47 protein-coding genes and 2 pseudogenes (2 of these 49 cut by a window edge) are annotated in these 57671 nt (G+C 40.7%); 35 read left to right on the top strand and 14 right to left on the bottom strand.

Going from position 1 to position 57671, the window contains the following annotated elements:
* The 8 genes from WKK05_RS04540 to WKK05_RS04505 all read left to right on the top strand — a co-directional run.
* Positions 1–179: the final stretch of a phage tail protein gene (locus WKK05_RS04540; protein WP_341528591.1), read on the top strand. It extends 298 nt beyond the left edge of the window; the window shows 179 of its 477 coding nt (coding positions 299–477); the start codon falls outside the window, past its left edge; it ends in the stop codon at positions 177–179.
* 287 nt (positions 180–466) lie between these two features.
* Entirely contained in the window at positions 467–739 is a 273-nt protein-coding gene (locus tag WKK05_RS04535) for a phage tail protein (protein WP_341528590.1), read from the top strand.
* 132 nt (positions 740–871) lie between these two features.
* Positions 872–1390: a phage tail protein gene (locus WKK05_RS04530; RefSeq protein ID WP_341528589.1), complete on the top strand. Its 519-nt coding sequence runs from the start codon at positions 872–874 to the stop codon at positions 1388–1390.
* A 322-nt stretch (positions 1391–1712) separates the two neighbouring features.
* Positions 1713–2060: a hypothetical protein gene (locus tag WKK05_RS04525; RefSeq protein ID WP_341528588.1), complete on the top strand. Its 348-nt coding sequence runs from the start codon at positions 1713–1715 to the stop codon at positions 2058–2060.
* A 174-nt stretch (positions 2061–2234) separates the two neighbouring features.
* Positions 2235–2618, top strand: a complete 384-nt coding sequence (locus tag WKK05_RS04520) for a phage tail assembly protein (RefSeq protein ID WP_341528587.1) — start codon at positions 2235–2237, stop codon at positions 2616–2618.
* A complete protein-coding gene (locus WKK05_RS04515) occupies positions 2582–2764 on the top strand; it encodes a DUF6760 family protein (RefSeq protein ID WP_341531019.1) in 183 nt (60 codons plus the stop codon). Before WKK05_RS04520 ends, WKK05_RS04515 begins: the two co-directional genes overlap by 37 nt.
* Positions 2761–5109: an FHA domain-containing protein gene (locus WKK05_RS04510; RefSeq protein ID WP_341528586.1), complete on the top strand. Its 2349-nt coding sequence runs from the start codon at positions 2761–2763 to the stop codon at positions 5107–5109. The genes WKK05_RS04515 and WKK05_RS04510 overlap by 4 nt, the downstream gene beginning before the upstream one ends.
* A 166-nt stretch (positions 5110–5275) precedes the next feature.
* Positions 5276–7465 (top strand): CHASE2 domain-containing serine/threonine-protein kinase, encoded by a 2190-nt coding sequence (locus tag WKK05_RS04505; RefSeq protein WP_341528585.1) that lies wholly within the window; start codon positions 5276–5278, stop codon positions 7463–7465.
* 227 nt (positions 7466–7692) lie between these two features.
* On the opposite strand, the gene WKK05_RS04500 is transcribed toward WKK05_RS04505, so the two are convergent.
* The 3 genes and pseudogenes from WKK05_RS04500 to WKK05_RS04490 all read right to left on the bottom strand — a co-directional run bounded on the left by WKK05_RS04500 (position 7693) and on the right by WKK05_RS04490 (position 11657).
* Positions 7693–8613: a DUF928 domain-containing protein gene (locus WKK05_RS04500; protein ID WP_341528584.1), complete on the bottom strand. Its 921-nt coding sequence runs from the start codon at positions 8611–8613 to the stop codon at positions 7693–7695.
* A gap of 241 nt (positions 8614–8854) precedes the next feature.
* Positions 8855–10450 (bottom strand): annotated as a pseudogene (locus WKK05_RS04495) (alkaline phosphatase).
* Between the two features lie 265 nt (positions 10451–10715).
* Complete coding sequence (locus tag WKK05_RS04490; protein ID WP_341528583.1) at positions 10716–11657, bottom strand: N-acetylmuramoyl-L-alanine amidase; 942 nt, start codon at positions 11655–11657, stop codon at positions 10716–10718.
* A 577-nt stretch (positions 11658–12234) separates the two neighbouring features.
* Here WKK05_RS04490 and WKK05_RS04485 point away from each other — a divergent pair.
* The 7 genes from WKK05_RS04485 (at position 12235) to WKK05_RS04455 (ending at position 19528) form a co-directional block, all read left to right on the top strand.
* Complete coding sequence (locus WKK05_RS04485; protein ID WP_341528582.1) at positions 12235–12495, top strand: hypothetical protein; 261 nt, start codon at positions 12235–12237, stop codon at positions 12493–12495.
* 52 nt (positions 12496–12547) lie between these two features.
* Positions 12548–12922 carry a hypothetical protein gene (locus WKK05_RS04480; RefSeq protein WP_341528581.1) on the top strand — a complete coding sequence of 125 codons (375 nt, stop codon included), beginning with the start codon at positions 12548–12550 and terminating at the stop codon, positions 12920–12922.
* Positions 12923–13263: 341 nt separating this feature from the next.
* The gene (locus WKK05_RS04475) at positions 13264–14418 is read left to right on the top strand and encodes an L-histidine N(alpha)-methyltransferase (RefSeq protein WP_341528580.1); all 1155 of its coding nucleotides are present in this window, start codon (positions 13264–13266) and stop codon (positions 14416–14418) included.
* Positions 14419–14463: 45 nt separating this feature from the next.
* On the top strand, positions 14464–15054 hold the full coding sequence (locus tag WKK05_RS04470) for a hypothetical protein (RefSeq protein WP_341528579.1): 591 nt from the start codon (positions 14464–14466) through the stop codon (positions 15052–15054).
* Between the two features lie 97 nt (positions 15055–15151).
* Entirely contained in the window at positions 15152–18838 is a 3687-nt protein-coding gene (gene bchH / locus WKK05_RS04465) for a magnesium chelatase subunit H (protein ID WP_341528578.1), read from the top strand.
* Positions 18839–18853: 15 nt separating this feature from the next.
* Positions 18854–19060 carry a type II toxin-antitoxin system HicB family antitoxin gene (locus WKK05_RS04460; protein WP_341528577.1) on the top strand — a complete coding sequence of 69 codons (207 nt, stop codon included), beginning with the start codon at positions 18854–18856 and terminating at the stop codon, positions 19058–19060.
* Between the two features lie 156 nt (positions 19061–19216).
* A complete protein-coding gene (locus WKK05_RS04455) occupies positions 19217–19528 on the top strand; it encodes a DUF433 domain-containing protein (RefSeq protein ID WP_341528576.1) in 312 nt (103 codons plus the stop codon).
* Here the strand turns inward: WKK05_RS04455 and WKK05_RS04450 are convergent.
* Entirely contained in the window at positions 19505–19642 is a 138-nt protein-coding gene (locus tag WKK05_RS04450) for a hypothetical protein (protein WP_185592387.1), read from the bottom strand. The two genes, WKK05_RS04455 and WKK05_RS04450, sit on opposite strands and share 24 nt — an antisense overlap.
* Positions 19643–19691: 49 nt before the next feature.
* Between WKK05_RS04450 and WKK05_RS04445 the strand changes: the two genes are divergently transcribed.
* From WKK05_RS04445 to WKK05_RS04430, 4 genes are all read left to right on the top strand, one after another.
* Positions 19692–20486: a hypothetical protein gene (locus tag WKK05_RS04445; protein ID WP_341527844.1), complete on the top strand. Its 795-nt coding sequence runs from the start codon at positions 19692–19694 to the stop codon at positions 20484–20486.
* Between the two features lie 5 nt (positions 20487–20491).
* On the top strand, positions 20492–21331 hold the full coding sequence (locus tag WKK05_RS04440; RefSeq protein WP_341527843.1) for a hypothetical protein: 840 nt from the start codon (positions 20492–20494) through the stop codon (positions 21329–21331).
* Between the two features lie 9 nt (positions 21332–21340).
* The gene (locus WKK05_RS04435; protein ID WP_341528575.1) at positions 21341–21535 is read left to right on the top strand and encodes a hypothetical protein; all 195 of its coding nucleotides are present in this window, start codon (positions 21341–21343) and stop codon (positions 21533–21535) included.
* An 87-nt stretch (positions 21536–21622) separates the two neighbouring features.
* The gene (locus WKK05_RS04430; protein ID WP_341528574.1) at positions 21623–21748 is read left to right on the top strand and encodes a hypothetical protein; all 126 of its coding nucleotides are present in this window, start codon (positions 21623–21625) and stop codon (positions 21746–21748) included.
* Positions 21749–21802: 54 nt separating this feature from the next.
* Here the strand turns inward: WKK05_RS04430 and WKK05_RS04425 are convergent, their stop codons facing one another.
* The 3 genes from WKK05_RS04425 to WKK05_RS04415 form a co-directional block, all read right to left on the bottom strand.
* A complete protein-coding gene (locus WKK05_RS04425; protein ID WP_341528573.1) occupies positions 21803–22198 on the bottom strand; it encodes a type II toxin-antitoxin system death-on-curing family toxin in 396 nt (131 codons plus the stop codon).
* The gene (locus tag WKK05_RS04420; protein ID WP_341528572.1) at positions 22191–22736 is read right to left on the bottom strand and encodes a hypothetical protein; all 546 of its coding nucleotides are present in this window, start codon (positions 22734–22736) and stop codon (positions 22191–22193) included. The genes WKK05_RS04425 and WKK05_RS04420 overlap by 8 nt, the downstream gene beginning before the upstream one ends.
* A gap of 118 nt (positions 22737–22854) precedes the next feature.
* On the bottom strand, positions 22855–24132 hold the full coding sequence (locus WKK05_RS04415; RefSeq protein ID WP_341528571.1) for a CCA tRNA nucleotidyltransferase: 1278 nt from the start codon (positions 24130–24132) through the stop codon (positions 22855–22857).
* Between the two features lie 85 nt (positions 24133–24217).
* On the opposite strand from WKK05_RS04415, the gene WKK05_RS04410 reads away from it, so the two are divergent.
* The 3 genes from WKK05_RS04410 (at position 24218) to WKK05_RS04400 (ending at position 26022) form a co-directional block, all read left to right on the top strand.
* Positions 24218–24466 (top strand): Ycf34 family protein, encoded by a 249-nt coding sequence (locus tag WKK05_RS04410; RefSeq protein ID WP_341528570.1) that lies wholly within the window; start codon positions 24218–24220, stop codon positions 24464–24466.
* Positions 24467–24568: 102 nt separating this feature from the next.
* Positions 24569–25282, top strand: a complete 714-nt coding sequence (gene tsaB / locus WKK05_RS04405; protein ID WP_341528569.1) for a tRNA (adenosine(37)-N6)-threonylcarbamoyltransferase complex dimerization subunit type 1 TsaB — start codon at positions 24569–24571, stop codon at positions 25280–25282.
* Between the two features lie 41 nt (positions 25283–25323).
* Positions 25324–26022 (top strand): Uma2 family endonuclease, encoded by a 699-nt coding sequence (locus WKK05_RS04400; RefSeq protein WP_341528568.1) that lies wholly within the window; start codon positions 25324–25326, stop codon positions 26020–26022.
* A 309-nt stretch (positions 26023–26331) separates the two neighbouring features.
* On the opposite strand, the gene WKK05_RS04395 is transcribed toward WKK05_RS04400, so the two are convergent.
* The 3 genes from WKK05_RS04395 to WKK05_RS04385 form a co-directional block, all read right to left on the bottom strand.
* A complete protein-coding gene (locus tag WKK05_RS04395) occupies positions 26332–27615 on the bottom strand; it encodes an aspartate aminotransferase family protein (RefSeq protein ID WP_341528567.1) in 1284 nt (427 codons plus the stop codon).
* A 325-nt stretch (positions 27616–27940) separates the two neighbouring features.
* Positions 27941–28888: a hypothetical protein gene (locus WKK05_RS04390; RefSeq protein ID WP_341528566.1), complete on the bottom strand. Its 948-nt coding sequence runs from the start codon at positions 28886–28888 to the stop codon at positions 27941–27943.
* Between the two features lie 67 nt (positions 28889–28955).
* Positions 28956–30443 carry a galactose oxidase-like domain-containing protein gene (locus tag WKK05_RS04385; RefSeq protein WP_341528565.1) on the bottom strand — a complete coding sequence of 496 codons (1488 nt, stop codon included), beginning with the start codon at positions 30441–30443 and terminating at the stop codon, positions 28956–28958.
* 917 nt (positions 30444–31360) lie between these two features.
* On the opposite strand from WKK05_RS04385, the gene WKK05_RS04380 reads away from it, so the two are divergent.
* Positions 31361–32380: a potassium channel protein gene (locus tag WKK05_RS04380; protein WP_341531018.1), complete on the top strand. Its 1020-nt coding sequence runs from the start codon at positions 31361–31363 to the stop codon at positions 32378–32380.
* A 132-nt stretch (positions 32381–32512) separates the two neighbouring features.
* Here WKK05_RS04380 and WKK05_RS04375 read toward each other — a convergent pair whose 3' ends face one another.
* Both WKK05_RS04375 and WKK05_RS04370 read right to left on the bottom strand, forming a co-directional pair.
* The gene (locus WKK05_RS04375) at positions 32513–34228 is read right to left on the bottom strand and encodes a fumarate reductase/succinate dehydrogenase flavoprotein subunit (RefSeq protein WP_341528564.1); all 1716 of its coding nucleotides are present in this window, start codon (positions 34226–34228) and stop codon (positions 32513–32515) included.
* Between the two features lie 69 nt (positions 34229–34297).
* Entirely contained in the window at positions 34298–35401 is a 1104-nt protein-coding gene (locus WKK05_RS04370) for a sulfonate ABC transporter substrate-binding protein (protein WP_341528563.1), read from the bottom strand.
* Between the two features lie 509 nt (positions 35402–35910).
* On the opposite strand from WKK05_RS04370, the gene WKK05_RS04365 reads away from it, so the two are divergent.
* The 4 genes from WKK05_RS04365 (at position 35911) to WKK05_RS04350 (ending at position 39576) form a co-directional block, all read left to right on the top strand.
* Positions 35911–36609: an HAD family hydrolase gene (locus WKK05_RS04365; RefSeq protein ID WP_341528562.1), complete on the top strand. Its 699-nt coding sequence runs from the start codon at positions 35911–35913 to the stop codon at positions 36607–36609.
* Positions 36610–36627: 18 nt separating this feature from the next.
* Positions 36628–37317, top strand: coding sequence for a class I SAM-dependent methyltransferase (locus WKK05_RS04360; protein ID WP_341528561.1), 690 nt, complete (start codon positions 36628–36630; stop codon positions 37315–37317).
* 422 nt (positions 37318–37739) lie between these two features.
* Positions 37740–38099 (top strand): VOC family protein, encoded by a 360-nt coding sequence (locus WKK05_RS04355; protein ID WP_341528560.1) that lies wholly within the window; start codon positions 37740–37742, stop codon positions 38097–38099.
* A 583-nt stretch (positions 38100–38682) separates the two neighbouring features.
* Entirely contained in the window at positions 38683–39576 is an 894-nt protein-coding gene (locus tag WKK05_RS04350) for a transposase family protein (RefSeq protein ID WP_341525207.1), read from the top strand.
* Positions 39577–40212: 636 nt separating this feature from the next.
* Here WKK05_RS04350 and WKK05_RS04345 read toward each other — a convergent pair.
* Positions 40213–40389 carry a hypothetical protein gene (locus WKK05_RS04345; RefSeq protein ID WP_341528559.1) on the bottom strand — a complete coding sequence of 59 codons (177 nt, stop codon included), beginning with the start codon at positions 40387–40389 and terminating at the stop codon, positions 40213–40215.
* 277 nt (positions 40390–40666) lie between these two features.
* On the opposite strand from WKK05_RS04345, the gene WKK05_RS04340 reads away from it, so the two are divergent.
* On the top strand, positions 40667–40894 hold the full coding sequence (locus WKK05_RS04340) for a hypothetical protein (protein ID WP_341528558.1): 228 nt from the start codon (positions 40667–40669) through the stop codon (positions 40892–40894).
* Positions 40895–40939: 45 nt separating this feature from the next.
* On the opposite strand, the gene WKK05_RS04335 is transcribed toward WKK05_RS04340, so the two are convergent.
* Positions 40940–42079: an MFS transporter gene (locus WKK05_RS04335; RefSeq protein WP_341528557.1), complete on the bottom strand. Its 1140-nt coding sequence runs from the start codon at positions 42077–42079 to the stop codon at positions 40940–40942.
* A gap of 179 nt (positions 42080–42258) precedes the next feature.
* Here WKK05_RS04335 and WKK05_RS04330 point away from each other — a divergent pair.
* From WKK05_RS04330 to fni, 7 genes and pseudogenes are all read left to right on the top strand, one after another.
* Positions 42259–42652, top strand: a pseudogene (locus WKK05_RS04330) (transposase); the annotation flags it as partial.
* A gap of 237 nt (positions 42653–42889) precedes the next feature.
* Complete coding sequence (locus tag WKK05_RS04325; RefSeq protein WP_341528556.1) at positions 42890–43183, top strand: hypothetical protein; 294 nt, start codon at positions 42890–42892, stop codon at positions 43181–43183.
* A 1092-nt stretch (positions 43184–44275) separates the two neighbouring features.
* Positions 44276–53155 carry an amino acid adenylation domain-containing protein gene (locus tag WKK05_RS04320; RefSeq protein ID WP_341528555.1) on the top strand — a complete coding sequence of 2960 codons (8880 nt, stop codon included), beginning with the start codon at positions 44276–44278 and terminating at the stop codon, positions 53153–53155.
* Positions 53156–53245: 90 nt separating this feature from the next.
* Positions 53246–54070, top strand: coding sequence for a hypothetical protein (locus tag WKK05_RS04315; RefSeq protein ID WP_341528554.1), 825 nt, complete (start codon positions 53246–53248; stop codon positions 54068–54070).
* 155 nt (positions 54071–54225) lie between these two features.
* Positions 54226–54804 (top strand): adenylyl-sulfate kinase, encoded by a 579-nt coding sequence (gene cysC, locus WKK05_RS04310; protein ID WP_341528553.1) that lies wholly within the window; start codon positions 54226–54228, stop codon positions 54802–54804.
* A gap of 21 nt (positions 54805–54825) precedes the next feature.
* Complete coding sequence (locus tag WKK05_RS04305; protein ID WP_341528552.1) at positions 54826–56988, top strand: Rieske 2Fe-2S domain-containing protein; 2163 nt, start codon at positions 54826–54828, stop codon at positions 56986–56988.
* A protein-coding gene (gene fni / locus WKK05_RS04300) for a type 2 isopentenyl-diphosphate Delta-isomerase (protein WP_341528551.1) crosses the window boundary here: on the top strand, positions 56985–57671 show its 5' portion. It continues 369 nt past the right edge of the window; the window shows 687 of its 1056 coding nt (coding positions 1–687); it begins with the start codon at positions 56985–56987; the stop codon falls past the right edge of the window. The genes WKK05_RS04305 and fni overlap by 4 nt, the downstream gene beginning before the upstream one ends.

Raw genomic sequence — 57671 nt, 5'->3', positions numbered from 1 at the left:
TTGGTTATGCCCAAGATAGGTCAACTGAAGTAATTCGTATAAATCTTACAAATTGCTTTCCCGTATCATATACAGCTCCAGAATTTGATTCTACAAACAATGATCTGGTAACAGAGCAGATTGAAGTAGCTATTGAGGGTTTTAAGATCGAAAGAACTACAAAGTCCCTCAAGACTTAAGGATAAAACTCAATTGTTCGGTTTTATTTAGCTGTTTATTATTAGCAAGAGGTTGCTATAAATTATAGATAGCAACCTTAACTGCTAAGTTAAATAAGAATATGTATTATGGCAACTACCGCTTTCAAATTTGGAAACAAAAAAGTTCTCATAAAATATCGTTTCTTGGTAGGACTAAACTTAGGCTAAAAATACAGCGAGGGCTACTTTTTAGAATGCCAAGGTTTTACAGGAACCCAGGATGTAATTGAAATTGGTGAAGTCACTTCTGTAAACACAGAAGTACAATGGTTGACAATAGCATCTACGATTGGTATTTCAAGTGCAGCAAAGATGGAGAAAGCCGTCAGTGGGAGGACAACCGTAAAGGAGTTTCAGTTACTGATTATGTCCAGTATAGGACAACAGAAGTAATCCGTATAAATTTTATAAATTGCTTTCCTATATCATATACAGCCCCAGAATTCGATGCTAAAAACAATGAATTGGCGACAGAGCAGATTGAGATGACTATTAAGAGTTTTAAGATTGAAAGAACTCAAAAAAACCTCAAGAGTTGAGGGTAAAACTCAATTGTTCGGTTTTATTTAGCTGTTTGTTATAGACAAGAGTTAGCCATAACTTATAGATAGCAATCTTAAATTTTAAGTTAAATTAGATTTGCATAAAAATTCAAATTCTCAATATATACTATGTTCCAAGTACCGTTTGCTTCAAAGTTAGGAGACAAAGAATTTCTCACACAATACCGTTTTTTTGTAGGACTAAACTTAGGCTGGAATGACAGCGATAGCTACTTTTTAGAATGCCAAGGTATTACAAGAACCCAGGAGGTAATTGAAATTTGTGAAGTAACTTCTCAAAAGTGGGCAGAAGCATCAAAAGGTAGACCAGTTATAACTAAACTTCCTGGCAATACTAAAAGTGGTAATATTATTCTGCGTAAAGGTTTGACCAGAGTCAAAACTTGGTGGGACTGGTTTGAAAAAATTGAAACAGGTAAGTGGAGTAAAGAACGTAAAAATATTTATTTATCTATTTACAATCAAGAAGGCAAGGAAAGAGCTAGATTTGAATTAAATGGTGGTTGGCCTACTAGTTACAAAATTAGTGATTTTAACGCTAACAGTCATGAAATAGAAATTGAGGAGATGGAGCTTGCTTTTGAGGAATTTCAACGCGTGGAGCCTACTGTTACGGGTTATTTTTGATAAGTTATTAAGGTCATAAACAATTTGTCAATAAGGAATAGTGCTTAAAATTCTGCCGGAAATCGGGTGGAAAACATAATTTTTTAGCTAGCGACACCGTACCTCTCTCTATGGGAAAACAAGCTACGCATAGCGTCTCGTAGACAAGGCTAGCTAAGCCTGTACGTCATATTTCAAAGCATCATTCATTTTTACACTCACAATTTAGTATTAAGCTGAATTTTATACTGAATTAATCGGCTGATTTGTAAAGTAAATACTATTGACAAAACTGATTTTGTCTTAATCTGTTACGAATGCGCGTGAAATAATCAGGAGAACTATGTTTGCTACAGAGTTTGAATTTACACTGCCTAAGGGGTATCTAGACTCTGAAGGCAACCTCCACCGCAAGGGTGTAATGCGGTTATCAACGGCGATAGACGAGATTGCACCCTTGCGTGACCCACGCGTTAAAGCTAATCCCGTTTATGCCACAATTATTATCTTGTCGCGAGTGATTACCCGCTTGGGTGCTTTAGCAGAAGTGACTCCAGCAATAGTGGAAAAGTTTTTTGCCCAAGATTTAAATTACCTTCAAGATTTTTACCGTCGAATCAATGGCTTGGAGGGCGAAACTCCCATACCAGAAGATACAATAAATTCCCCCGAACCACTTGTTCATAATTAAGTTGGTATGGAGCATTGGGAATAGGAGGATGAGGGGGATGAGGAAGCAGGGGCTTTCAAGGGTAGGGGAGCAAGGGAGAATAATTAATGACTCTTGACTCTTGACTCAGCACTCTTAATGCTCAATGCTCCATGCCCCATGCCCAATACTTAATCCCCAGTCCCAAAGTTACCTATGCGCCGTAAGAAAGATACTCTCTGCACAGAATTCGCCTTTACTCTTCCTAGAGGGTTGAGTGATAGTGAAAACCGAATACATCGTCATGGAGTGATGCGTTTAGCCACCGCCAAAGATGAAATTTTGACGCAACAAGAACACAGAGTTAAGGAAAATCCAGCTTACGGCGTCTTGGTGATGCTTGCACTGGTTATTACTCGCTTGGGCAGTTTCAACTCTGTTAGTCCTGAATTACTCGAAGGACTGCTCTTACATGACATTGCCTATCTTCGAGAATTTTACAATCGAATCAATCTGCAAGGCAATGTACACATTCCAACACAATGTCCCCACTGCAATAATCAATTTTCAGTGGAGCTAGAACTGGCGGGGGAGTCATAAGCTACCCCTCTGATACTTTATACGAGCAGGTAGCTTTTATTGCTTATCATTTTCATTGGTCACAAGATGATATTTTAAATTTAGAACACACTACCCGTCAGCGCTGGGTAGCCGAAATCAATAAAATTAACCAAAAATCAATATGAAAGTAAAAGTTAGCTACTCACCAACCCTAAGTGAAATCAATGAAGTTGACTTCACCTCAGAAACTACAAAAAGAGGAGAGTGGATAATAGGTCGTTCTCCTGATTCTGATTTAGTCTTAGATAGCCCTGATGTCAGTCGGCAACATGGTAAATTTTTTATTAAAAGTGGCAGTTACTACTTTAGCGACCTTGGTAGTAGAAATGGCTCAATATTTAATGGTAAACAGGCTGAAAAAGAGCGATCATATCTTTTGAACGATGGCGATATTATTCGAATCGCAGATTACGTCTTGGTAGTGGAAGCAGTTGCTCCTACGTTTGAGCAAGCAGAGACAGTATTTAGAATTATAGATCCTTCACTGTTTGCTAGACCGCGATCGCCTGAAAATATCAGCAGTCCTAATGTTGTTAATCCAACACCAGAGGTAGTAAGTCAAACACCTATTGAAGAAATTAGTCAAACTCCAAGTGAAGCAGAAACGCCTGTGGTTAATGCTGCTTCTCCAGAAATCAGCGAGATTCCAGAAGTTGTTTCTACTCAGCCTGAAGATGTTATCCCACTTGCTGATATCAGCACGTCTGAAAATATAATTCAACCAGTAGCAGTTATTAGTGATGAAGTTGCAGACTCAGCTACACCACAAGTTGCAGCAGAAGCTAGCCCTGATGTTGGTGAAGTAGAAACTCCAATAGTTGGCTGGGGCATCAATTCACCAGTCAGCGAAACCTCAGATGTTTCTTTGTCTCAGCCTGATGATGTTACTCCAACTGCTGAAGAAATAACTGCACCTGAAAACATAATTGAGGCTGACTCAGAAGAAAGTGCAGTTGCAGAAGTTACTGATGAGATTTCTGATTTGGAGGCAGCGCTGGCAGCAGAATCTACCTTCGTACAGCCACGTGATTTAGTCACCCCAGCACATCAAGAAGAGAGTGCAGTTGCAGAATCTACTGATAATGAATTTGTAGATTGGGAAGCAGCACCAGCAGCAGAAGCGACGTTTGTACAACCACGTGATATATTTAGCCGCGAAGTGCCTGGGCAAGAAAGTTCAGTTACAGAAACTGATAATCAGTTTGCAGATTTGGAGGCAGCACTGGCAGCGGAATCCACCTTCGTACAGCCGCGTGATATATTTAACCACGAAGCTACTCAAGAAGAGAGCGCGGTTCCAGAAGCTACACATGATGAGGTTGAGAATTCGGATACATCAGTTGCAGCAGAAGTCAATGTAGATGTTGAAGAACAAGACGCGGACATTCAGCAAGAAGAGGCATTAAATCAAGTAGCAGAGGAGGACAGCCAAGTTCCTCAAGATGTCAGCAATGAAGTATTAGATACATCAATTGCAGCAGAAGTCAATGCAGATGTTGAAGAACAAGACGCGGACATTCAGCAAGAAGAGGCATTAAATCAAGCAGCAGAGGAGGACAGCCAAGTTCCTCAAGATGTCAGCAATGAAGTATTGGATACATCACTTATAGCAGAAGTCAATGCAGATGTTGAGGAACAAGATGCGAACATTCAGATGCAAGAGCCATTAAACCAAGTACCAGAGGAGGAAAGCCAAGTTTCCCAAGATGTCACTCATGAAGTATTGGATACATCAGATGCGGCAGAAGTTAATGCAGACGTTGACGCAGCATTTCTGGAGGTAGAAAGTTCTGCTCCTTCTGAGAGAGTGATTGAAGTCATCGAGGTATCGACCATACATGATGAGACGGCTCAGGCTCAAGAAGACGTTTCACAAGTTTTCAGCAATCAACACATTGATTTTAGTAATACAAGCACTGAACAAGCTAGTGTAGATGTTGCTGATGTAGTTAATATTCCATCTTTAGAGACAACAGAAAGCGTAATTACTGAGTTAACTAGTCCAAATATTGAAGTAATTTCTCAAGCAGACCAGCCTGATGAAATTTCGCAAGAAACAAATGTAAGTGAGCCTTCTCCAGTGATCATTGATAGAAACATAGTACTCATAGCTCACGAAAGCAAGAAATCGGAACTTGCGGAATTCGTTGCTCAACATAAAGACTTTTTCTCCCGGAGTTTTACAATTACCTGGCCATCTATTAGTGAAATCTTACATCAGCAGGTGGGTATAACTATTAGTCGGCAAACTCCCGCACCAACTTCTGGAGGCTATCAAACAATTGCTTCATCAGTTGGCTCAGGAGAAATTTTAGCAGTTATTTTCTTAAGAGATTTGCTGCAACCTCAAACAGGTCAAGCTAACGAAGAAGCACTGCTGAGATTATGTACTATCAACCAAGTTCTACTTGCAACTAATGTGTCAACAGCAGAGGCGATCGTCCATTATATTAAATACATTACAGAGTAGTAACAAATTAAGCGATCGCATTTCTGATATACCCTCTGCTTTACTACATTTAATGAGTAGCAGAGGGTTTTGATTAGCGAAAATTTGCAATTTGCATAGAATCATTTCAATTAAGAAAAATACTATAAAAAATCCGTATATTTTGAAATAAAATCTATTTAGAGAAATGCTTGCTAAATTAAAAAGTTTATTCAAACAGCCAATTATTCTTTCGAGTGCGATCGCTACAGTTTTTTTAGTAGGCATTCAAAAGTTGGGGGTTTTTGAGCCTCTTGAACTAAAAGTCTACGACCAGATGATGCAATTACGGGCTGACCCAGGCCCAGACCCCCGTCTATTGATTGTGGCTTTAACAGAAAAGGACATTCAAAAATGGAATTGGTCTGTGTCTGGTGAAGTTCTAGAGCGTCTGTTGAGCAAACTTGAGGAATATGAACCACGAGCTATTGGTCTAGATATTTTTCGTGACATACCAGTACAGCCTGGACATGAAAAGCTGCTGCAACGCATACAACAAAGCGATATCATCATTCCTATCTGCAAACATTCTGGTCATAACAATCCTGGAACAGCAACGCCAAAAGGTGTTGAAGCAGAGCAAGCAGGATTTAGCGATGTCGTAGAAGACACTGACGGCACAATTCGTCGTAACTTATTATTAGTTAGCTCAGATAATTCTGATCCTTGTCAAAGTACATTTTCCTTGAGCTTGCAGCTAGCACTCAAATATTTGGAAGTAGCAGGCATCCAACCAGAATTCACTTCAAACAAAGAACTAAAACTACGCAATATTATATTTAAGCCCCTAAAAAGCAACTCTGGCGGTTATCAAAAAGCTGATACCAATGGCTACCAAATTCTGCTTAACTACCGTTCTGGTCGTCAAGTTGCCCAGCAAGTCACTCTTACAGAAGTACTTTCAAATCAGGTTAAATCAGAATTAGTCAAAGACCGCATCATCTTGATTGGTTCAACCGCAAATAGTCTTAATGATATTTTTAATACACCATTTACCAGTGGTAAATCAGATAATTCTGGCAAAATGGCTGGAATTGAGATTCATGCTCACAGCGTTAGTCAGATTCTCAGTGTTGTTCTTAACAAACAGCGTCTATTTTGGTTTTTACCAGAGTGGGGTCAAGTTTTTTGGATTTGGGGATGGACTTTAGTCGGTGGGCTGATAGTGTTGCGTATTCAGCATCCACTTGGCTTAGGATTAGCTGGAGCAACAGCCCTTGCAGTATTATTTGGAGGTAGCTTTATCATTTTTACTCAAGATGGATGGTTGCCAGTCATCCCTCCAGTATTAGGTTTAGCATTGACAGCAGGGAGTGTCCTTGCCTATACCGCATATCAAAGCCAGCAAGAGCAAAAAGAAATTAAGCAACGGGTTCAAGAACACAGAGAATTAATTGTTGAGTTACAAGCACTTTTACGGCAGCGCGGCGATGCCATAAATGAAGCGCCAACAGTAATTTTCGATTCCATTGGACAAGAAATTCCCCTGGGTGCGTTACTAAACAACCGCTACAGAATTACTCAACGCTTGGGTGCTGGAGGATTTAGTAATACTTACTTAGCTGAAGATATTAAGCGCCCTGGAAATCCTGAGTGTGTGGTTAAGCAGTTGCGACCCCCCCGCCAAGATACAGAGTATTTAAATGTTGTCAGACGTCTATTTGATGCTGAAGCAGAAATTTTAGAAACTTTGGGTAAGCACCCACAAATTCCACAACTGCTAGCTTTTTTTGAAGAAAATCGACAGTTTTCTTTAGTACAAGAATTTATTAAAGGACATCCTCTAGACAAAGAGATAACTTTTGGTACGCGATTGAAACAAGCTGAAGTTGTGAATATACTCAAGGAAGTTTTACAGGTGCTTGTTTTTGTTCATAGCTATGGTGTAATCCATCGAGATATAAAACCTACAAACTTGATTAGGCGGGCATCAGATAACCATATTGTTTTAATTGACTTTGGTGCTGTTAAGCATATTCAACCTCAACAACAAGAAGAGCAAACTATTGCCATTGGTACTCCTAGTTATGCACCTGCTGAACAAATGAGTGGCTTACCAAAACTCAACAGCGATATTTATGCGTTAGGAATTATGGGGATACAAGCTTTAACTGGGGTAGACCCAAGAATATTTCGTAGGGACTCAAATACCAGTGAAATTATTATTGAATGTCAACCTAACACTAATTCACTAATTTGGCAGAGTTGGCGTGAGCTAACTGATGCTACAGATGAATTAGTTATTATTTTAAATAAAATGGTACACATCGACTTTAATCAACGATATCAGTCAGCTATAGAAGTTCTCAAAAAAATTGAAGGTCTGTTGCATTCATAGACTTTTAAAAAACCCAGTCAGTAGGGTGTGTTAACGCGACAGCGTAACGCACCTATTTATCTGTTAGGCAGTGCGTTAGATAACGTACCCTTGTCTCTTATAGGTTTTTTGGAAATTGTTATACCAATTCAATTAATGATTGCAACACATCCTTGGGTGAAGACGCGATGAATCGCGTCTCTACAGATGGCCTGTTTGTCATATTCTTTTTTCAAATTGGTATTAACTTATGTCTGGGCAGTACAACAGGGTAATAAAGGTTTGTTTATAACTTCTTCGATGTTTACTGATTGCAATAAATCTTCCCAATATTTTTGGACTTCTGGATCATTAGGACGCTGACGACGTAAATTAGCCAGTGTTCTCAAAGCATCTTCCCAAAATCCAGCTGTTGCAAATAAAACTGCACGATCTAAATCTGTGTTTGTCTGCCCCAACTGTTCAGCTAGATTTTCGTCTTGCATTCGTTGGATTTTGCCTTCCAGATAGAAGTCTTTATCACGGCTGCGGATATCGCAAATCATTGAAAATGTCCAACTATACTCTTTGCCAATTTTGAGAGAAGGCTGATTAGTAGGCAGACTGACACCAATAATACCGCTCTGAGCAATAGGTTTAAAAGTTTGCTTATACAAGGGGTCAATACTATCATCATCCCGCAAAGAAAATTCTAGTGCTTGTATTTGTGCAGAGTTTGGAGGAATGTAGAAATAGAATGTGGGATGTTCTGCTGTTGTTCGTTGTGCTTCTTTATCCGTTGGTATCAGAGGAATAGGAGTTTGTCCAACTTGTAGGCAACCTCCCCGTGTTGCGGCTGACCTTACCCTCCCCGGTTTACCTGGGACGAAGGCAATAAGATTTCTGCGACGCTGCTGAATGTAACCTGTAACATTTCTAATAGCAGTAGTAGCGTACCTATCTCCAGGGCGTAATCGCTCTGCTTGTTGGAAATAGCTTAAAGCTCTGCGATAGTTTCTCCGCTTGGTTTCAGTGTAACCAAGCCGCATATATTGGCTGTAACCGGAATTTGCTTGCACTAATTGGTAAACCGAATTTGCTGCTAAAACCTGCTGACTAGTGGTTATAGATCCTAAAGGCAGAAATGTTAAAGCAGCAAGCACATAGCCTGCCCAGAATTTATGTTTCATAATATTTACACCTATTTATACTAGATTGTTTATTGACAATACAATAGCTCAGATCCAAGAGGGACAATGCTTTCAGTTAAAAATGCGTAGACGTGTAGATATGGAGCAAGTTCCCATCAGGTAAAGAGTTGTAGTCGAAAATCACTTGTTATCTGATTAATTCTTTAGATGGGTGCAAATGCATAGTGAAAACCCCACAGATAGAATCTGTGAGGTTTAGCTTAGTTCTATTGAAACTCGGTTAAGTTTGATATGCCCCCGGTTGTCCGTTTTGGACTAGAAACGAAGCTAGTGTGCTAACGGAGGCATTTGGCTCGGTGATAGTTGATACAACGCGATAGTCGCTTTGCCAGCGTTCTGGAGTCAGGTTGCAGCGCACATAACCGCGGAAAGCACCGTCGAAGAACTTGGTGTGGGGATTGTCGGGTAGGGCAGCTTGAACTGGGGCGATGAATGAGGTGGGAAAATCAGAAGAAATGGAAGTACCCACAAACTCTGTACCAACTGTTGTTGAGGTCGGTTGATTAAAATCAACTTTTAAGTCATGTACCCAACTAGAATGGATGTCGCCGCTAATCACGACTGGATTAGAAGGTTTCCGCAGGTTTAAAAATCTTAAGAGGCGATCGCGTGCAGCCACATAGCCGTCCCACTGATCTACGTTAAATACTCCGACTTCAGGACGAGCATCAAAATCGTATTCTGCAAACATCACCTGTTGAGCAATTACGTTCCAGCGTGCTTGAGACTAGTCTAACCCTTTGAGTAACCACTGTTCTTGCTGTGAACCAGTCAGAGTTGCATTTTTGTCAAAAGCTTGAGGGCAACGGGGTTTAAGTCCATCATCGCAAGGTTGGTCGGTGCGGTACTGTCGGGTGTCTAGCACGTTGAACTCAGCTAGGTTACCAAAAGTGAACCGCCGATAAAGCTGCGCGTTAGCCCCTTGGGGTAATGATGATTCTCGCAGTGGCATATGTTCGTAGTAAGCTTGATAAGCACTGGCTCGCCGAAAAATAAATGCTTGCTGGCTTTGATTCTCTTCAGGCGTTAAGTTAGCGTAATTGTTTTCGACTTCATGATCATCCCAGGTGACTATCCACGGGAAGGCGGCATGGGCAGCTTGGAGATTTCGGTCGGTCTTATATAAAGCGTGGCGGTTGCGATAGTCTGCAAGGGTGATGATTTCTGGACTGTTATGCTGGCGTGGTTTAGCAGATTCTGGCCCGTATTCATAAATATAGTCACCGAGATGAACAATCAGGTCGAGTTCCTCATCGGCTATGTGTTTATAGGCTGTGTAATAGCCGTTTTGCCAATCTTGGCAGGAAACAAAGGCAAAGTTTAGTTGTTTAATGGAGCTATTGAATGCCGCAGCGGTGCGAGTCCGCCCAATGGGGCTAACTTCATTGCCGACTTTAAATTGATACCAGTACCAACGCTCAGGTTCTAGCCCGCGGACATCGACGTGTACTGAGTGGGCTAATTCGGGAGTTGCTAATGCTACCCCGCGTTTTACAACCTTTTTCATGTTTTCGTCAAGGGCAATTTGCCACTGTACTTCAACATTTTGTGCTGGCATTCCACCGCCATTGAGTGGATCTGGAGCCAGTCGTGTCCACAGTACAATGCCATCTGGCAAAGGGTCACCAGAAGCAACACCGAGACTAAAAGGATAAGCAGAAAACCTTGGTGTTGCCAAAACTGGATGCCATTGACTAGCGATCGCTAATCCTGTTAATAATCCCGCACCCAGCAAAAAACTCCGTCGTTTGTAGCGATTTGATAGTAGGCGTAGGCGATTACCCAAGGGGTAGCGGCAAATCCGATCGCTATCCATAAGTTCTTTCTCCAGCTTGCTCAACTAAGCAAGATGAAGTTACCAACCTAAAATCAAGCGAGAATTAAGATCATGTTAAGTTTAACCACAAACTCATAATACTCTCGCGATAAACAGTAACGTCTATTTCTAAGAGCGCAAATCAATGCAAAAAAGAGAAGACGCAGTGACCAAGAGAGTTAGTTTAAAGCACTCCCCCGTTTCACTGCGTCTCCTGGTTTACTTCAACGTAAACTACAATCCAAATAAGCAATTAGCCATTAACCTAACCAATGAATTTCTGCCAAGTTATTGGCCCAACAATTCCATCAGCGGTTAAACCATTTTGCTGTTGAAAGCTCTTAACAGCAGCTTCTGTTTGTGGCCCGTAGACACCATCAGCCTCAATACCTAAACGGTATTGCAAGTATGCAACAACTACACCACCAGCATGATTTGGTCTGGCGATTCGTTTTGCCAAAATTAGATTTATGGCATTCCATGTTGCTTGATCTGCAATTCCGGTTTGCTGAATCCCAACAATACTTTGAAATTTTTCTAAAGCAGATTTTGTGTTTGCCCCGCCTGCACCATCTTCTACTAAAGCCTTACCATTTTTATCCTTTATTTGTAGACGATTTAAAGCTTTTTGCAGTCTGAGAACAGTGGTATCTACATTCTGCTCTTCATCTGGTACAGGGTTAACAGGAGCGCTGGCCACTTTACCAGTTAAGCCTTTGACTATTGCATTGGCCATTGCTTCAGGGTTAAAAAGATTCATATCTTTTGATGAATCAATGAAGCAACCTTCTACAAGAATTGCCGGCATATCCGTATTTTTCAGGACATACAAGTGGGAACCACTCTTAACACCGCGATTAAAAAAGCCTAATTTGACGATTTCATCTAATACTGGCTTAGCGATTTTTCTACCTGTTTCACTAGTTGCAAATACCTCTGTCCCATTGGCTTGCCCATTAAAGCAATTAAAATGAATCGAGACATACACACCTACGTTACTTGAATTAGCTTTAGAACATCTTTTTGAAAGCGAGTCTCTTACTGTACCAGCACTATCTGGTTTACATGATATTACTTCATGCCCCAAAGCTTTTAACTTAGCTATAACTCTATTACCTACATCTAAAGTTAGATTATCTTCAAATTTAATACCTCTAGCGCCTGTGTCTGGTGGGCAATTATGTCCGATATCAATTCCATACCTCATTTTTTTCTCCTTAGACCCTTGTCAGAATAGTTAATAACTCTTTAGCTTCTTGATATCTCTTTCCAATAATCATCTTGTAGCAGTATTTTTTAGCATTTGGTTATTCCTAATTAGGATATGGTGTGACTTATGATTATTCTAGTAGACAAAATCCTATTATAAGCAAATTCTATAGCCAAATTTATCTATCATAAAATCTCATTGTTAAAATACCTATTGTAACAAAAAACAAAATTAAAAATAATTCTCAATCTGAGAAATAATCTAGTTATTTTTAACATACCTGTAAATGCAGTAAGTGTAACTATTCTTCAGAGAATACCCTTGATAAAATGTAGATATCTCAGATGATATACATTGAACTTGCACGGTTCCCCACTAGGATAATTAAAAGTTAGGAGTTAGGAAGCTTGTGTATTGTGAGTGCTAAGTTTTTACTCCTGAATTTTAGATACTTATCTAGCTTGAATCAATAATTAGCAGGAGTCGATGCTGTCCGCGTTAAGCGATTCTCATTAACAAGTTTTGCAATGTCTAACAAAAAACTGCTTTACGTTTAAGTGCTACTTGCTGATTAATGTCATCTTGCGGTTTCATATTTACATTCCCGTGTTATGGCGTAACATCAGTTGGTTATGGCATAACATCGGTTGGTTATGGCATAACATTGGCTAGTTATGGCATAACATCGGTTGGTTATGGCATAACATCGGCTGGTTATGGCATAACATCGGCTGGTTATGGCATAACATCGGTTGGTTATGGCATAACATCGGTCGGTAAACTTATTCCACCCTCTGTAACCTTGTTTTATCTGAAAACTTTACCTTACTGTTAGATTTTGTGTTGCAACGGGAACATTAAATAGATAGTTTACCACGTATAAATCTATGCCTACCCAAGATGTAAGAAACCGCTTGCGTCTTCAAATAATTAGTCAAGATGTCACTTCATGGCACGGTTTGCGAACCGTCAGCACCTATGACACAACTCGTACTGATGCTTCTGCTGCAAACTTACAGCAAACTTATCAAGCTATGGTGGCACTGCAACAAGCTGAAACTGAAAAACTAGCGCTATACCGTGCTGCTGTTGATGCTGCGCGATTAGCAGAATGGGAATTTCATAATGCTGTATTAGCGATGAAAGATGTTGTGCGTGGACAATATGGGTCAGATAGTAATGAAGCCCAAGCGGTTGGACTGAAGAAAAAATCAGACCGCAAACGCCCCAGCCGTAAAAAGTCAGTTGCAGTAGTAAGTTAATCAGCTATGGAACATTTATAGCGCTTTTTATTTACATAACTAGAAACCCCATTGTAGGGACACAAGCACTGCTGTATCCCTACAGTCAGCTTATGTTCTATTCAAATTAACGTGAATTCGACAAACCTCTCCCTGGCTTGAACTTTTGTTCAAGCCTGTCCCTCTCCGGCTCGCAGAAAGACGGTTTTGCGTAGTAAAACCTTTTAGAGGTCTTTTGATTGAGCTAATTAAGCGGACATCATAGAGTTATCGAACTCACGTTCAAATTAAAAAATATATGCTAGCTTCTAGCCACTTGCAGGAGATTTATTAGATAGACTGCTTAATAAACGAAGCTCTATATGGAACCTTTAAATTTTGTGAAGCTACTAGAGAATTCCATCAATGAACCGGGTTTAGGGTGGACTCTTTGTTTTATAGGAGAAGATCAATCGAACAAACTTGCAGAACTCACGCAGGAATTGAGGGGAGAATTTTCTACAACAGGCGATGGTAAGGAAATTTTATCAGGTTTTTCGTATTGGGGTATAGGCCCGACGATCGCCTGGGATCATGCTTGCAATGATCGATTCTATCTAGTGATGAAAGAGAGCATAGAATCTTTTAGATCCCGATGGCAACAAATTAATTTAAAGAATATCAAAGATCAGAAATACCATTACGTAAGTTTAGGCGTTGGCACAGGTGAAAAAGACCAACATATTTTGAGTTTATTGCTCAAATCAAATCCTGATTTACTCTATTTTCCAGTTGATATGAGTTCGGAGATGTTGAGGCTAGGTGTACAGCAAGCAACTCGTGGCTCACAATTGAAGGGAACCCACCTGCTACCAATTCAAATCGACTTTTCAATTGATAGAAATGTTAGGGAATTACGAAAACTACTTGACAAAGTTGTTAATGATAGTCCTGTACTGTTTTCTCTTTTGGGAAATACATTAGCTAATTTTCAACAAGATACAGAACTGCTGCAAACTCTTTCTCAACTCCTTCGACCGGAAGACAAGCTACTCTTAGAAGTAGCAACAACTGAAGATTTAAGCGAAGAAGCAGCGCAAAAGGCAGCGAAAGAGTACGCTAAAACTAGGTCATTTAGAGAGTTTGTCACAAGTGCATTGCTACAAAATACTGATTTACATATCGATTTAAACAGTGTATTTTTTGAAGGTTTTGTAGAGGCTGATAGAGCAATTGTGATCAAAATTTTCTATCACAATTTAACTGGAAATACAATCGAAGTAACATTACCTGACCGCTCGGTGATGAATTTTGCAGACCAAGATACAATTCGTTTGCTTCTAAGTCGTAAGTATACTTCTACTGGCATTCAGCAAAGTATATCAGACAGCAAATTGGTACTTGTCGATAGTCTAAATACACTATTGGAACCGCGTTTAAAGAATGGATTTGGTATGGATTTAATCTTAGTTGCTCCCGATTCTTCAGGAATTAACAATAATTTTCCTGTAGTACGTGATATATGGTCTAAGCGATAAAACGCTGGCGGAAATCAGACCGCTTTAATATGAGGCGATGCGACTATGAAAAGCCTAGTGACCTTTATCACGTTTTTCCCGCTACTATTGGGATTTATTTTAGCTGCCATCTGGTGGACTAAGGAACCAAACTTTGAGTCGCTACTGACAGGTTTGGGATTATTAGCAACAATTACAGGGATTTTTGGCGAACGATGGGCATCAGCTAACGAAAAGAGGATAGAATTTCTGCGAGCTTTACTGAATGAGTGCAGTTCGAATGTCGCAATTCTATCTGATAGGCGATTTGACCCAAGCTCACACAAGCCAGGGCGACCAATAGTGTTTCCGCGATTAATTATATCAGTCACCGAAACAGCGATCGCATCTGGCGTGTTTGCAGAGCGTCAAGATAGAGATTTGTTTTCGTTGCTACATCAATGGCGACATACTGCTAATGAGTTCAATCGGAGATTAGATATTACTGAGTTGCGGACATTTACAAACCTGTCATCACAAGAAATCTGTTCGCTATATGAAGCACTACAGGAATCAAAAGAGTTCAATGAGGCACTGGGCTTAACCAAACACATGGCAACCGTTTTAAAATCTAAATATCCAAGGGGTATTGGTGAGCATGAAGTGTTAACCGCCTAAAGGAATCAAGGAAAGTGAATCTGTAGGTAGATATTTATCAATCAACCTGTAAGCTTGATTAAGATCAAAGTAAAGAAATATTTCGCAGCTTACGGGCATGAAACGCATCGTCTTGATTGCTGGGTTTGAATCGTTCAACGCTGACTTGTACAGGAAGGCGGCTTTTTTGGCTAACTCTCGCTGTTTAGAGTTGGATATTCGGGTATTTAGCGATCGCGATATTACCACCAAGCGCGACGAGGTGGAAGCAGCACTGAAGGGCGCTGATGTGTTTTTCGGCAGCTTACTGTTTGATTATGACGAAGTTTTGTGGCTGCGCGATCGTATTGCCCAAATTCCCATCCGCCTTGTGTTCGAGTCTGCTTTGGAATTGATGAGTTTAACCAAGCTTGGTGCTTTTGCCATTGGGGATAAACCCAAAGGAATGCCCAAACCAGTTAAATTCATCCTCGACAAATTTAGCAACGGACGAGAAGAAGATAAACTTGCTGGTTACATCAGCTTCTTAAAAATTGGCCCCAAGTTACTTAAATATGTACCAGTGCAAAAAGTCCAAGACTTACGCAACTGGTTAATTATCTATGGTTACTGGAACGCTGGCGGTTCAGAAAACGTCGCTTCATTATTCTGGACACTCGGAGAAAAATACTTAGGCTTAAAAGTTGGTGATATTCCGCCACCAATCGAAACCCCCAACATGGGTTTACTGCATCCCGACTATCAAGGGTTTTTTGAATCGCCCCGCGAATATCTAGAATGGTATCAAACCCATTGTAGAGACGCGATGACTCGCGTCTCCCCTAATCACGTTTCCCCAGTTATCGGAATTCTCCTCTACCGAAAACACGTCATCACCAAACAGCCCTACATTCCGCAACTGATTCGTCGTTTTGAAGAAGCTGGGTTAATTCCTTTGCCTATCTTCATCAACGGCGTGGAAGGCCATGTAGCAGTACGCGATTGGATGACAACCGAGTACGAAACTCAGCAACGACAATTAGGTAACATAGAAACGCTTTCACTTTCTAATGAAGCCGTGAAAGTAGATGCCATAGTTTCGACAATTGGTTTTCCTCTTGTGGGTGGCCCGGCTGGTTCAATGGAAGCAGGGCGACAAATCGAAGTAGCAAAGCGTATCCTGACTGCAAAGAATGTACCTTATATAGTTGCTGCACCACTGCTAATTCAAGATATCCACTCATGGACGCGCCAAGGAATCGGTGGATTGCAAAGTGTAGTATTGTATGCTTTGCCAGAACTTGATGGCGCAATTGATACTGTTCCGCTTGGCGGTTTGGTAGGCGAAAATATTTATTTGGTTCCCGAACGGGTGGAGCGATTAATTGGTAGAGTGAAAAGCTGGGTTGCTTTGCGGCAAAAACCTGCATCGGAACGCAAAATTGCAATTATTTTATATGGTTTTCCTCCAGGTTACGGTGCTGTAGGCACAGCTGCATTATTGAATGTGCCGCGTAGTCTGCTGAAATTCCTTCATGCACTCAAAGACCAAGGTTACACCGTCGGCGATTTGCCTGATGATGGCGAAGAATTGATTCGCAGGGTGAAAGAGGCGGATGAAGATATTGATGACGCAGAAAACATCCCTGCCTCTGTCAACGTTCGTACATTAGAAAAATGGCTGGGATATCTGCGAACCTCCCGCATTGAAAAACAATGGAAATCTCTCACGGGAACAGGCATTAAAACATACAGTGATGAATTTCACATTGGTGGTGTGCAGCTAGGTAATGTGTGGATAGGTGTACAACCACCTTTGGGGATACAAGGCGACCCGATGCGCTTAATGTTTGAACGAGATTTAACGCCTCATCCTCAATATGCTGCTTACTATAAATGGTTGCAAAATGAATTTCAAGCTGATGCCGTAGTTCACTTTGGAATGCACGGTACAGTGGAATGGTTGCCCGGTTCACCTTTAGGTAATACAGGTTATTCTTGGTCAGATATTCTGTTAGGAAATTTGCCTAATTTATATATATATGCGGCGAATAATCCTTCGGAATCTATTTTGGCAAAGCGTCGCGGTTATGGGGTGTTAATTTCTCACAATGTACCGCCTTATGGACGTGCAGGTTTGTATAAGGAATTGGTTGCATTGCGCGATTTAATCTCGGAGTATCGAGAAGACCCAGAAAAGAATTATGTTCTTAAGGAAGGGATTTGTAAAAAAATTGTAGACAGTGGTTTAGATGCCGATTGCCCGTTTGAAGATGCTAAACGGTTGGGTATTTCTTTTACTCCAGAAAATGTCAGGATGTTTAGCGCTCATGCTTTTAATGATTATCTGTTGAAGTTGTACGAATATTTGCAAGTTCTAGAAAATCGTTTGTTTTCTTCTGGGTTGCATACGTTGGGTGAAGCGCCGAATGAAGAGGAAATGGGGTCGTATTTGGAGGCTTATTTTGGAGACGAACCGCAGAGGCGCAGAGAACACAGAGAAGAGGTAGAAGAGGAGGAAAGGCAAATTACGGATTTGTTAATGCAAACTACTGATGAGTTGACAAATCTTTTGCGGGGGTTGAATGGGGAATATATTCCGCCTGCGCCTGGGGGTGATTTATTGCGGGATGGAGCCGGGGTGTTGCCTACAGGAAGGAATATTCATGCTTTAGACCCTTATAGAATGCCTTCACCCGCGGCTTATGAACGGGGACGAGAAATTGCTCAAAAAATTATCGGCCAGCATTTGCAAGAACATGGGACATATCCTGAAACTGTGGCGGTGATGTTGTGGGGATTAGATGCAATTAAAACTAAGGGTGAATCTTTGGGAATTTTGTTAGAATTGGTGGGTGCTGAACCTGTCAAGGAAGGTACAGGGAGAATTGTTCGTTATAAATTAAAACCGTTGGCGGAAGTTGGGCATCCTCGCATTGATATATTGGGAAATTTATCGGGGATTTTCCGGGATAGTTTTGTAAATATTATTGAATTATTGGATGATTTATTTCAACGTGCCGCTGATGCTGATGAATCAGAAGAACAGAATTTTATCAGAAAACACGCTTTGGCTTTAAAAGCACAAGGTGTAGAAAATGTATCTGCAAGATTGTTTTCTAATCCGGCGGGTGATTTTGGTTCTTTGGTAAATGATAGAGTAGTCGATGGTAATTGGGAATCTGGCGAGGAGTTAGGTAATACTTGGCAAAGCCGCAATGTGTTTAGCTACGGGAGACAAGATAAAGGCCAAGCTAGACCAGAAGTGTTGAATACTTTGTTAAAAACAAGCGATCGCATTGTTCAAGAAATCGATTCGGTAGAATATGGTTTAACCGATATTCAAGAATATTACGCCAATACAGGCGGTTTGAAAAAGGCAGCAGAAAAACAACGCGGTAAGAAAGTTACAACCAGCTTTGTTGAGAGTTTCTCGAAAGATACCACACCCCGCAACTTAGATGATTTGCTACGCATGGAGTACCGCACAAAATTAGTAAATCCTAAATGGGCGCAAGCGATGGCAAATCAAGGTTCTGGTGGTGCATTTGAAATTTCCCAACGGATGACGGCGTTGATTGGTTGGGGTGGTACTGCCGATTTTACCGATGATTGGGTATACGACCAAGCCGCAGATACTTATGCGTTAGATGCAGAAATGGCGGAGAAATTACGCAAGGCAAACCCTGAAGCTTTTCGTAATATTCTTGGCAGAATGTTAGAAGCGCATGGGCGCGGTTTCTGGCAAGCTGATACAGATAAGTTGGATAAGTTGCGCCAGCTGTATGAGTTGACAGATGAGGAATTAGAGGGCGTTACAGTTTAGAAATAAGGAAAAGCGATGAAATTTTTGATTACTATCTTTCAAGATGAAGACGGAATATTTATTGCTGAATGTCCGTCTATTCCTGGCTGTGTAAGCCAAGGCAATACTGAACAGGAAGCTGAGGAAAATATTCAAGAAGCAATAAAAGAGTGTTTAGAGGTAAGAGTTGAAAAAGGAATGCCTTTAACAGTAATAACTCGTGAAGTAGAAGTTTCAATATAATGCCTGCTGTACCAATACTAAAGCCTTCGCAGGTTATATTGTTACTCATGTCAATAATATTCCGTAAAATAAGCGATAAGCATAATTTATGCAAACTAAAAATATGATAAAAAAATCGAAAGACATTGTAGTGCGGTATTTAAAAAGGTAAATGATATGGTCATTGCAATTACAATTGAACCCCTACCCTTGGCGGTGAATCCTGATGGCGTAGTACAAGTGGGTGGAACGCGAGTGACACTAGATACAGTTGTAACAGCCTTTAACCAAGGGGCGACTGCTGAGGAAATTGTGTTTCAGTACCCATCTTTGCAGTTAGCTGATGTTTATGCTGTCATTAGCTATTATTTACGGCATCGGCAGGAAGTTGAAGAATATTTACAGCAAAGGCAACAACGCGCCAGTGAAACCCGTAAAATAAATGAGGCTAAGTTCCCTAGCTATCTAATTGGTATACAAAGCAGGTAAACTGAGGAAAGCACCTAGCAGCAGTAAAAAATTAGTGATAGTAAAGTTGCCTCGCCATCGCCCAGAACGAAAATTCAGTAATATCAAACGAATAGTATTAGAATGTTCACTCATTGAGTGCGTGCATTGTGGGGCAGAATTAGCGCTACGCAGACCAAGACACATGCGTAAAACCATTCAAACAATGGATGGTGCAGTATTTGTGGCAGGCAAGAGTAAAGAATGTACCAATCATAGTTGCACACATTTTGGTAAACATTACTACGCGACTGGCGTGTTAAAATACAGTCTGCCTTACAGTACTTATGGGCTAGACGTGCTGGCATTTATTGGTTGGCAACATGAAAATGAGCATCAACAGTTGGCAGAAATTCGGCGCTTATTAAACCAGCGTGGTGTTGAAATTAACGAAAGCAATGTAGGTAAGCTATACCGTCAATTTCTGGCACTATTGGGTGGAACGATTGCACATACACAGGAGAAATTAGCTGCCACAGCAGTCCATCATGGTGGCTTGATTTGGGCAATAGATGCCTTACAGCCCGAAGGCCACGGAACCTTACTGTATGTATTGTACGAGGTATTAAGCGGTACACCAGTAAGTGGAATTCAGTTACCACAGGCACAGGCACAAAGGTTAATTGAGTGGCTGCAACCATATAAAGAGTTACCGTATAAAGTGCTAGCAACATTGTCAGATGGGGAAAAATCAATCATTGCGGCAATGAATTCAAGTTGGCCAGATGCACCCCATCAACGTTGTCAAGCCCACTTTCTCAGTAATTTAAGTGAAGTGGTGCTGCCATTAGACACAAAGCTCAGACAGCAATTAAAAGCAGATTTAGATGATCTGCCAAAAGTCCCTGAGTACTCAGAAAGAGCCCAACACCCAGGCTCCGAACAGCAGCAAGACAGTCTCCCTTTTTTTCAGGAATCCCCTATTTGTCACGAGACATAGAGTTAATGGCAATCGAATCCCAGATTCGGGCTGCGGTTCGGGATTGTGTCAATCGCACCAGTCGCAAACCTTTTCGCTGGGGCGGTTTAAGCGGCTACCAGCAATTAGAAACTATTGGACAGATACTACGTAGTTTACCATGTCGAGAACTTGATACAGATTATTTGTCTCTCTTGTCAGTATGGATTGACCAAGCCTTAAGTAGCAATCGTTCATTAGCCTCCGACTTAGAAGAAACACACAATTGGTTGCAACGAATTGCAGAATGTTTGCACTATCCTGAACAAACCAGTCCACGCATTGATTGCGCGACCGATGTTACACAAACTGTAAAATTACCTTTAACAAGTTTTCAAGTTCGGCGCGAAATGGAAGAGTTATTACAGCAATTTCAGCCCGACCCTCAACAAAATCCCGCACAGTTTGCCTTGAAGAAAAAGCTACAAAAACTATGGCATAAATACGGTACTGATTTATTGCACTGCTATGACATTCCTGGCTTACCGCCAGATAACTTGAAAATGGAAGCTATGTTTAGCCTTTTGCGTCGCAATCAACGGCGAATTAGTGGGCGCAAATCAACTGCCGAATTACGTGATTTTGGGCAATATCAAGTTCTTTTCTTCGCCGAAAGTGAACAAATGTTGCTGACACAAATTCGGGAAGTGCCTGTAGCGGAATACAACACTCAACGTCGCAGATTAGCAATGGATGAAGCACCCCGTCAACAAAAACATCGCCTTCATCGTCATCCAGTTACCACAATACAAGCTTTAGTCGATCAACATACGGAACTTCTGACTGTGCTTGAGTCTCAAGCCCTGAAATACCAATTAGATAGCTAGGGGCTAAGTTTGATCCTCAAGGTGTACGCGATCGCCTTTTATCCCGTCGTACACAACAGTAAACAATGCTGCAATTTGTTGCCGACAAAAACTTTAATAACAACATTATTCAGAGGGTTATGGCGTCGGCAACCAGAATTAGATATAGTCCGAATTCAAGACGTGGGTTTGAGTGGCGCTGATGATCCCACAGTCTTGGAATAGTCAGCACAAGAAGGACGAGTGTTACTAACGCATGATGTAGCAACAATTACACATTATGCTTATGAATGAATTGAAGCAGGACTGCCTATGCCTGGAGTCTTTGAAGTTAGCCTTGACCTGCCAATTGGTCATGTAATTGAAGATATTTTATTGTTAGCAAAATACAGCCTTGATAGGGAATGGGAAGGGCAAATCTGTTACCTACCATTGTAAAAATCAATTAGGAAGTGAGCCATTTGGGGATGGAAATTTAATTTTGTGAAAAGTTTAAATTATTTCCGTGATGTAACTCTTCAGCATTGCCGTTAATTCTTCTTTACTAACATTGTTTTCAGCAACCTGTATTGATAGTTCATAAGCTTCTTTAGGTGTCATATTAAGTTCATAATCATTCATATTCAAAAATGTCACCATCACATCAAAAGCAGTTCGTTTATTACCATCTATAAAAGCATGGTTATTAGTAATGTGAAATAAGTATGCTGCTGCTTGTTCAAAAATTGTAGCGTGTAAAAACTCTCCGCCGTAAGTTGCTTGAGGTTGGTAAATAGCAGAATCTAGCAAACCTTCATCACGTATGCCAAGTGAGCCACCATAAAGACTAATCTGCTTACTATGTATACTTAACACATCTTGTTTTTCAATAAATTTAGGACTATGCAAGATTTCTATACACCCAATCCCATTTTTTTGTAGATGCTAAAGAAGTCAGCATAGTTTCAGTTTCTTGAGGAGTGATATCTCCTAAGTGCAGTGCATTAACCTCTTCTTTGGATAATGCGTTAATTTGAAAACTAGCTTTAATACATGATTGGATTACGTGTTTTAGAGTTTCTACAATAATATAGTTATCATCCTCTTGAGAACTGCCAGAACTGGTCTTACTTTTTAAATCTTTGTATGCAGCTACAGAATTCAATGTCTGGTTTTTGATAAATTCTATGCAGTTTTTTTTCTCAAGAAAGTACCAGTAGTTATCTATAATTTCCTTAAGTAAAAAATTGTATCTGACACAAAGCAAAACTATTAACTCACCCTGTTCTAATTGGCTGATAAACTTCTCAATAAGCTGATTAAGCTTATCAAATTTGTGCCGAAACTGCTTTAACTCCTCTCTAAGCTGATTGAGAGATATTTGTCTGCTGTTTGCCAACTCAAGTAGCTCTGCCATTGCTTCATCTTGCACGTTAGCATCATTCAAGCATCTCTCAAGTATTTCTAACTGCTCTTGAATGCTGGCAATTGTTTCTTCTGGGAGTATGAAGCTATGTACCATGTTTTATTTACCTGACTTTGTAGGTTATGCGCTTCCCATAAAACTACTCTAGAGTCTCAAGTAGTTGGCGTGCAAATGCGATCGCATCCTCCCCGGTTGTAACCCTACCCTCAGCTTTTGCTACAGCAATCTCTGTTAGCAGTTCGCCGATAATTGGCGAAGCCGGAATATCTAATGCTATAATCAACTCCTTCCCGCTGACTAACGGAGTGGGATGAGCAACCAGATCATCGGGGTTTAGGTAGCGGTTGATCAAGGGTGTGTAAGCGCCAAGGAGCTTGTCACCAAACATCGCCTCTACCCAATTATCAAGTGCTACAGCAAGAACTAATGTAGCGGGAAACATAATATCTGCGTTTTGAAACAAGAAATACTGTTCTCTCAAGGACATATTTTCTACCTTAAGTTGCGCGAACAGTCGCAAAGCAGTAGTAACACCCCGGATTTCGATACGGCTGTAAGTTAGTTGCTGTAATTCAATTTCTGCCGCTTCTGGATTTTGGTTAACAAGACAAGCAAGCTTAGCAATACCTAACCAAGTGGTTTTAACTGTCTCGCGTACATATTCTTGCAGTTCCACTCCCAGTTGTGGCCAAGTTTGTGAAAGTAAGGCAGCTGCTTTGTCAACTGCTGCTAGCTTGCTGAAGCTTTCGCGGGTGGCGCTTTTGAAGAAAGGAGCAAGTAAACTATCTTCGCCAGCAGTGGTTATCCAGGGAGTACCTTGAGCATTTGCCAACAGATAACCAATTTCTACCCTAACTCGTTCTGCTGCCACTTTGCTCAGATGTGATGCTAATGAGCGAATAGTGGCTTGGGTAGTTGGCTCAATAGTAAAACCTAGTTGGGCAGCTTGGCGATAAGCCCGCATTAACCGCAAAGGGTCATCTTCGAGGTTGGCAGGTGATATCATTCGCAAAATACCCTGTTGTAAATCGACATAGCCTTGTAAAGGGTCAATGATTTCTTGCGTATGGGGATTATAAGCGATCGCATTTACTGTAAAATCTCGTCTATGCAAATCAGTAACTAAACTATCTCCCTCTTGTTGGGCAAAGTCAGCTGTAGCGTGGGGAAACACCACACGGGCAATATGCCGTTCTCGATCAAGTAAGACAAAACCAGCTTTATAATGTTTGGCGATCGCTCTTGCTACCTTTACAGCATTAGATGGTATAACAAAATCTAAATCTAGGTATTCGCGAGTTCTGCCAAGCATGGCATCCCGCACTGCACCACCTACCATGTAAGCGGGTTCTGGTAATAATTCCAGGCTAAAAGGCCAATTTTCGGCGGCTAGGCTAGAAAGAGCTAAATGATGCATTGTAATAAAAATCAACCCAGCAATTAATGAATAACAGTTTGGCTTACGCTAGATTAACAATAAAGGCTCCGGAGTTGGTTCTATTATGTGTATTTGCGTGAATTGCCACTATGTAGACAGTTGTGCCACCTACCATGCCGTAGAAGGGCAGCACCAACAGCCCCACTTGACCGAAAATCCCACATTTGATCCCAATGAACCTTCTATCAATGTCAACATCCGTACAAAAGGAGATGTGATTGAAATGGAATGGGATGTTGTTGGCTGTCTGAGTTTTAAGCGAGAAACAGGTAAATGGTCGAAGTTGCGTCCAGGTGAATTAGTACCAACGTGACATTTGTAATTATGAGTTATCCAGTTACAAGTGAGGAGTTATAAGTTATGTACTCCTCACTTTTGAATTTTCACATTAGAAAAATAGATATTTGCATTTACTTTGACAACAGAATTAGAACATCTCACAGCAACGAAATACGCCCTAGCGCTGCATACTACCACTCCCGAATTGGGTTTGACAATTAGTAATTTTGCAGACGAAACACGTTCGCAAGTGTGGAATTTAGGGCGAGATTTATCCAGTCACATACATCAATATTTGATTGAGTCCATTAAACCGCAAACTTGGGCGGATTTGGCGTTTATTGCAGTCGCCAATGGCCCTGGTGGCTTTACTGGAACTCGTATTGGTGTTGTCACTGCCCGCACTTTAGGGCAACAGTTAAATATTCCTGTATTTGGAATTTCTACTTTAGCGGCAGTAGCTTGGTCAAAATGTATCTTGGAAATCCCCCCAACCCCCCTTAAAAAGGGGGGCGATGTTCGCCTCTTTGTAAAGGAGGCTATGGGGGATCAAGTTATCGCTGTAGAAATGCCAGCACAACGGGGTAAAGTTTTTGCTGCTATTTATCAGCTTCAACCAAATGCTTTAGGACTAACAACTTTATTACCAGATACTGTATTCACGCCAGAAGCATGGCAGGAAACTTTAGCTAACTGGAATACTAGTTATCACCTAATAGAAGCTAAATCTGGATTAGCTGCAACGGTAACAAGTATTTTAGAACTAGCTTATCTCGATTGGCAGATAGGCAAGCGTCCTAATTGGTCAGAGGCTTTGCCGTATTATGGACAACATCCAGTAGAAGTTTAATTCACAATGAGATTAATGGTTAAACTGCTGTGGAAAAGACCATGACACTCACTAATGCTCCTGTTACTCTGATCTCAACTCTGCCACCTTTAGAAAATGGTGACAAACTCACTCGTCCTGAATTTGAACGTCGCTATGATGCCATGCCGCAGGTGAAAAAAGCCGAATTAATTGAAGGAATTGTTTACATGGCATCCCCGTTACGATTTAGAAGTCACGGCAAACCTCACGCTTACATTATGGGCTGGTTAGCAACTTATGAGGCTACTACACCTGGGGTTGAATTAGGTGACAATGCTACTGTACGCCTAGATGCAGACAATGAACCCCAACCAGATGCACTGTTGAGGTTTGAAATTGGCGGACAGTCGCGTATTAGTGACGATGATTATGTAGAAGGTGCGCCAGAATTAATTGTAGAAATTGCAGCCAGTAGTGTTTCTATCGATTTGCATGAGAAGCTCAAAGTTTACCGCCGCAATCAAGTGCAAGAATATTTAGTTTGGCGAGTTTATGACCGTCAATTTGATTGGTTCAAATTAAGAGAAGGGGAATACATCCAGCTTGAATCTAATGCTGATGGTGTCATTTGCTCTCAAATATTTCCTGGATTATGGTTAGAAAAATCTGCTTTATTAGCAGGAAATTTAGCCAAAGTATTAGAAATTTTGCAACAAGGTTTGGTTAGTGAAGAACATCAAACCTTTGTGGAGAAATTAGCAGAAAGCGCTCCGAATTAATCAGGTGATCGCAATAAAAAATTATACAAATTCAATTAATGATTGCAACAGATCCTTGGATGAAGACGCGATTCATCGCGTCTCTACAGATGGTCTATTTGTCACATTCTTTTTTCAAATTGGTATTACTTTGTTATCAGTCTCTTTTTAAAAAGCATCGAGAATGATCCGGAGGAAAATCTTCTAACTCTCCAAACACTTTATAAAATATCGTAAAAAAATTTGTGCCTTTGTGCCTTAGTGGTAAAAAGTTTTGATCCACTAAGACACTAAGACACAAAGGATTTTCATCTTTGAATATTAAATTGTTTAAGCGGTAACAGTCGCCAGTGCTTTGTCAACAGCTTGGAGTGCAGTACTTACTTCTGCCTCTGTGACAATCAGTGGAGGTACAAATCGGACTACTTTTGGCCCCGCTGGTACGAGCAATACGCCCTCCTGGATGGCGGCGTTGACGATATCAGCGGCGGTTAGTGGAATGTTTGCTTGCAACTCCAAACCATTAATCAAACCCCAACCGCGAACTTCGGTAAGGTGATGAGGATATTTTGCAGCGATCGCTTTCAATCCAGTTCGCAACTGTTCACCCCGTTCTTCCACATTCTGCAAAATGTTTTCCCGCTCTAATGTCTGGCAAACGCTGAGCGCCACTCCACAGACAAAGGGATTTCCGCCAAAGGTACTGGCGTGTTCCCCTGGTTGGAAAACATCACAGAATTTCTTGCTGATCATTGCCCCGATGGGGATACCGCCACCTAAGCCTTTGGCGCTGGTGAAGATATCCGGTTCCACGCCGAGATGTTCATAACCCCATAACTTGCCACTCCGCCCCATGCCAACTTGCACTTCATCAAAAATCAATAAAATGCCAGTTTCATCACAAATCTGCCGCAGCTTTTTAAAATAGGCAATATCTCCTGGACGCACCCCGCCTTCTCCCTGCAATGGCTCAATCAAAATTGCCGCTACACGGTAGTCGCCTTCATCCAACTCGCTAATCGCCACTTCCACAGCGTTAATGTCGTTGTAATTTACATAGTGGAACCCAGGAACTAAGGGATCAAAGTATTTTTGATACTTCGGTTGTGCAGTGGCGGTAATTGTTGCTAGAGTTCGTCCGTGGAAACTAGCATTGGCGGTTAAAATTATGGGTTTTTCAATGTCTAGGACTGTATGAGCATATTTTCGCGCTAGTTTAATTGCCGCTTCGTTAGCCTCAGCCCCTGAGTTGCAGAAAAATACGCGATCGCCACAGGAATGTTGAATTAGCCATTTTGCCAATTCACCTTGCTCTGGAATGTAGTACAAATTAGAAACATGGTGCAGCTTTTGGATTTGGCGTGTCACCGCTTCTACCATAGCTGGGTGGGCGTGTCCCAAGGTGCAAGTGGCAATTCCCGCTACAAAGTCGAGGTATTCCCGTCCCTGTGTATCCCAAACTCGGCATCCAGCACCCCGTTCTAGGGCTAAGGGAAACCGGGCATAAGTAGACATGACAGCTTCATTAAAGCTGTCTGGCTCAAAGGGACTAGATGCTAAATAACCTGACTCTGGGGGGATTGTGGCTTGTTCAACTAGAGTTTCTAGGCTCACTACCGCTCCTCCTGATAATCTTTTATCGTATACTCACTTACTAGTTTCCTAGAAATATTTAAAAATTACTTGTTATTTAATGCAATTCGTACTTTCTCTTAGACTACCCCTTAGATATCCTCGTAAAGTGTGGCGTCCTAAAGCCGGAAAATTTCTCTGATTTCGTTAAGCACAGGTTAGGCGCTAGCAACTTAAGAAAACGTGAATTCGACAAATCTCTCCCTGCCTTGAACTGAAGTTCAAGTCTGTCCCTCTCCGACTCGGAGAGGGACGGTTTTGCTTAGTAAAACCTCTTAAAATCTAAAGAGAATAAGCCTTAGAACTTTTACGTGGGAGCAAGCGTAATTTTAGTAGCGTCAAAGTTTTGTATCCGAGTCATGTTTCCACTATCTCTATCCACAATATACGAGGCATTCGGTGATGTATACCTCATAGCTCCAAAAGCGATGAGTTGACCTGTGGCAGAACACAATAGGCTTTCTAAGCCATTGTTCCAGGCTTCACCGTTGATTTTGAGTTGTGCCAATATAACGGGCTTTTTCCGTTCTGGGTCTAGCTGTACTAGAGTTGTGTCGCCATCTGCTCCAAGTAGAACTGTATAGAGTTTCCCATCTGGACACTCAGCTAAACTACTCACCCGCTCATTCTGCGGCAACTTAAACTTATCAATCAAACTAATCTCGCCTGTCTGAAGGTCAATAGCCACTAGTTTGATGGGTGGCGTACCATTTTTTTTACCGACTAGACCAATGAGTCGCCCGTCATTAGTGCCTAATACACTGCTAAGTTGCTCATTTTTTTTCAGTCCTGAAATTAACAGAGTTTTTATCGGCGTACTCAAAAGTGTAATCCGGGTAGGTGTAGCCTCTTTTTTACTAGCGCTAACAGGAGTTATAGCTACAACAAGTGTGCCATCCTTTAAGGAAGTCAAGCCAGTTAATGCTTCGTTAGTCTCTAATAAAGCTTTAGTTAGCCCAGAGATTGGTAGAGTCTGAAGATTATTTGTCCCCGTGTTTAAAGACTGCACAACTAATCCGACAGGAATACTAGCTGTAGGTAAATTGTCAGGGGCTGTACTGTCTAATTCAGTAGTATTTACCTCCGGACTAGCTGTTTCGTCACTGATGATAGGGCCAGAACTCACACCTATGATATTGATATTTACACTAGATGTTTGTGCAGAGGCCTTATTGGCTAGATAACTGATTCCAGATGCTACAGTTCCAGCGATCGCTAATTGGCCAAACCGTCGGCGTGATAGTTTATAATTCATTTTTCCACTTCCACAATTACTAACTCTTATCGGTCAAAGGCAATGTATTAGACATGAATGGGCAAAGCTAAAATAATCGCGTCCAAGTTGCTACTGACGGCGTTCCATTATTGTCAGTAATAAAAAGCATGTACCAGCCAGGTGGTGCGATGTTTCGATTGCTCGTGACTGTCGCCTGGAGAGAAGTAGCGCTCCTAGAATTAATCGGGACATCAACTAGTCTTTGCTCTGTATCACAGGAATGGGTGGTTGCACTAGGCCTAATCAAACTCACCCATTTAATGTTGCTAGCTTGAGGTGTCTGAATCGTAAATTTTAGTCCGTAGCTCAAAGTTGTAGGAGCGCTCCCAATAGTTGGTCGTGAGCGCGATATGTATGCCGGACTATAAATTTCTAGCCGCAATTCATTAACAGTCCGGTTAGGATTTCCCCCAGCTGCAACTACCCTCCCATCTGGCAAAAGTAAAGCTACCGAGTGATATACGCGAGGGACACTTTGTTTCGCTACTACTTTCCAAGTATTCGTAGCTGGATTGTAAATTTCTGCTGGTAGCATTGATTGTGTTGTGTCCTCACTCATTTTGCTGCCATTACAAACAAACACAGTACGGTCAGGCAATATAACTGCGCTGTGATGCATACGGGCATTATTTAAGGACGGTGCTGCCACGTAAGTTGGATTAGTAGCTTTTAAATCTACGATATTGACTCTGTTCGTTGCTGTAGTACTAGTACCTCCGCCGATAATCATCACCCTCTGATCTTGTGCAGGTGGTAGCAGTACGCTGGCAGCTTGATTTCCGGAACCAGAAGCTTGTAATCCTGACACTGCCTGTTCTGTAGGTTTTTGCGTGAATGCTTCAGGCAAGGTTAGTATCCGTGGCGTCACCCCATTGTTACCACCCATCTGGGCGCCTGAAAAAAAAATCTTTCCACTATCTAATAGAAACAGGTGTGCGTATTGCGGGAAGGAACTAGTCGCTGGAAAAGCGTTCCAACCATTTGCAAAGCTAGCAGAATAAATTTCTGGTTGTTTGTTCAGGTTGCCATTTTTATCTTGCCCCGACAGAGCAAAGATACGCCCGCTACCCAGGGTTAACACAGTAGGATACCAGCGACCATTATTCATTGATGGCTTCTTGACCCATTTCTCTGTGCTTGGATCAAAAAACAGCGCAGACGGCGAACCATAAAATGGGTCGTATCGCAAAGTTCCACCCGTAACCATTAAGTCGCCTTCTGAGCGGAAGGAGTGACCAGCGCAAAAAAGGTCAATAGGTTCGCCTGTACTATCCAACGGAGGCGATTGATAGGAAAAGGTTTTGTTTTTGACATCCCACACCACACTGTTGTAGGGAGTATTTAATCGGCTAGGATCATTACCTGAGCCACAGAAAAACAATATTTTACCAGTACGAAGTAGAGCAGCATGGATAGGTAGGATAGGCGCATTGTATGGCAATACTTCCCATTTATCTGTGGTACTAGCTTGAGCTATCAAAGTTCCTTGCTCCATTTGTTCTAGGAGCATAGCTTTGTCTTGAAGTTCAGTCACTTGTAATTTTCCTTATTTTGAAAAAATAGCAACTGAAACTACTAGAGCTGAATGACACTAACATCAGTCAGCAAGCCGAATCACCGGAATAAACGAGACACAATAGAATGTTTTTATTCTAACGTTATAAAATTTACTGCCTTCATATAGAACAAATATATATACCAGTAGGCTGAGATTTTATGCATAACAAAAAAATATGCAAGTTATTGCCTAATTAGCATCCTTTCTCTTAGAGACATGAGCTAATAACTCTTGTTTTTAGAAAGCTATAAACAAATTTTCTTTTATTTTTTTACGGAAAATAGTGTTTAATGTTATTTTTTTTACAAACGTCGCTGGGCGTATATTGTAATTACAAAAGCTGTAATAAATTAAACAGTTTATTATAAGTGTCTATATAACATAACATTGCATAATTTCACCTCGCTAGGTCAGAAAGTGTGACTTTTTTGATAACTTCAAAATAAAAATCATTGCTAAATTTCTTAAAATAGCATTCGCAGGGGGGATTTCATTTGTATTCTCCCCAGTTAAAAATTGCTGTTTCTCTAGATATCTATAGTTTGAGGTTATTGAGTAATTTATTTAAAAACTTTAGACAATACTCCCATCGTATCGAGTTCAATAATCACTTCAATACTTTACGGATATATAGCTAAACTAATAAAAACTTGAAAAAGGCTATGGAGCTAACAGGCTCCCTACTGTTAAAATAAGCATTGGTTGAGTATAATAATGAGGTATAAATATTTACTAAAAATTAGTTAATTGCTAAACTGGTAAACAAAATTAGTACATAAGTACTAAATACTGATAAAGACTAAAAATTTAGTAAGAAACAATAGGCTAAAAGCATTGAGCTTACCTTATAAGTGATACTTGAACAAAAATATCAACGTATCCAAAAAGAGCTAATGGCAGGGGCGATCGCTCTTGGCGGTGTTTTCCTGATTGGCACTTTGTGGTATCACCTAGTAGAAGGCTGGTCATGGGAAGACGCAGCTTACATGACGGTAATTACCTTAGCTACTGTGGGATATGGAGAAACTCACCCACTGGGTAGCCGCGGACGATTGTTTACCATTGCCCTGATTTTGTTGGGTGTGGTCAATATCGGTTACATTGTCAATAGATTTACAGAAGCCGTAATCGAGGGCTATTTTCAACAAGGAATTCGACTACAGCAACAAAGGCGGTTAATGGAATCCTTATCAGGACATTACATCATCTGTGGATTCAGTCGGACTGGTCGTCAAATTGCCAAAGAATTTCGAGCAGAAGACGTATCTTTTGTAGTGATTGATTCCGAGACAGAATCTGTGCAAAGAGCGCAGGGAGAAGGTTACACCGTATATCAAGGTGATGCAACACTAGACGATACGCTGTTGAAAGTTGGTATTGAACGGGCGATTTGCATTGTCGCGGCGCTCCCCTCGGATGCAGAAAATTTATATACAGTATTGTCAGCAAAAACACTGAACCCAGAAATTCGAGCGATCGCCCGCGCAAGTACAGAAGAAGCTTTGCAAAAGTTACAACGTGGTGGTGCAGATGCGGTGATATCTCCTTATATCACTGGCGGTAAGCGGATGGCAGCTGCGGCACTCAGACCCCAAGTGTTAGATTTTGTAGATGGAATGCTCACAGGTGCAGACCGCCAGTTGTACATGGAAGAATTCTTACTTGATCCAGCTTTTTCTCCTTTTGTAGGTCAAACTTTACAAAGAGCTAGGTTGCGATCGCAAACTGGAGCATTAGTTCTAGCAATTCGTCGTGCTGATGGCAATCTCATTGGTGGGCCGACTGGCGAGACGCAGTTAATGCCAGGAGATACACTAATCTGTATGGGTACAGCTGAGCAACTGCGTACCCTAAACCAAATTTTAGTACCAATTAGTTCTGAGAAATGGCGTAAGCCTAAAAGTAATAGCTGAGGCGATAGACATCTCCATAAATTAAATATCCGTTATCCAGAACCCTTACAGAGACGTAGCACTGCTACGTCTCTACATTCTTTTTCGGAGATGTCTATTGAATTGGTATTAGTACAGGTAGATAAATAGCATTTAAAGAACTGCAACTTTATAAACTTCTTTGTCTAAATCCACGTCGATAATATAAGGCTCAACAGGACGTTTAAATAGTAGCATTTCCCCTGCCTCATCTTTCTTCAAATTGACGTGACAAAACCACTCCTCGTTATTCTTATCTGGAAAGTCTAACCGATAATGATACAGTCCCCAACGACTTTCTCGCCGATATAAAGATGCACCTGCTGCCATCTCTGCACAGTCGCGGATAAAATGCACTTCCATACAGCGCATGAGTTCGTGAGGATCACGCGCTCCCATTTGCTCTAAAGTCTCGTGATAGCGAACAAAATTAGTCAGCCCAATTGCCATTTTATTACCTGACTTGGGCGGTTGCAGGTAATCATTTACCAAGCGGCGCAACTTATATTCTACCTGTGTATGGGGAATCCCATTCGGTTGATTCAAAGGCGCATAAATTCTGGCTTTTTCTGCTTCTAAAAAGCCAGAATCTGGTTCCAAATGCTCCAAGTCTTGAATATATTCAATGGCATGAGTTCCTGCCAATCGCCCAAACACAAATGCCCCAATCATATAGTTATGGGGAACACTGGCCATATCTCCGGCAGCATACAATCCTGGAACTGTTGTTTGGGCATTCTCATTCACCCAAACCCCAGAAGCACTATGACCACTACACAAACCAATTTCAGAAATATTCATTTCAACGCCGTGGTTACGGTAGTCTTCACCTCTACCTTCGTGGAAGCGTTCCCGGCTTGGTCGTTCGTTTGACCAAAGAATTGATTCAATTTCAGAAATTGTATCCTCATCTAAATGAGTCATTTTCAGCTGGACTGGGCCTTTGCCAGAGTTTAATTCCTTCCAAATCTCTAGCATCATTTGACCGCTCCAGTAATCGCAATTAATAAAGCGGTGTCCTTCGGCGTTGGCGGTGTATGCACCAAAGGGGCCAGCAACGTAAGCACAGGCTGGGCCGTTATAATCTTTCATCAAGGGGTTGATTTGGAAGCACTCAATATTGCTCAGTTCTGCTCCCGCATGGTAAGCCATTGAATAACCATCCCCGGCATTGGTGGGGTTTTCATAAGTGCCATATAGGTAGCCTGATGCAGGTAGTCCCAAACGTCCGCAGGCTCCCGTGCAGAGGATGACGGCTTTGGCTTGAATAATGACGAAATCGCCGCCACGTACATCAAACCCAACTGCACCAATCGCTCTACCATCTTTCACTAAAACTCTCGTTGCCATGACACGATTTGTCACGTTCACTTTATGGCGCTTGACTTGCCGTGTAAGAATTTGCTTGAGGTCTTTGCCTTCTGGCATCGGCAAGACGTATTTACCGACTCGATGCACTTGTTTGAGGTCATAGTTGCCTTGGGGATCTTTTTGGAACTTCACCCCCCAGCTTTCTAGTTCTTGAATTGTTTCGTAGCCTAGCTTACCTGTTTGATAGACGGCTTTTTGGTGGAGAATGCCATCGTTGGCAATGGTGACTTCGCGCACATACTGTTCTGGCGTGGAGTGTCCGGGGATGACGGCTGTATTTACGCCATCCATACCCATTGCGATCGCACCACTGCGACGAATGTTGGCTTTTTCTAGAATTAATACCTCGCGATCGGGATTTGCTTGTTTAGCTTTAATTCCTGCCATTGTTCCCGCAGTACCGCCGCCAATGACTAACACATCTGTCTTAATCCACTGTGTATTCACGTTTGTCACCATGTAATCTCCACTTTTCAAAATACTCTTGCTATATCTATGAAATAGCTAGCGGTAAAATTGTTATGTGAGTTATTTACTGCTTTGTAAAACAATCTCTTTGACTTTAATTTCTTTGGGAATCAATTTAATTTTGTAGAAAGTATCTGCCACATCTTGTTGTTTAGTTATTACTTCATCTGTAAGCGGAAGTACACCATACTCGCGCCGTTTTTCTGCTATCTCTAAGACAGGTTGATCTATGCCCAATGCCGGAGAAAGAAGTTTAGCAACTTCAGTGGGATTATTCTTAGCCCAATCGCTAGTTTTCTTAACTTCATCTATAACTGTTTTTAAAGCTTCTGGCTTGCTATCAGCAAAAGATTTAGCAGCGAGATAATAGCCACGATTAGGAGCTAGCCCTGTCGCATCTGTTAAAGTACGCGCGCCTGTTGATGCTTCTGCTGCGGCTAAATAAGGATCCCAAATTGCCCAAGCATCAATGTTTTTGCCTTCAAAGGCCGCACGAGCATCGGCGGGTGGGAGGCTTGCTGGCTGAATGTCGCTGTATTTTAGTCCTGCCTTTTCTAGTGCTTTCACTAATAAGTAGTTAGCATTAGAGCCTTTAGCAAAAGCGACTTTTTTACCCTTAAGTTCAGCCACACTTTTAATAGGTGAATCTTTAGGAACAAGAATAGCTTCAGCTTTGGGACTCCAAGGATCATAGGCAACATAAACTAACGGAATACCTCCTGCTTGTGCAAATATAGGCGGTGATTCTCCGGTATAGCCAAAGTCAATGCTACCTGCATTTAAAGCCTCTAACATCGGGGGGCCAGCAGGAAATTCTGACCAAGTTACAGAAGCACCAGAAGTTGCAAAAGCTTTTTCTAATTGCTTATTTGCCTTTAAGGCATAGAGGATAGTTGATGCTTTTTGGTAACCAATGCGAACTACTGTACCGTTAGCAGTTGCTGCACTGGAGTTAGCTGCCTGAGTTGTTTGTGATGTAGGTGCTGTCTGGGTTGTCCCAGCGTTGTCAGTTGTGCTTGGAGAGCAAGCAGAGACAGCCAAAGTCAAACCAAGTCCGACTGCAAAAAGTAGTGAAAAAGTACGGATTCTCGGTTGTTTGAATCTCTGGAATAAAGCGTTGAGAATACCTAAAAGTCGGCCTAAAGAGAACTTAGTCAACATCATGACTCTGCTTTAAGGAATAATTAGACTTCAGCAATATTACGGCAAAACAACGCTAAATAGATATAATTACCGTAGATTAAAATTATAAAAATTGACATAGAACTGGAATGGAAGTGATTTTAATGAATAACGGATTTTCCTAAAATGGTGTGCGATCGCAAGTTATGGGTTTTGGAGACATTCTCATGCAATCTATGGAATTCTCTGATCAAAGCATACTACAGTTAATCTATCCAGTTATTGAAGTATACAAGAAATTAGGCTGAGCAACAAATTACTAAGTAAATTTAACTATGTTAAAAAAAATACTATCCAGAAGCATAGGGATAATCTGCGTTTTACAGCGATAACCACAAAAACAGATTATCAAGCCATTATTGAAGAATATCTCGACTGGCTACGCCAAACTGGTTTTCACACAGCTTGTTTATTTCTACACTGTCAGCAGCTTTGCTAGTGCGCTTGGTGCGATCGCGCACTCTTAACAGTAGTTAAAAACTAAATTAATAATGAAATATTTATTATGGGATTTTGACAACACACTTGGTTATCGAGAAGGAATGTGGAGTGGAACTTTACACTCAGTATTAGAAAGTAATGGAATTTGCAATATCAAATTAGAAGATGTTCGTCGGCTCCTCAAAAACGGCTTTACTTGGCACTACCCTGAGACTCCCCATAACATTTTTTTTAATGGTAGAGCATGGTGGGAGTATATGACTGAATATTTTGTGGAAATATATGAAAAATTAGGCATCAGTAAAAAAGATGCTATAAAATTTGCTGCACTAGTACAAAGGGAATACAAAAATCTCAGCAAATGGCATATATATGATGATGTGATTTCTACATTGGAAGTTGCAAACAGCAATAATTATCAAAATGTTATTTTATCAAATCATATACCTGAACTTGACGAAATTATAGATAATTTAGGCATTAAAGATTACTTTACTTCTATATATACCTCTGGAAAAATTGGTTATGAAAAGCCAAACCTTCAAGTTTATGATTATGTCATAAAAGATTTAAAAATTGAAAAAACACAATGTTTGATGATCGGAGATAACTATGATGCCGATGTTGCTGGAGCCTTACGCGCCGGAATCAAAGCCATTCTAGTAAGGAAACCAAATGAAAATAATTATAGATTTTATTGTAAAGACGTAAACGGAATAATAGAAATAGCAAGAAATATATTGTTATAATCTACGAGGAAATACAGGATGACAGATAATATTCTTCAACAACAAATTGACTATTACCGTGCTAGAGCAAATGAATATGATGAGTGGTTCTATAGAATAGGACGCTATGATCGCGGTGAGGTAAACAACCAGCGCTGGTTTGAAGAAATAGCTGTTGTCAAAAGTGCAGTACAGCAAATTGTAGGGGTAAATGATATTTTAGAGTTAGCCAGTGGCACAGGAATCTGGACACGGGAGCTTTTAAATATTGGTAAAAAAATTACTGCAATCGATGCTTCTAAAGAAGTGATTGCAATTAATCGCTCTAAGTTAAACTCTCCGATTGTTGAATATCAGCAACTTGATTTATTTACATGGCAACCTGATACTGAATATGATTTGGTGTTCTTTGCATTTTGGTTGTCTCATGTGCCGCCAACCTTAGTAGACTCATTTTTAGCAAAAGTTTATCAATCTGTTTGTATTGGTGGACAAGTGTTTATCATTGACTCTCGCTTTGAGCCTACATCTACGGCTAAAGATCATACCTTAGAAAACGACAGAAATATATATATAACCCGCAAGTTAAATGATAAACAGGAATATCAAATTGTCAAAATTTTCTATCACCCTGATGAACTTCAAGAGAAGCTAAATCAAGTGGGTTTTGACGCTGATGTCAAGATTACAGATAAGTATTTTATTTATGCACATGGAAAAAAGATTTAGTAAATACCTTAAAAGTAGAAAGTTTGCTTTTTTAAGAATAAAAAATATGAATAAATTAAAATCTCTTTTTTAAAGGGTTTTTGTAGAATACATATAGGTGTGATTGGCTTTGCGATCGCCATAACATTGCATGAGTAAACCTCATAGACTTATTTTCTCTAACACCCTACTCAAACCCAATACTGATGCCTCATCGTGTATATATATTTGTGATAGTTATACCGATGACTTTTATGGAGCTAAAGGTGTAATGACGAAATGCATTTTGATTGAAAAAGAGCAATGTTATCTTGAGCTAGATGAGCAGGGAGTTGAACACCTTTTCTAAATTGAAGATAAGCTATTTCTTTATCAATCTCATTAAACTATGATGCCAATTAAGCACGTTAAAATACATATGGCTGTCTAACAGACAGGTGGCAATGCAAATTCTCAAAGTACTAACCAGAGTTTATCTCAATCCAACAGACTTGGATGATGCGATCGCTTTCTATGAAAACCTCTTCAAGGAAAGCTGCTGGTTATTGTTTCAATATTCCGAGACTGATTTAGAACTAGCGGGTGTGGGTTCTATCCTTTTAATTGCTGGTTCGGCTGAAGCACTTTCCCCATTCAAGAGTACACAGGCAACATTCCTCGTTGACTCACTCCATGATTTTCGAGAGGCACTTACTGAACAGGGTGCAGTGATTCTGGCAGAACCGAATAAAGTACCTACTGGAGCCAATATGCGAGCTAGGCATCCTGATGGGACAATTATAGAATATATTGAATTCGGTTGATTACAGGGCTTAGGAAGTGAGCCAACGTTAGAAAAGCAGTGTGTTGGTTGTGTTTTACTCATGAGCAATTGCCGTTAGCGAGCTTGCGTATCGCTAAAGCGAAAGCTCTGCTAACGCTTTGGCCTCGTCGAGAGCGTCACCCGAAGGGCGAAGGCAGGGAATAAGCGAGAATAATAACTATTATGATTTTTAAATTGACAAAGAACTGTTGTGAAATGCTACACTCATTGCCCTATATCTATTTCAGGGTATTTCGTCACCTCTCAAGCAATTAAACACATCAATTGTTGCTTTTATTACAGGTTGGGATTTTATTCTTGATGCTTTATTTTTATCAGGCTTTTCGTGAATTGGTATGACTACCATAGGATAATTTTTGCTGCTCTCTAGGTGTATTTGTACTATTTCAAGCTGTGTGCTGCTACCTTGAGTCGAGCGTGAGCTTCTTCAACCGGATTCAACAAAGAAGCTATCGGTGCATGGATAGCGATCGCCCTTCATTAAACTTGTCCGAAATATTAACTTAGGAAAAGAAAAATGGTAAAACGTTAGATTGGGCGTCTACCATTTTCCACAATTAGTTATGATTTTAGATTATATACAAAAGTATCCACTACGAACAAAACAGATTTTAGGGATTAGTTACGAACAATTGCAATCACTGCTAAATTGCGCCTTAAAACGAAATCGATACATCAAAGCTAAACAAGAGAGTCATAAAATTAGAATTAATGCGGCTGGTGGTGGTCGTCCCGAAAAGTTATCAACCGAAGAACAAGTATGTTTATGTCTATTTTATCTAAGACAGATGCCAACATTCCAAGTATTAGGAATGCTATTTGGTGTTTCCAAAACCGAAGCTAATGATACATTTCACGACTGGATACCAATTCTTCGTGATATATTACCTGCTAGTTTATTAGAACAAGTATCAAATAATGAAAGTGATTTACTATTTGTTCAAGAAGTATTAACAAATTTTAGGCTATTAGTCGATAGCTTAGAACAGCCAATATATAGGGATTCTGACCAAAAAGAGCAACAGAAATATTTTTCTGGAAAGAAGAGACAACATACATTAAAAAGTCTGATAATTGGCATACCAGAAGGCAAAGATATTGTAGAGGTAGAAGTAGGTGTTCCTGGGCCAACAGCAGATATAAAATTGTTTCGTCAATCTCAAAATAAATTTGATAAATCTCAACCCTTTTCAGGTGATAAAGGCTTTCAAGGAGGTGAGAATATCACTACTCCTCATAAAAAGAAACCAAAACGAGAATTAACTCAACAGCAAAAAGATGAAAATAAGGCTTTATCTAGTAATCGGATATTCATTGAACATTTGATTCGATTACTTAAAATATTCCGCATAGCCTCACAAAGATTTCGCTTAAAGCTTGAGACGTATGAGCAGATTATTTTAACAGTTTGCGGATTAGTTAGGTTAAGAATTGGTAGCTTAGTTCTGCCAACTTAGCTAGTAGCAAAAATCATAAATTTTTAGAAATTAGGAGTTAATTTTTATGCCTCTAAATTATCACTAACTATCTCAAAGCCTTATAATTACGTATTTACGAAGATATCAAAGTTTTGCCCCAAAGCTTTGAACAGTCTGGCTTTGGAATTTTCGGACAAGTCTATTGCAGTGCGATAAGCGTTCGCGAAGCGTCTCGTTGGCGCAGCCTCTCGTAGAGAAGAGAAGCTTAAGCCTTCTCCTTTAGAGACGCTAGCGCGAACGGCTATCGCGCATGGATTGTCTCTGTGTGGATTTGAAGAGCTGATGATGGTATGCCGTAGAGTGGCGAATGTAAACCATTGGTTTACACGCATCTGACTGGGTTACATCGGGGGTGGCGTTGATGCTGACGCTTAACTCTTGTGTGACGGCAGTTTTAAGATTTTTCGTTTTTTTTGCGTAAAGCATAAAGCTAACAGTGAATAGTATTACATACAAAACCCGCTATATGTAAAACCAGGGACAACAACCTAAAAGTCCCGTTATTAATCTCCACTACTTAAAACTGCTCTGTTATTTTTACCAGAGCAGTTTTTTCACTGACGTAAGATTATTTTTTCGCCTGCATTGATGCAAGCGTACCAGGGGAGCGTGAGATTAAAAGGCAAAGTTAACTGATTTGTTTAATGCAGAGGTAGACACATTGTCTACAGTAACTAACTTCACGGCTCGACCAGAACCCGCCGTGCCGTCTAGGTCAATTAAAACAACAGTATTACTGCCTTGAGAAGCAAACTGTAAGTAACCACCAGCGATCGCAGTAGTATAGTTCAAACTAGGCAAACCAGGAACACACAAATTCGCTCAACTAAAAATTACTAAAGCTCTTGCCGATATATCCAAGAAATTAAATGTATATAAATACACTTTGTTAAAATAAATATTAAGCTCAAAAATAGACTAAGACAATCTCACTAATGGTAGTAGACTATTTAGCAAATATATGAGTATCTGATGAGTTAAATTTCACAAGCCAACGGATGCAGCTTTCTCCTCAAATCGCATCTAGTCAAAACAAACTGAAGAGAAAGTAGTAAAGCGTGAAGAAACAGTGGAGTCGGGAGCCGAAGTTACTAAAGCTGCTTTGGAATTTGCGATCGCTCTGGGTGTGCTAGCGAGTTTACCATCAGCACCAGTAGTTGCGGCAGGATTGTCTTTTGTAAGTATCGGTCGAAAAGGCTTAGAACTGCTACGGGACAAAGCAAGTCAGGAAGTGATCGCTTTTCCTCTGGCTTATATACAAAGCTTTGATGCTTTAGTTCATAGCAAGATAGCTTGAAACAGAGAACCAGAATCGCCTATAAAAGAGCATTTTTCGGTTTGGCTACCGTCCGTTGCCCTGTTGCTGGATTTGAGGTCTGAGAATAATAAAAAATGCAAGCAAAGTGAAAACTAACATTTGCCAAGTCACTAAATTCCAGCCACCCAGATGCCAGCATAATAGACCAATGCTAGTACCAACAGCACCACCGATAAAATAAGTAGTCATGTAAACTGTGTTGATGCGACTATTAGATTGAGCATCAAGAGTGTATATTCTTGCAACATTGGTGACCTGCGTTGCCTGTACACCTATATCTAGTAACAGTACAGCAACAGCGATTGCTAACGCTGAACCAGAAGCAACTTTCGCGATTACTAAACTGATAATCACGAGTGATACAGCAATAGTTAAGGAACGCCGGGAGTTACCTTGATCAGCTAATTTTCCAAAAACTGGCGCCATCAATGCACCTGCGATCGCTACAAAGCCATACATTCCAATTGTGTCAGATTGAAAATTAAAAGGCGCTGCACTCAAATGAAAAGTTAGTGTTGTCCAAAACGAGCAAAAGACACCAAACAATAACCCTCCAATTAAAGAGGCTTCTCTGAGTAATGAAAAACGTTTTAATTGTTGAAGTGTTGATTTCAACAAGTCAAAATAATAACCATTAAAATTATTGTTGACATTTGGTAAGTATATCTTGAGCAAAAGAGTAACAATTAAAACCATGATTGCGGAAAAACCGTATACATAACGCCAACTCAACCATTCAGCAATATATCCGCTAAAAACCCTTGCTCCTAAAATTCCAATTAATATACCAGTAAAAATGTTGCCTACAGTTTTACCTGTAGTTACTCTATCTATACTTGCTGCTAAAGGAAGAATAACCTGAGCTGAGACTGTCGCAATCCCAATTGCTACGCTTAATATCCAAACTTCGACGATATTTTGTGAGAACGTTATACCTATCAACAACCAAAACAGACATATAAGTAGGCAAAGAATTAATTTTTTCTTGTTGATTTGATCTCCCAAAGGGATTAAAAAGAAAAGCCCAAGGCCGTAACCAACTTGTGAGAGTACAGATATACTACCTACTTCGCCTTCACTGACTTGAAAAGAAGATGCAATATCTTTGAGGATTGGCTGATTATAATAGATGTTAGCAACTGAGACACCAGCTGCAATTGCCATAATCAGTACCTGAACTTTAGTTAATGTATTAACTGAAATTTCTTTTTGCATTCAACTTAAGTACACTAGAGTTTAGTTGCTTAGTTCAAGTTAATACAAAAAGCAGAATGGTATAGTGTTTATTGCTCAAGTTAATGCAAAAAGCTGGCGCAAGACTGAAACTAATTCCAACGATTTTGCAGACTTTAGTTGATAGTCTGGGATTGTTGTTGAAAGTGGTTCTCAGTGAAGCAAATGGTTCAGAACGAGTACTTGCTGCCTATGCTTTGATGGAACTTTTATAAGAGCATCCAGAATTACTGGAAAAAGTCAAAATTATGTTGGTTGATTCTGGTTATGACGGTGATAAATTTACGCTTTCAGTTTAGTTAATGATCCAAGCTCATGTTGAAGTTATACGGCGTACCGATCAAGAATTTCAGGTTTCGCCCAAGTTAGGTAGTAGAAAGAACATTTGGTTGCTTGAACCAGTACCGTCGTCTTAGTAAGGATTATGAACATCTTCCAGAAATGAGTGAAGCTGCCATATATGCCGTTGTGACTCGTATTATGCTACGTAGTCTAGTCCTCTAAAGATTTACTTTTATAAATTGTCTCTTAACTGTCTTAACTGTCTTAACTGTCTTAACTGTCCATTTAAGTGACTTAAAATGCTATTGCATTTTATTGATAAATCTGAGATTATCTGTTTATTAAAATAATTGTGAAAAACAATAAAATAAAAAATTTCTATTTTTCATTAGGCTAAATAGTCTCTTCTTGCAATTTATAATCTTTAACTAGCAAAATAAAACTTTGAGGGTGATTAAAATGAACGAAATCGTTAAAAAGCTTGCTGGACTGCGACTTCCTGGCGTAATTCTCGTGATTCTAGCGGTTACATCAGGAGGTAGTTCCGCCGCCGTTGCAGCTACCCTTACACCATTAGGAGGTCCGTTTGGTATCGTCGGAGGTATAGCCCTGCTTGGTCTAATAACTGTTGCAGGAGATGCCGTAGCTGGATATGGAATAGAAGCCATTCTCAAGGCTATCTATGAGGAACGAAGTAAAGCTGAATCTGTGACGTTTCTCCTCAATGAAATTAAATATTTACCAATTACATAAGAGCTAAAACTCAAACTGAAAAATTCACTGAGACCAGAAAATAGTACTGTTGCCCAAAAGGTTGAGATTCCAAAAGTAGTTGAAATCGTTGAGGAATAAATTGTAACTTCTCAATAGGTACTGGGAAAGAGCGGAGAGTTTTTATTAACTCTACTGTTACCTGATATAGCAGTCCTAAATCAGTTGTGAAAAATTACACATAACTATAAGCTAGGTCTAATTAGTTATAGATAAGATACATAACTGAGCAATGGAAGAATTAAGAGATTTTATCCAAGGAAAACCAAATAAAAAAGAATTGAAACGGGCGCTGGCTGTACAATGAGATTCCAGTTGTTAACGAAAAGCAAAAACAGACATACTTTGGCGCACTGAATTATTACACGCAGGAATTTCTGATTAAACCATTCAAAAAAGGTGATTCTAAATCGGCGATGCCAAAGGCGGGCGTTTCCGCAGAGCGGACGCTTACGCGAACGCCATCGCATTCGTAGAATACCTGCTTGCTCAATATACTAAAAGCCGCATTGCTTTGATTGGGGATGGAGCTAGTTATTATAGATCAATTGAGTTTCAAGATTATTTAAATTCTGTAAGCCAAGAACTAAACGAGAACGAATGGAAAGTAACTTGTATTCGTTTTGCTCCTAATGACCCAACACAAAACTCTGTCGAGGATATTTGGTTGTATGCGAAAAAGTTTGTTAGAGAGTTTTATCATTTATGTAAATCATTCGCTATTGTCAAGCATTTAATTAAACTCGTTATTCACCATCAAATCTTCAATTTCCCCAAAATATCTATGTATGATTGATTTTCACAACTGATTTAGGATTGCTATATTAGCCTACTGTTATCAAAGAATAGTACAGTGATTGAAAAGTTTTTCGCATAGAAAAAAGGAATGCTGTTCGATGATACCTGCCGCTTGACATTATAATTCATCGATTTGAAACCGTTAAATTGATGTTTTATCATGCGGCTAAAAACATATATCAGATTCTTTTGATTCCTTATTTTAAGACTGATTGAGATGCTTTTACTAGCGCATAGTTTTCTTTTATCTAGAAATAATTACTGAAAATCAGTTTCATGAATACACAAAAATTATTAAAACACATCTCCAAGCAGAAAATTGTTATTACAGCTACGTTTACAAGTGAACCAATTGAGGATTCTCTGTCGTATTGGTTTCAAGAAATAGGAATTTTTTATTCAATAGAGTTTGCTCCCTACAATCAGGTATTTCAAGAACTTCTCAATCCAGTCAGCCTTCTGGCTAACAATCAAAATGGAGTCAATGTAGTTTTGGTTAGGTTTGAGGATTGGGAAGAAACTAAGAATCGTCTGCAATTAACAGTTGACGATTATCTAAAAGAACAAATTTTTGGCGATCGCTTACGCCATACCTTACCAAATAAGATAGAAATAGCTCACCTTAATCAGTACGAAACTGAGTATCTATATCAAGAAATTTTTGTTGATCGCGTCTATTTAAAACATGGAATTGTCTTCAATGAAGACGACTGTATAATCGATGTCGGAGCAAATATTGGTCTATTTACCTTATTTGCCCAGCAAAAATCTCCCAAAGGAACTATTTACGCATTTGAGCCTGCGCCCCATGCCTTTGATAAGTTACAGGCTAATGCAAAGCTATACTGTCAAAATACCCATCTTTTTAACTGCGGATTAGGTGGCGAGTCCAGAGAAGAAACCTTCACTTTCTACCCTCGTTCCTCAGTTTTCTCAAGTTTTGCAGCTGATACAGAGCAAGATGAAAAAGCTATTCGCTCAGTCATTATTAATATGCTGCAACGCGATAATTTTCTGGATGAAGAGTCGTTAGAACGCCTAGCTGATCAATTTATCAAGGATAGACTAGAGCGAGAAACTTATCAGGCTCAACTGCGAACTCTTTCAGAAATTATCGAAGAATACAAGATTGAAAAGATTGATTTGCTGAAACTAGACGCTGAAAAAAGTGAGTTAGCAATTCTCCAAGGTATTCAAGACAATCACTGGTCACTGATTAAACAGATAGTCATGGAGGTACATGACCAAGAAGGCAGTACGATTAAACAGGTCATGCGCTTGCTTGAAGGCAAAGGCTTTAAATTTGTTGTAGATGAAGAGTCTCTGCTGCACGGTTCAGGACTCTTTAATATTTATGCTACTCGCCTCAATCAGAACCACAACCCAGTATCACAGCAGTTTGGAAAAGATATAGCCCAAATAGAGCAAGCCGTTAAGGATTTTGGCAGTGCTTTGAAAACTGCAACGACGCGATCGCCAAATCCCTACTTAGTTTGTATCTGTCCTCCATCTCCAACTAATAATGCAGCTACTAACAGCTTATATGAGAGAATGCAAGAACTGTTAGCAGCTGATCTCAATAATGTCAGCGGTACATACTTGATAAAAAGTCAAGAATTAACTAGTACTTACCCTGTAAAAGAGTACTACGACCCCTATGGTGACGAACTAGGACATATTCCCTACACACCGACCTTTTTCTGTGCTTTGGGGACAATGCTGGCGCGGAAAATCTTTGCTTTGAAAAGCTCTCCCTACAAAGTAATTGCCCTTGACTGTGACTACACCCTATGGAGTGGTGTTTGTGGAGAGGATGGAGTTGCTGGAGTAAAAATCGATTCCTCATTTCGAGCGCTACAGGAATTTATCATTGGACAGCAAGCAGCAGGGAAGTTGATTTGTTTGTGTAGTAAGAATCAAGAAGAGGATGTATTTGCAGTCTTTGACCAACATCAAGATATGGTGCTTAAACGCCATCATCTTGCCAATTGGCGCATTAACTGGCAATCGAAATCGGAGAATCTGAAGTTTTTAGCTGAGGAACTGCAACTGAGTTTAGATAGCTTCATCTTCATTGATGACAATCCGGTTGAGTGTGCTGAAGTTAAGGCAAACTGTCCAGAAGTTCTTACTTTACAACTTCCTCAAGAGTGCCATCTTATTCTGCAATTTTTAAAGCATATTTGGGCTTTCGACCAACTCCAAACCACCCAAGAAGACCAACAAAGAACTAATCTCTATCAACAGAATGTCCAGCGCCAGTGTTTGCAACAGGATTCTCTCTCGTTTACTGATTTTCTAGCTCAACTGAACTTAGAAATTGAGATTTCCCCAATGCAAAGCGAACAACTTTCGCGGATTGCTCAACTTACCCAACGCACCAATCAGTTTAACCTCACAACAATCCGACGGTCTGAGGCTGAAATTCAACAACTTTGTAATTTAGGAAGGTTAGAATGTCGGGTGGTCAAGGTAAAAGACCGCTTTGGAGATTATGGTTTAGTCGGTCTGCTGTTGTTTGAAGCTCAAGAGAATGCACTAGTTGTAGACACATTTTTGCTTAGTTGTCGGGTACTTGGTCGGGGTGTGGAGCATAAGATGCTTGCCTATTTAGGAACTCTTGCTCAAGAAAGAGGATTGGAACGAGTCGAGCTTTTTTATACACCTACGAAGAAGAATCAACCAGCTTGGGATTTTCTGACTAGTGTTGGTAGACAATTTCAGCAGGAGAAAGATGGTGGTTGGTTATTCGAGTTTCCATCTCAAACCGCATCTGAAAGCAATTTCTTACTTATATCCGATATAGATAGCGTAGTTAAAGAAGCTGTAAAAGCAGACTCGTCCGAAGCCAAGAAAATACTTGTATCCGGTATAGATAGCGTAGTTAAAGAAGCTGTAAAAGCAGACTCGTCCGAAGCCAAGAAAATACTTGTATCCGGTATAGATAGCGTAGTTAAAGAAGCTAATGGGAGCCTAGGAAAAACAGCCTCATCTAAATCCAAGAAAATACTTATATCCGATACAGATATCGTAGTTAAAGAAGCTGTAAAAGCAGACTCGTCCGAAGCCAACAAAGTACTTATATCCGACAGATATACTGTAGATATAAATCCCGATCAAGAACCAAAATCTGATAGCTCGGTAAAAATAGCCTCCTCCGCAAACTTCTTTGAGCGCATTGCTCGGAATCTCTACAGTCCCGAACTAATTCTCAAAGAGATTGCATCACGACAACAGCGTCAACGTCCTCAGTTAGATATAGAATTTGTTGCTCCTCGCACTCCTATAGAGAAGGCGATCGCACATTTATTCGCAGAAGCCCTCAAACTAGACAGAGTAGGTATTGATGATAACTTCTTTGAACTAGGTGGCGACTCGATTCGGGGAGCTATTATGATTAATAAACTCCAAGCGCAATTAAACGAGATTATTCATTTTGTTGTCCTATTTGATACTAAGACAGTTGCAAATCTAGCAGCTTACATAGAAAAACACTACCCGCAGACAGCAGCAAAACTCCTGGGTAAGGAAATAACTGTAATTAGTGAATTACCACAAGAGCGCATCGATGAAGCTAAAGTTTTGCAAATGCGCTCGTTGATTCCTCCTCTTACTCCACCAATAGATGACGATGCAATCAAAAACCCGCCAGCTATCTTTATCCTTTCGCCTCATCGCAGCGGTTCTACTTTACTCCGCGTCATTCTAGGAGGAAATCCCCAATTGTTCGCGCCTCCAGAATTAGAACTGCTGACGTTTAATACTCTTGGGGAACGGAAAGCAGCGTTTTCTGGACGTTACAGCTTTTGGATGGAAGGGACGATTCGTACAATTATGCAAATCCGGGGGTGTAGTCCAGAAGAGGCGATCGCACTTATGGAAGAATTGTCAGCGAAAAATCTCACTACCAAGCAGTTCTACCAACTTATACAGCAATGGCTGGGCGATAAAATCTTGGTAGACAAGACCCCCTCCTACTCCATAGATTTAGAAACTCTCAAACGTGCGGAAATAAACTTCCACAACCCACTCTACATACACCTTGTGCGTCATCCTTATGCAACGATGCGCTCTTATGAAGAAGCTAGAGTAGAGCAAACATTTCCATATCAACATCCCTTCAATAGGCGAGAACTCGCTGAACTCGTTTGGCTAATTAGCCATCAAAATATTCTCGAATTTTTGCAACAAGTTCCCCAAGAACGCCAGTATCAAGTCAAATTTGAAGACATCGTTAGTCAGCCACAGACAAGTGTTGAGGGCTTATGTCAATTTTTAGGACTTGAGTTCCATCCTGATATGCTGCAACCCTACAAAGAGAAAAAGCAGCGCATGACCGATGGAATCTATGCCCAGTCTAGAATGGTGGGGGATGTGAAATTTCACGAACATCAGGGCATTAATCCTAGCACCGCAGATAGTTGGAAGCAGTATTACACCAGCGACTTTTTAGGCGATGCAACTTGGCGCTTAGCAGAGTCTTTGGGATATCAAAGAAATAACCGTGCTATTGCGAAAGTTAGTCGGGGAAATCAAACAGAATCTCAAACATTCCCGCTTTCTTTCGCCCAACAGCGGCTATGGGTTTTAGCGCAATTAGAGCCGGACAGCCCTTTCTACAATATGTTTAAGGCTGTTCGTCTCAATGGACGTGTGAATGTAGAAGTTTTAGAACGCAGTCTCAACGAGATTATCCGCCGCCACGAAATTCTACGCACCACTTTTAGTGCCGTAGAGGGAACACCTGTACAAGTAATTGCTCCCCAGGCAACGATGAAACTCTCGGTTGTAAACTTGCAACAATTGTCAGGACAAGAACAGTCAGAACAATTGCAACTTTTAGCAACCCAAGATCAATTACAACCCTTTGACCTCACCAAAGGACTGTTGCTGCGAGTCACCTTAGTACAGCTCAAGTTAGAGTCATTTGCTTTGTTATTGACCATGCACCACATCATTGGTGATGGTTGGTCAATGGGAGTACTCATCAAAGAATTGTCGAGTTTGTATCAAACTTTCTTAGTTGGCGAACCTTCTCCCCTCCCACAACTACCGATTCAATATGCAGATTTTACGATTTGGCAACGTCAATGGTTACAAGGAGGGGCGCAAGGCTTTGCGCCCCTACAAACCCAAATCAATTATTGGAAGCAACAATTAGCAGACGCACCACCTCTGTTAGAACTACCTACAGATAGGCCTCGTCCCTCCGTGCAAACTTTCCGAGGTTGGTGTTTTTCCTTCCAGCTAGATGCCAAACTGACGGCATCGCTGAAAGAACTCAGCCAAAAGTCAGGAACTACCTTATTTATGACCTTGATGGCGGCTTATGCGACTCTACTGTTCCGTTACAGCGGTCAAGAAGATATTCTGCTAGGAACACCGATCGCTAGCCGCAACCATCAAGATATAGAAGGGTTAATTGGCTTTTTTGCCAATACCTTGGTGATGCGAACTCGACTAGAAGATAATCCGAGTTTTTCCAAGCTACTAACGCAAGTACGTTCTACTTGCATGGATGCCTACGCCAACCAAGACGTACCCTTTGAACAGATTATCGAAGCTTTGCAAATAGAGCGTAGTCTTAGCCACAGTCCCCTGTTTCAGGTGATGTTTGCATTGCAGAATACCCTAATGGAGCAATTAGAAACACCTGAACTTGCGATCGCTCCTCTAAATCTAGATAACGTCAACGCCAAGTTTGACCTCACATTACAAATGTGGGAAACAAACACAGCCGAAGGAAACTCACTGCAAGGGTTTTGGCAATATAACACCGATTTGTTTGATGAAGACAGAATTGCTCGCATGACTGGTCATTTCCAGACACTATTAGCGGGAATTGTGGCGAATCCTCAAGCATCAGTAGGTACATTGCCATTGCTAACTGAGCGTGAACGTCATCAATTGCTAGTGGAATGGAATGATACCCACGTACCATATCCCGATACTAAATGTATCCATCAAGTGTTTGAGGAACAGGTAGAACAAACACCAGATGCTGTGGCTGTGGTGTATGAGGATGAGTCTCTGACATATCGAGAATTGAACGATCGCGCCAATCAATTAGCGCATTATCTACAAAGCTTGGGAGTTAAAACAGAAGTATTAGTGGGGATTTGCGTCGAGCGATCGCTCGAAATGGTACTTGGGCTGCTAGCTATTCTCAAAGCTGGCGGAGCATACTTACCACTCGATCCGGCATATCCTCAAGAACGTTTGGCTTATATGCTGAATGATTCTCAGGTTGCAATACTGCTGACTCAAGAACAGTTAAAAGCGCAGATCCCAAAAACCAACGCTCACGTTATATTTTTAGATACTGACTGGGAAGAGGTAATTAGCAAATATAGCCAGGAAAATCCCACAAGTGAGACATCGAATCATAACCTAGCTTATGTAATTTATACCTCTGGTTCTACAGGAAAGCCAAAAGGCATAGGCGTTACTCATCAAGCTGTTAATCGGTTAGTTTGTAACACTAACTACGTGAAGTTAACAGCTAATCACCGAGTTGCTCAAGCCTCGAATGCAGCTTTTGATGCTGCTACCTTTGAAATTTGGGGAGCTTTGCTTAATGGAGCTAGTCTAGTAGGTATTACTAAAGAAGTTCTGCTTTCGCCGCCACAACTTGCTATACAACTGCAAGATCAGCAGATTGACTTTTTGTTCGTCACAACAGCTTTATTCAACCAGTTGGTAAGTCAAGTACCAGGGATCTTTAAAACTCTACAAACCGTTTTATTTGGCGGAGAAGCGGTTGAACCAAACTGGGTGCGGACAGTACTGCAAAATCAGCCTCCAAAGCGACTGCTTCACGTTTACGGCCCAACAGAAAATACTACTTTCTCTTCCTGGTACTTGGTGCAGGAAGTACCAGAGGGTGCAACAAATTTGCCAATTGGACAACCAATTGCTAATACACAAATCTATATTCTGGATCGTCATCTCCAACCTGTACCGATTGGCGTTCCTGGTGAACTATGTATTGGAGGTGATGGTTTAGCCAGAGGTTATCTCAACCGTCAAGATTTAACCGAGGAAAAGTTTATCTCAAATCCCATTGCTGAAGCACAATTAACTTCTAGCAAAAAGTTGTATAGAACAGGAGACTTAGCTCGGTACTTACCTGACGGAAATATTGAGTTTATTGGCCGCATTGACAACCAAGTTAAAATCCGTGGTTTCCGAATTGAGCTTGCAGAAATTGAGGTGATTTTAACTCGACACCCCCAAGTACGGGATGCAGTTGTCATTGCTAGGGAAGATCAGCCTGGTATTAAAAATTTGGCAGCCTATGTGATCCCCGAAGGAAAACAGCCTACCAGTAGCGAGTTGCGATCGTTCGTCAAAGAAAAGCTCCCCGACTACATGGTTCCTGCATCTTTCACAGTTTTGGAGGTATTGCCGATTACGCCCAATGGCAAGGTAGACCGTCGTGCCTTACCAGTACCAGAATTCGAATTTAATGACTCGACTGGCTTTGTCTCTCCACGTACCCATGTTGAAAAAATCTTGGTAAAAATTTGGCAAGATGTTTTACGATTAAAACAAGTTTGTATTCACGACAACTTTTTTGAATTGGGTGGGGATTCCATTATTGGAATCCAAATCATCGCCAAAGCTAATCAAGCTGGGTTAAAACTGACTCCAAAACAGCTATTTCAGCACCAAACCATTGCTGAGTTAGCTGCTGTAGCAGTGACAACTACCTTTAAGGAGGCAGAACAGGGTTTAGTTAAGGGCATTGTTCCCCTAACACCAATTCAGCATTGGTTCTTTGAGCGGAATTTACCCGAACCCCATCACTTTAACCAATCTTTCCTGCTAGAAGTTCCGCCAAATATCCAACTGGAATTACTAGAACAGGCATTACAAAAGCTGGTGTACCATCATGACGCTTTACGGCTGCGGTTTGTGCAGCAAGCAGCGCAATGGCAACAGTACAACAGTGATGTGTGCGATGCAGTCTCATTAGCAATCGCTGATTTGTCCAACCTGACTCAAGCAGAACAATCAAAGGCAATTGAGTTAAAGGCAGATGAAATACAGCGATCGCTAAATTTAGCAGATGGGCCGCTACTGCGGGTCGTTCTGTTTAACTTAGGCAAATCTTCCCCTAGACGCTTGCTCATCGTCATCCATCACTTAGCTGTGGATGGGATTTCCTGGCGGATATTGCTGGAAGATTTATCTGCGGCATATAAACAATTAGATAGTGGGAACAACATCCAACTTCCTGCAAAAACAACTTCCTTCAAGGATTGGGCAATCAGATTGCAGGATTATGCAGGCGCTCAAGAACTGCACTCAGAACTAGATTACTGGCTGCAAAGGTCGTTGGCAGTTGCTCCTTTACCGTTGGATTTTGTTGCTGTTGCCTCAGAAAACACTGTTGATTCAAGTCAGATTGTCTCTATATCCCTAAGTGCAGAACAGACTCGCGTTCTGTTGCAGGATGTCCCTGGAGCCTACAACACTCAAATTAACGATGTACTCTTGACCGCATTAGTACAAAGTTTTGCTGGATGGACAGGCTATGACTCCCTACTGATTGAATTAGAAGGTCACGGACGAGAGGACTTGTTTGAGGATGTAGACTTGTCCCGCACAGTAGGCTGGTTTACTAGTATATTCCCCGTTTGCTTAAAACTTGGAGGTCTTCACCATCCTGGAGAGGCTCTCAAGTCGGTCAAGGAGCAACTGCGACGCATCCCCAACCGAGGCATTGGCTATGGCATCCTGCGGTATCTGAGCATGGATGCAACCATAAGCAAGCAACTTGAGTTACTCCCTCAAGCTCAGGTGAGCTTTAATTACTTGGGTCAATTCGACCAAACGCACCTAACGCCCCTTGGTTGGAAATATGCCCAAGAGTCTAGCGGTTCTATTCACAGTCCCAAAGGACAGCGCCGCCATTTGTTAAATGTGAATGGATTAGTCATTGAAGGCAGATTGCAACTGGAGTGGAAATATAGCGCAGCTTTCCATCACCAAGCTACTGTAGAAAACTTGGCTAAAAACTATCTGAAAGTCTTAGAAGCTATTATCGACCACTGTATATCTCCAGAAGCAGGAGGCTATACTCCTTCAGATTTCCCTGAAGTTGGTTTAAGCCAAGAAGCGTTGGATGAACTGCTAGCAGAAATTGAATGAAGTCGTTAACAATTCGTCTCTGATAAGAGAAGACTTGCCCTCACTTTGTCCATTGTTTTAAGTTTTCCACACCAACCTTATTTATTGTTTATGACAATCTCGAAAGCGACATTCACAACCACGCGTAATCCAGGGATTTTGGTTAATAAATTTGCTTCCAAAATCTCTTGTATTTCTTATCAGAGTATGCGTAGGTCTAGCAGAGTATTGAGAGAATTTGTACTTTATTATTTTCCAATTTATAACCTCTCAATGAATGACTTCTTTCGGTTTTATCCCATTTTAGGTTTTATTGAAGCTCTGGTTTATCAAACTGATGATGAAGTTGAGAAAATTCAAAGTGAAGGCTATGGAACGCTTCAACATTCTCCTTGGCAATCCAAACAAGAAATGATTTTGGCTGTTTTAGAAGAGTATAATCTTAAACATTGTAAAGTCGAATTCTATATGCAAAAATTAGGAGAATATTTTGAATTAGAAACCCAGCTATTAGCAACTTCTCATGTTACTCATGAAATGATTAAAAAGGCTGCTGAACTACGCTCTTCTGACTATAGAGTATTACATTGTACTTTGCTAAAAATGTTAGGTTTAAATTACGGAGAAGAAGAGTTAAATGAAGAATTGAAACTCATGTGGGCTTTAGAAGTTGTCAATGATATTGAAGACGATTTGATGTTTTACTCAGAGGATGTAGCAGCTAAGCATTATAATACTTACAGAATGTTTGTGAAAGTTTATAGAGAAAAAGCTCCTTACTACTTAAAGAAAGAGTTGAATTTTTATGAGAGTTTATTTCATAAACAAATAGGGCGTTTTTCAGGAATGAAACGAGAATGTTTCATCAAATCTTGGAATGCTTATCGCCTAGATCATCCAGTACCATCTATCCCGGAACCAATTCTAGAAGATTAATATTAAGTATTGTCAATGGCTAATAGCCAATTGCTAATTGTGAATAAATTAAAGCTATTGGTTATTAGCAAATTGATGTATAATTTGGGAAAAAATGGAAGCTTAAAACTCTTAAAATACACTTTTTTAGACCAGCAGTTTAGTAAAAGGGTAAGATGGTGGAGAAACAGCGTGGCGTAACAATATGGTTAACTGGTTTGAGTGGTGCTGGCAAAACTACCATCTGCCAATTTTTGGAGACCCAGTTGCGATCGCAAGGATATAAAATTGAAGTACTAGACGGCGACGTAGTTCGCCAAAACTTAAGTAAGGGGTTAACTTTTAGCAAAGAAGATCGAGACGAAAATATTCGGCGAATCGGTTTTGTAGCTCACCTGCTAACTAGAAATAATGTGATTGTGCTGGTTTCGGTAATCTCGCCATATCGAGCAATTCGTGAAGAAACTAAAGAACGGATTGGAGATTTTATTGAAGTATACGTTAATGCACCATTAGAAGTTTGCGAACAGCGAGATGTCAAAGGGTTGTATAAAAAAGCTAGAGCTGGTGAAATCAAAAATTTCACTGGAATTGATGATTTATATGAAATACCTCTTGAACCTGATGTTGAATGCAAAACTAATGAAGAAAGTATTGCCCAAAGTGCAAATAAAATTTTAACTAAGTTAGAAAAATTAGGATACACCAATTATCTATCGATGCCACAATTCCAGAACAATTGCTCGCGAATCTGATGGAAAGTAGGAAAAAATGAAATGACTTTAGTAAAAGAAAAGGAACTGTGTAAACTTTTTGTTGAAGTTGGACGACAGCAATACTCCCTTGCTGTTGTGGGTACTAACCTTGCTAAAAATGATGAAGTAGCATGGAATAATTTTGTCAGTATTTTATTGTCAGCAAAGGGTGAGCCTGATGTTGAAACAGTCTATAAATATCTCGTAAATGCAGTTGTTGAATATAATAAACGTCATAATACACAAGTCAATATCAAAACTGTTTATAATTATTTTGCCGCTAAAATTATTCGTTCCATTTTTGTTGAACCATCAGAACTAAAGAAAAATTGGTATTTTATTTGTCGTGCAGCAGAAATTCCCCAGCCTGGAGATTTTGTGACTGTGCAAATTTTTCAGGAACCGTTGGTGGCTGTGCGCCAAGCAGACGGGACGATTCGCGTTTTCCTCAACGTCTGCACTCATCGCCAAGCACCAGTATTTGAAGGTCACGGTTGTGTAGGCGTAGATAAACCGGCTCTTTGTCCTTATCATGGATGGGCATTTGGTATAGATGGTCATTGCAAGAATGCACCAGGGGCAAATAGAGGAGAATTTGGCGCTGATTTTGACCTGAAAAATTACAGTTTGCAGGAGTTTGAGGTCAAGATTGATGAGAATCAAAAGGTTTTTGCCAAGCTTTCAGAAAATAATCACCTCAAGCAAGAATCCCAACCTGAGAACCAGCAAAATATCGGTGTAGAAATTACTAATCTGCTCAATTCTGTGAGTCCAGGCTATGCAGATGGGGAAAGCGCCACACTTCCAGAACAAATCCGCCTGTGGTTGAGAATTGGTTATTTAGAAGCAGAAATTAAACAGCTAATTGCAGATATTACTCAAGGAAGAACCAACGATAATCGCCAATTAACTCTAGGGTCATTAATTGGGGAACTCAAACACGCTATCTTGACCGTCGATAGTGATGGGTCAACCTCAGAACTGGATGAAGTGCTGCAACGAGTTTATAGCAGTGACGAGCAAAGCCAGTTAATTGAAAAGTCCATTAAGTATCCTAAAATTGATACTGATGGCATAGAATATTCCGAATCATCTGAAAGAAGACAAGCATTGCCAATATGGATTTATGGTGATGCAGCATTGTTTGCTCTCGAAATTGAGCATTTAATTAAACCAACTTGGCAATTTGTTTGCCATATCAACGAAGTTCCGCAACCGGGTAACTTCACTTGGCTGGATATTGTCGGTGAACGAGCCTATGTCATCCGCACTACAAGCGGTGAATTGTTCGCCGGCAAACTTCAGGATGTCACACAACGGGGGAGTTATCCAAAATTTGGTTTACCAAACTACGGTTTAGAACCCATCGATATTGACATTTTTTATGGATTTATTTTCATTCGCTTTACTTCGGAAGGTTCAAGATTAGCCGAAAGTTGGTATCTACCTGGCTTATTAGAACCTTACAAACTTGAAGATATGCAACCCATCGGTGGAGCCGGTCAGTATGACATTAGTGTGGAGGTGGATTACAAACTCCTGTGGGAAAACTTCTTAGAAGATTACCACTTTCCCATGATGCACAAAGGTTTAACCCGGCGGTTTGGAGTGTCGAGTGATTGTGAAGGCATCAACGGCATGATTATTCCCATGCGCGACCCGGCTTCACCCAGCTTAACCCCAATCGAGCGACAATACTATAATTGCGCCAAAGCGATCGCTCGACATTCTTGGGAGCGTGAGCAAGAATTACAAGATTTTGCTGCTGAAAATGATTCTCTGCCCGAAACGCTGTGTTACTCAGCCTTCTGCTCGATGTCAGCGCAAGAAGAAATCCCCATGCCTTTTTCTTTAAGCGTATTTCCTGAACACGTCCAAACTTTTTCGTTAGTTCCCGCCGGGCCAAGAGAGTGCCGTTTTCATGTTCGCAGTTATGGACATACCCTTAATCCTGATGACACCAACAGTAAAACCATTGAAGAGGCGCGTCTAGCGAACATCCAACTGCTTTTGGAATCTTTACATGAAGACATTCGCGTTAACTACATCTGTCAAGACAGCGTTTCATCGCGGCTGTTCGAGAAAATCGGAGTATTCAGTATTGCCGAATTTGATGTTGCTAAGTTTCAGGAGGCTATTTACACCAAGCTACCAATAACCCGTCGTCAACGAAAACCATTATGACTACCACTGTCCCATCAGCCAATGCTGTAACGGAAATTGAGACTCGCAAAGCTGACCATCTACGTGTCTGTTTAGAGGAGGATGTCCAATTTCAGCACGTAACTAGTGGATTCGAGCGCTATCGCTTTACCCATGATTGTCTTCCTGAAATTAACTGTAGCGACATCAATCTGCAAACAACCTTCCTGGGCAAAAATCTCGGCGCTCCCCTACTAATTTCTTCCATGACAGGGGGAACTGAATTGGCGCAGCTAGTCAATACTCGTTTAGCAACTGTTGCTCAACGCTACCGATTAGCAATGGGAGTTGGTTCGCAACGAATTATCATTGAACAGCCTCATTTAGCTCCTACCTTTGCCGTCCGTTCTTTTGCTCCTGACATTTTGTTGTTAGCGAACTTGGGAGCTGTGCAACTAAATTATGGATGTGGGCTTGATGATTGCTTGCGGCTTGTAGATTCCTTGGAAGCGGATGCACTGATTTTGCATCTTAACCCCCTGCAAGAATGTGTGCAATCACGAGGAGATACAAATTTTCGGGGGCTGTTGGGTAAAATTGCCCAACTTTGTCAGCAACTACCCGTTCCAGTTGTTGTCAAAGAAGTGGGAAATGGAATTTCTGCGGCGATGGCACAAAAGTTAATTGATGCGGGAGTGACAGCCATTGATGTCGCTGGCGCAGGT

The organism is Nostoc sp. UHCC 0302, assembly GCF_038096175.1.
In the GTDB taxonomy this organism is placed as follows: Bacteria; Cyanobacteriota; Cyanobacteriia; order Cyanobacteriales; family Nostocaceae; genus UHCC-0302.
Note: the sequence above shows the minus strand (reverse complement) of the source record. Positions and strands in the feature narration are given on the sequence as shown.

What these genes read in the sequence shown, in the direction of transcription:
- WKK05_RS04535 (WP_341528590.1), top strand. Translation starts at nt 467, where the DNA reads ATGGTTGACAATAGCATCTACGATTGGTATTTCAAGTGCAGCAAAGAT.
- WKK05_RS04530 (WP_341528589.1), top strand. Translation starts at nt 872, where the DNA reads ATGTTCCAAGTACCGTTTGCTTCAAAGTTAGGAGACAAAGAATTTCTC.
- WKK05_RS04525 (WP_341528588.1), top strand. Translation starts at nt 1,713, where the DNA reads ATGTTTGCTACAGAGTTTGAATTTACACTGCCTAAGGGGTATCTAGAC.
- WKK05_RS04520 (WP_341528587.1), top strand. Translation starts at nt 2,235, where the DNA reads ATGCGCCGTAAGAAAGATACTCTCTGCACAGAATTCGCCTTTACTCTT.
- WKK05_RS04510 (WP_341528586.1), top strand. Translation starts at nt 2,761, where the DNA reads ATGAAAGTAAAAGTTAGCTACTCACCAACCCTAAGTGAAATCAATGAA.
- WKK05_RS04505 (WP_341528585.1), top strand. Translation starts at nt 5,276, where the DNA reads ATGCTTGCTAAATTAAAAAGTTTATTCAAACAGCCAATTATTCTTTCG.
- WKK05_RS04500 (WP_341528584.1), bottom strand. Translation starts at nt 8,613, where the DNA reads ATGAAACATAAATTCTGGGCAGGCTATGTGCTTGCTGCTTTAACATTT.
- WKK05_RS04490 (WP_341528583.1), bottom strand. Translation starts at nt 11,657, where the DNA reads ATGAGGTATGGAATTGATATCGGACATAATTGCCCACCAGACACAGGC.
- WKK05_RS04485 (WP_341528582.1), top strand. Translation starts at nt 12,235, where the DNA reads ATGTCATCTTGCGGTTTCATATTTACATTCCCGTGTTATGGCGTAACA.
- WKK05_RS04480 (WP_341528581.1), top strand. Translation starts at nt 12,548, where the DNA reads ATGCCTACCCAAGATGTAAGAAACCGCTTGCGTCTTCAAATAATTAGT.
- WKK05_RS04475 (WP_341528580.1), top strand. Translation starts at nt 13,264, where the DNA reads ATGGAACCTTTAAATTTTGTGAAGCTACTAGAGAATTCCATCAATGAA.
- WKK05_RS04470 (WP_341528579.1), top strand. Translation starts at nt 14,464, where the DNA reads ATGAAAAGCCTAGTGACCTTTATCACGTTTTTCCCGCTACTATTGGGA.
- bchH (WP_341528578.1), top strand. Translation starts at nt 15,152, where the DNA reads ATGAAACGCATCGTCTTGATTGCTGGGTTTGAATCGTTCAACGCTGAC.
- WKK05_RS04460 (WP_341528577.1), top strand. Translation starts at nt 18,854, where the DNA reads ATGAAATTTTTGATTACTATCTTTCAAGATGAAGACGGAATATTTATT.
- WKK05_RS04455 (WP_341528576.1), top strand. Translation starts at nt 19,217, where the DNA reads ATGGTCATTGCAATTACAATTGAACCCCTACCCTTGGCGGTGAATCCT.
- WKK05_RS04450 (WP_185592387.1), bottom strand. Translation starts at nt 19,642, where the DNA reads ATGAGTGAACATTCTAATACTATTCGTTTGATATTACTGAATTTTCGT.
- WKK05_RS04445 (WP_341527844.1), top strand. Translation starts at nt 19,692, where the DNA reads ATGCGTAAAACCATTCAAACAATGGATGGTGCAGTATTTGTGGCAGGC.
- WKK05_RS04440 (WP_341527843.1), top strand. Translation starts at nt 20,492, where the DNA reads ATGGCAATCGAATCCCAGATTCGGGCTGCGGTTCGGGATTGTGTCAAT.
- WKK05_RS04430 (WP_341528574.1), top strand. Translation starts at nt 21,623, where the DNA reads ATGCCTGGAGTCTTTGAAGTTAGCCTTGACCTGCCAATTGGTCATGTA.
- WKK05_RS04415 (WP_341528571.1), bottom strand. Translation starts at nt 24,132, where the DNA reads ATGCATCATTTAGCTCTTTCTAGCCTAGCCGCCGAAAATTGGCCTTTT.
- WKK05_RS04410 (WP_341528570.1), top strand. Translation starts at nt 24,218, where the DNA reads ATGTGTATTTGCGTGAATTGCCACTATGTAGACAGTTGTGCCACCTAC.
- WKK05_RS04400 (WP_341528568.1), top strand. Translation starts at nt 25,324, where the DNA reads ATGACACTCACTAATGCTCCTGTTACTCTGATCTCAACTCTGCCACCT.
- WKK05_RS04390 (WP_341528566.1), bottom strand. Translation starts at nt 28,888, where the DNA reads ATGAATTATAAACTATCACGCCGACGGTTTGGCCAATTAGCGATCGCT.
- WKK05_RS04380 (WP_341531018.1), top strand. Translation starts at nt 31,361, where the DNA reads ATGGCAGGGGCGATCGCTCTTGGCGGTGTTTTCCTGATTGGCACTTTG.
- WKK05_RS04375 (WP_341528564.1), bottom strand. Translation starts at nt 34,228, where the DNA reads ATGGTGACAAACGTGAATACACAGTGGATTAAGACAGATGTGTTAGTC.
- WKK05_RS04370 (WP_341528563.1), bottom strand. Translation starts at nt 35,401, where the DNA reads ATGATGTTGACTAAGTTCTCTTTAGGCCGACTTTTAGGTATTCTCAAC.
- WKK05_RS04365 (WP_341528562.1), top strand. Translation starts at nt 35,911, where the DNA reads ATGAAATATTTATTATGGGATTTTGACAACACACTTGGTTATCGAGAA.
- WKK05_RS04360 (WP_341528561.1), top strand. Translation starts at nt 36,628, where the DNA reads ATGACAGATAATATTCTTCAACAACAAATTGACTATTACCGTGCTAGA.
- WKK05_RS04355 (WP_341528560.1), top strand. Translation starts at nt 37,740, where the DNA reads ATGCAAATTCTCAAAGTACTAACCAGAGTTTATCTCAATCCAACAGAC.
- WKK05_RS04350 (WP_341525207.1), top strand. Translation starts at nt 38,683, where the DNA reads ATGATTTTAGATTATATACAAAAGTATCCACTACGAACAAAACAGATT.
- WKK05_RS04335 (WP_341528557.1), bottom strand. Translation starts at nt 42,079, where the DNA reads ATGGCAATTGCAGCTGGTGTCTCAGTTGCTAACATCTATTATAATCAG.
- WKK05_RS04325 (WP_341528556.1), top strand. Translation starts at nt 42,890, where the DNA reads ATGAACGAAATCGTTAAAAAGCTTGCTGGACTGCGACTTCCTGGCGTA.
- WKK05_RS04320 (WP_341528555.1), top strand. Translation starts at nt 44,276, where the DNA reads ATGAATACACAAAAATTATTAAAACACATCTCCAAGCAGAAAATTGTT.
- WKK05_RS04315 (WP_341528554.1), top strand. Translation starts at nt 53,246, where the DNA reads ATGACAATCTCGAAAGCGACATTCACAACCACGCGTAATCCAGGGATT.
- cysC (WP_341528553.1), top strand. Translation starts at nt 54,226, where the DNA reads ATGGTGGAGAAACAGCGTGGCGTAACAATATGGTTAACTGGTTTGAGT.
- WKK05_RS04305 (WP_341528552.1), top strand. Translation starts at nt 54,826, where the DNA reads ATGACTTTAGTAAAAGAAAAGGAACTGTGTAAACTTTTTGTTGAAGTT.